The 57,671-nt window shown below is 60.1% G+C and carries 51 protein-coding genes and 1 pseudogene (1 of these 52 running past the window's edge); 43 read left to right on the forward strand and 9 right to left on the reverse strand.

Translation table 11 applies throughout. The features are described 5' to 3' along the window. The 3 genes and pseudogenes from clpA to AC1D17_RS18650 form a co-directional block, all read left to right on the forward strand. Positions 1–517: pseudogene (gene clpA / locus AC1D17_RS18640) on the forward strand (ATP-dependent Clp protease ATP-binding subunit ClpA); the annotation flags it as partial. A 78-nt stretch (positions 518–595) separates the two neighbouring features. After that, on the forward strand, positions 596–1,333 hold the full coding sequence (locus AC1D17_RS18645; protein ID WP_477566833.1) for an AzlC family ABC transporter permease: 738 nt from the start codon (positions 596–598) through the stop codon (positions 1,331–1,333). Then, positions 1,330–1,674, forward strand: a complete 345-nt coding sequence (locus AC1D17_RS18650) for an AzlD domain-containing protein (RefSeq protein WP_477566834.1) — start codon at positions 1,330–1,332, stop codon at positions 1,672–1,674. The genes AC1D17_RS18645 and AC1D17_RS18650 overlap by 4 nt, the downstream gene beginning before the upstream one ends. A gap of 7 nt (positions 1,675–1,681) precedes the next feature. On the opposite strand, the gene AC1D17_RS18655 is transcribed toward AC1D17_RS18650, so the two are convergent. From AC1D17_RS18655 to AC1D17_RS18670, 4 genes are read right to left on the reverse strand one after another with little or no spacing between them, the layout of a single operon-like run. Beyond that, positions 1,682–2,113 (reverse strand): HIT family protein, encoded by a 432-nt coding sequence (locus AC1D17_RS18655; protein WP_477566835.1) that lies wholly within the window; start codon positions 2,111–2,113, stop codon positions 1,682–1,684. Positions 2,114–2,138: 25 nt separating this feature from the next. Further along, positions 2,139–3,332, reverse strand: coding sequence for a GNAT family N-acetyltransferase (locus tag AC1D17_RS18660; RefSeq protein WP_477566836.1), 1,194 nt, complete (start codon positions 3,330–3,332; stop codon positions 2,139–2,141). 3 nt (positions 3,333–3,335) lie between these two features. Then, positions 3,336–4,061 (reverse strand): glycerophosphodiester phosphodiesterase, encoded by a 726-nt coding sequence (locus AC1D17_RS18665; protein ID WP_477566837.1) that lies wholly within the window; start codon positions 4,059–4,061, stop codon positions 3,336–3,338. Positions 4,062–4,075: 14 nt separating this feature from the next. Further along, complete coding sequence (locus AC1D17_RS18670; RefSeq protein WP_477566838.1) at positions 4,076–4,543, reverse strand: RidA family protein; 468 nt, start codon at positions 4,541–4,543, stop codon at positions 4,076–4,078. Positions 4,544–4,697: 154 nt separating this feature from the next. Between AC1D17_RS18670 and AC1D17_RS18675 the strand changes: the two genes are divergently transcribed. The 14 genes from AC1D17_RS18675 to lpxB all read left to right on the forward strand — a co-directional run bounded on the left by AC1D17_RS18675 (position 4,698) and on the right by lpxB (position 19,005). Further along, complete coding sequence (locus tag AC1D17_RS18675) at positions 4,698–5,525, forward strand: cell envelope integrity EipB family protein (protein ID WP_477566839.1); 828 nt, start codon at positions 4,698–4,700, stop codon at positions 5,523–5,525. Positions 5,526–5,720: 195 nt separating this feature from the next. Then, positions 5,721–6,488 (forward strand): 30S ribosomal protein S2, encoded by a 768-nt coding sequence (gene rpsB, locus AC1D17_RS18680; RefSeq protein WP_037100951.1) that lies wholly within the window; start codon positions 5,721–5,723, stop codon positions 6,486–6,488. Between the two features lie 254 nt (positions 6,489–6,742). Continuing rightward, positions 6,743–7,669, forward strand: coding sequence for a translation elongation factor Ts (gene tsf, locus AC1D17_RS18685; RefSeq protein WP_264218917.1), 927 nt, complete (start codon positions 6,743–6,745; stop codon positions 7,667–7,669). Positions 7,670–7,858: 189 nt separating this feature from the next. Beyond that, on the forward strand, positions 7,859–8,581 hold the full coding sequence (gene pyrH / locus AC1D17_RS18690) for a UMP kinase (protein WP_477566840.1): 723 nt from the start codon (positions 7,859–7,861) through the stop codon (positions 8,579–8,581). 51 nt (positions 8,582–8,632) lie between these two features. Then, positions 8,633–9,193: a ribosome recycling factor gene (frr, locus tag AC1D17_RS18695; protein WP_477566841.1), complete on the forward strand. Its 561-nt coding sequence runs from the start codon at positions 8,633–8,635 to the stop codon at positions 9,191–9,193. 37 nt (positions 9,194–9,230) lie between these two features. After that, a complete protein-coding gene (locus AC1D17_RS18700; RefSeq protein WP_477566842.1) occupies positions 9,231–9,974 on the forward strand; it encodes an isoprenyl transferase in 744 nt (247 codons plus the stop codon). After that, a complete protein-coding gene (locus AC1D17_RS18705) occupies positions 9,974–10,807 on the forward strand; it encodes a phosphatidate cytidylyltransferase (RefSeq protein WP_477566843.1) in 834 nt (277 codons plus the stop codon). Before AC1D17_RS18700 ends, AC1D17_RS18705 begins: the two co-directional genes overlap by 1 nt. A 29-nt stretch (positions 10,808–10,836) precedes the next feature. Then, positions 10,837–11,970 (forward strand): RIP metalloprotease RseP, encoded by a 1,134-nt coding sequence (gene rseP / locus AC1D17_RS18710; protein ID WP_477566844.1) that lies wholly within the window; start codon positions 10,837–10,839, stop codon positions 11,968–11,970. A gap of 248 nt (positions 11,971–12,218) precedes the next feature. Continuing rightward, positions 12,219–14,552, forward strand: a complete 2,334-nt coding sequence (gene bamA / locus AC1D17_RS18715) for an outer membrane protein assembly factor BamA (RefSeq protein WP_477566845.1) — start codon at positions 12,219–12,221, stop codon at positions 14,550–14,552. Between the two features lie 48 nt (positions 14,553–14,600). Then, positions 14,601–15,668, forward strand: a complete 1,068-nt coding sequence (gene lpxD, locus AC1D17_RS18720; RefSeq protein WP_477566846.1) for a UDP-3-O-(3-hydroxymyristoyl)glucosamine N-acyltransferase — start codon at positions 14,601–14,603, stop codon at positions 15,666–15,668. Beyond that, the gene (gene fabZ / locus AC1D17_RS18725) at positions 15,661–16,128 is read left to right on the forward strand and encodes a 3-hydroxyacyl-ACP dehydratase FabZ (RefSeq protein WP_264218909.1); all 468 of its coding nucleotides are present in this window, start codon (positions 15,661–15,663) and stop codon (positions 16,126–16,128) included. Before lpxD ends, fabZ begins: the two co-directional genes overlap by 8 nt. Positions 16,129–16,130: 2 nt before the next feature. After that, positions 16,131–16,943, forward strand: a complete 813-nt coding sequence (lpxA, locus tag AC1D17_RS18730; protein ID WP_477566847.1) for an acyl-ACP--UDP-N-acetylglucosamine O-acyltransferase — start codon at positions 16,131–16,133, stop codon at positions 16,941–16,943. 5 nt (positions 16,944–16,948) lie between these two features. After that, complete coding sequence (locus tag AC1D17_RS18735) at positions 16,949–17,830, forward strand: LpxI family protein (RefSeq protein WP_477566848.1); 882 nt, start codon at positions 16,949–16,951, stop codon at positions 17,828–17,830. Next, the gene (gene lpxB / locus AC1D17_RS18740) at positions 17,827–19,005 is read left to right on the forward strand and encodes a lipid-A-disaccharide synthase (protein ID WP_477566849.1); all 1,179 of its coding nucleotides are present in this window, start codon (positions 17,827–17,829) and stop codon (positions 19,003–19,005) included. Before AC1D17_RS18735 ends, lpxB begins: the two co-directional genes overlap by 4 nt. 29 nt (positions 19,006–19,034) lie before the next feature. On the opposite strand, the gene gltA is transcribed toward lpxB, so the two are convergent. Further along, entirely contained in the window at positions 19,035–20,324 is a 1,290-nt protein-coding gene (gene gltA, locus AC1D17_RS18745; protein WP_264218906.1) for a citrate synthase, read from the reverse strand. Between the two features lie 334 nt (positions 20,325–20,658). Here gltA and AC1D17_RS18750 point away from each other — a divergent pair, with 334 nt between their 5' ends. From AC1D17_RS18750 to exbD, 3 genes are all read left to right on the forward strand, one after another. After that, entirely contained in the window at positions 20,659–23,127 is a 2,469-nt protein-coding gene (locus AC1D17_RS18750; protein WP_477566850.1) for a ComEC/Rec2 family competence protein, read from the forward strand. A gap of 211 nt (positions 23,128–23,338) precedes the next feature. Then, positions 23,339–24,310: a tonB-system energizer ExbB gene (exbB, locus tag AC1D17_RS18755; protein WP_477566851.1), complete on the forward strand. Its 972-nt coding sequence runs from the start codon at positions 23,339–23,341 to the stop codon at positions 24,308–24,310. A gap of 4 nt (positions 24,311–24,314) precedes the next feature. Next, positions 24,315–24,761, forward strand: a complete 447-nt coding sequence (gene exbD, locus AC1D17_RS18760; protein WP_477566852.1) for a TonB system transport protein ExbD — start codon at positions 24,315–24,317, stop codon at positions 24,759–24,761. Positions 24,762–24,813: 52 nt separating this feature from the next. Here the strand turns inward: exbD and AC1D17_RS18765 are convergent, their stop codons facing one another. Further along, positions 24,814–25,401 carry an acyloxyacyl hydrolase gene (locus AC1D17_RS18765; RefSeq protein WP_477566853.1) on the reverse strand — a complete coding sequence of 196 codons (588 nt, stop codon included), beginning with the start codon at positions 25,399–25,401 and terminating at the stop codon, positions 24,814–24,816. Positions 25,402–25,670: 269 nt separating this feature from the next. Here AC1D17_RS18765 and AC1D17_RS18770 point away from each other — a divergent pair, with 269 nt between their 5' ends. The 6 genes from AC1D17_RS18770 to exoR all read left to right on the forward strand — a co-directional run bounded on the left by AC1D17_RS18770 (position 25,671) and on the right by exoR (position 35,043). Further along, a complete protein-coding gene (locus AC1D17_RS18770) occupies positions 25,671–26,336 on the forward strand; it encodes a protein-L-isoaspartate O-methyltransferase family protein (RefSeq protein ID WP_477566854.1) in 666 nt (221 codons plus the stop codon). 199 nt (positions 26,337–26,535) lie between these two features. Further along, on the forward strand, positions 26,536–27,873 hold the full coding sequence (locus tag AC1D17_RS18775) for a TolC family outer membrane protein (RefSeq protein ID WP_477566882.1): 1,338 nt from the start codon (positions 26,536–26,538) through the stop codon (positions 27,871–27,873). A gap of 233 nt (positions 27,874–28,106) precedes the next feature. Next, positions 28,107–28,967: a PopZ family protein gene (locus AC1D17_RS18780; protein ID WP_477566855.1), complete on the forward strand. Its 861-nt coding sequence runs from the start codon at positions 28,107–28,109 to the stop codon at positions 28,965–28,967. Positions 28,968–29,094: 127 nt separating this feature from the next. After that, the gene (locus AC1D17_RS18785; RefSeq protein WP_477566856.1) at positions 29,095–31,935 is read left to right on the forward strand and encodes a valine--tRNA ligase; all 2,841 of its coding nucleotides are present in this window, start codon (positions 29,095–29,097) and stop codon (positions 31,933–31,935) included. A 459-nt stretch (positions 31,936–32,394) separates the two neighbouring features. Next, positions 32,395–33,630 carry an OmpP1/FadL family transporter gene (locus AC1D17_RS18790; RefSeq protein ID WP_477566857.1) on the forward strand — a complete coding sequence of 412 codons (1,236 nt, stop codon included), beginning with the start codon at positions 32,395–32,397 and terminating at the stop codon, positions 33,628–33,630. A gap of 609 nt (positions 33,631–34,239) precedes the next feature. Then, positions 34,240–35,043 carry an exopolysaccharide production regulator ExoR gene (exoR, locus tag AC1D17_RS18795; protein ID WP_477566858.1) on the forward strand — a complete coding sequence of 268 codons (804 nt, stop codon included), beginning with the start codon at positions 34,240–34,242 and terminating at the stop codon, positions 35,041–35,043. A gap of 12 nt (positions 35,044–35,055) precedes the next feature. Here exoR and xth read toward each other — a convergent pair whose 3' ends face one another. Then, positions 35,056–35,844 carry an exodeoxyribonuclease III gene (xth, locus tag AC1D17_RS18800; RefSeq protein ID WP_477566859.1) on the reverse strand — a complete coding sequence of 263 codons (789 nt, stop codon included), beginning with the start codon at positions 35,842–35,844 and terminating at the stop codon, positions 35,056–35,058. A gap of 145 nt (positions 35,845–35,989) precedes the next feature. Between xth and AC1D17_RS18805 the strand changes: the two genes are divergently transcribed. Further along, positions 35,990–37,450 (forward strand): phospholipase D-like domain-containing protein, encoded by a 1,461-nt coding sequence (locus AC1D17_RS18805; RefSeq protein WP_477566860.1) that lies wholly within the window; start codon positions 35,990–35,992, stop codon positions 37,448–37,450. 118 nt (positions 37,451–37,568) lie between these two features. On the opposite strand, the gene erpA is transcribed toward AC1D17_RS18805, so the two are convergent. Further along, on the reverse strand, positions 37,569–37,901 hold the full coding sequence (gene erpA / locus AC1D17_RS18810) for an iron-sulfur cluster insertion protein ErpA (protein ID WP_477566861.1): 333 nt from the start codon (positions 37,899–37,901) through the stop codon (positions 37,569–37,571). A gap of 210 nt (positions 37,902–38,111) precedes the next feature. On the opposite strand from erpA, the gene AC1D17_RS18815 reads away from it, so the two are divergent. The 14 genes from AC1D17_RS18815 to AC1D17_RS18880 all read left to right on the forward strand — a co-directional run bounded on the left by AC1D17_RS18815 (position 38,112) and on the right by AC1D17_RS18880 (position 54,652). After that, positions 38,112–39,329, forward strand: a complete 1,218-nt coding sequence (locus AC1D17_RS18815; RefSeq protein ID WP_477566862.1) for a deoxyguanosinetriphosphate triphosphohydrolase — start codon at positions 38,112–38,114, stop codon at positions 39,327–39,329. Positions 39,330–39,433: 104 nt separating this feature from the next. Beyond that, on the forward strand, positions 39,434–41,194 hold the full coding sequence (argS, locus tag AC1D17_RS18820) for an arginine--tRNA ligase (RefSeq protein WP_477566863.1): 1,761 nt from the start codon (positions 39,434–39,436) through the stop codon (positions 41,192–41,194). 63 nt (positions 41,195–41,257) lie between these two features. Then, a complete protein-coding gene (locus AC1D17_RS18825) occupies positions 41,258–44,218 on the forward strand; it encodes an SPOR domain-containing protein (protein ID WP_477566864.1) in 2,961 nt (986 codons plus the stop codon). A 169-nt stretch (positions 44,219–44,387) separates the two neighbouring features. Then, complete coding sequence (gene nagZ, locus AC1D17_RS18830) at positions 44,388–45,404, forward strand: beta-N-acetylhexosaminidase (RefSeq protein WP_477566865.1); 1,017 nt, start codon at positions 44,388–44,390, stop codon at positions 45,402–45,404. A gap of 50 nt (positions 45,405–45,454) precedes the next feature. Then, entirely contained in the window at positions 45,455–46,303 is an 849-nt protein-coding gene (locus AC1D17_RS18835) for a segregation and condensation protein A (RefSeq protein ID WP_477566883.1), read from the forward strand. 13 nt (positions 46,304–46,316) lie between these two features. Next, the gene (scpB, locus tag AC1D17_RS18840) at positions 46,317–47,030 is read left to right on the forward strand and encodes an SMC-Scp complex subunit ScpB (RefSeq protein ID WP_477566884.1); all 714 of its coding nucleotides are present in this window, start codon (positions 46,317–46,319) and stop codon (positions 47,028–47,030) included. Positions 47,031–47,262: 232 nt separating this feature from the next. Further along, entirely contained in the window at positions 47,263–47,469 is a 207-nt protein-coding gene (locus AC1D17_RS18845; protein ID WP_477566866.1) for a twin-arginine translocase TatA/TatE family subunit, read from the forward strand. Between the two features lie 72 nt (positions 47,470–47,541). Continuing rightward, positions 47,542–48,156, forward strand: coding sequence for a Sec-independent protein translocase protein TatB (tatB, locus tag AC1D17_RS18850; RefSeq protein WP_477566867.1), 615 nt, complete (start codon positions 47,542–47,544; stop codon positions 48,154–48,156). Further along, positions 48,153–48,971, forward strand: coding sequence for a twin-arginine translocase subunit TatC (gene tatC, locus AC1D17_RS18855; RefSeq protein WP_477566868.1), 819 nt, complete (start codon positions 48,153–48,155; stop codon positions 48,969–48,971). The genes tatB and tatC overlap by 4 nt, the downstream gene beginning before the upstream one ends. 69 nt (positions 48,972–49,040) lie before the next feature. After that, positions 49,041–50,324, forward strand: a complete 1,284-nt coding sequence (gene serS / locus AC1D17_RS18860) for a serine--tRNA ligase (RefSeq protein ID WP_477566869.1) — start codon at positions 49,041–49,043, stop codon at positions 50,322–50,324. A gap of 25 nt (positions 50,325–50,349) precedes the next feature. Then, positions 50,350–51,120 (forward strand): 5'/3'-nucleotidase SurE, encoded by a 771-nt coding sequence (surE, locus tag AC1D17_RS18865; RefSeq protein ID WP_477566870.1) that lies wholly within the window; start codon positions 50,350–50,352, stop codon positions 51,118–51,120. Then, positions 51,117–51,770: a protein-L-isoaspartate(D-aspartate) O-methyltransferase gene (locus AC1D17_RS18870; protein WP_477566871.1), complete on the forward strand. Its 654-nt coding sequence runs from the start codon at positions 51,117–51,119 to the stop codon at positions 51,768–51,770. The genes surE and AC1D17_RS18870 overlap by 4 nt, the downstream gene beginning before the upstream one ends. Positions 51,771–52,077: 307 nt before the next feature. Further along, on the forward strand, positions 52,078–52,734 hold the full coding sequence (locus AC1D17_RS18875; protein ID WP_477566872.1) for a biotin biosynthesis protein BioC: 657 nt from the start codon (positions 52,078–52,080) through the stop codon (positions 52,732–52,734). Between the two features lie 385 nt (positions 52,735–53,119). Then, a complete protein-coding gene (locus AC1D17_RS18880; RefSeq protein ID WP_477566873.1) occupies positions 53,120–54,652 on the forward strand; it encodes a peptidoglycan DD-metalloendopeptidase family protein in 1,533 nt (510 codons plus the stop codon). Positions 54,653–54,710: 58 nt separating this feature from the next. On the opposite strand, the gene AC1D17_RS18885 is transcribed toward AC1D17_RS18880, so the two are convergent. Continuing rightward, positions 54,711–55,583: an ATP-binding protein gene (locus AC1D17_RS18885; RefSeq protein WP_477566874.1), complete on the reverse strand. Its 873-nt coding sequence runs from the start codon at positions 55,581–55,583 to the stop codon at positions 54,711–54,713. Between the two features lie 340 nt (positions 55,584–55,923). On the opposite strand from AC1D17_RS18885, the gene yajC reads away from it, so the two are divergent. Beyond that, positions 55,924–56,259: a preprotein translocase subunit YajC gene (gene yajC, locus AC1D17_RS18890; protein ID WP_037101047.1), complete on the forward strand. Its 336-nt coding sequence runs from the start codon at positions 55,924–55,926 to the stop codon at positions 56,257–56,259. A gap of 58 nt (positions 56,260–56,317) precedes the next feature. Next, positions 56,318–57,671 carry the 5' portion of a protein translocase subunit SecDF gene (secDF, locus tag AC1D17_RS18895; protein WP_477566875.1) on the forward strand. It continues 1,205 nt past the right edge of the window, so 1,354 of the gene's 2,559 nt are visible here — the first part of the coding sequence; its start codon is at positions 56,318–56,320; its stop codon lies beyond the right edge, outside the window.

Genomic DNA, 57,671 nt, shown 5'->3' on the forward strand with positions numbered 1-57,671 from the left:
GCCGACACCGGTCATCCACCAGGTGGTGCAGAAGTTCGTCATGCAGCTGGAAACGCAGCTGGCCGAACGCAACGTCACCTTCGACCTGCAGCCCGAAGCGATCGCCTGGCTGTCCGACAAGGGCTATGATGAAAAGATGGGGGCCCGGCCGCTGGCGCGCGTCATCCAGGAACACATCAAGAAGCCGCTGGCCGACGAGATCCTCTTCGGCAAGCTGAAGAAGGGTGGTGTCGTCAAGGTCACCGTCGGCACCAAGCCGGATGGCGCAAAGGGTCTGCTGCTCGATTATGTGCCGGAGACGGCGCGGATCAGGCCCAAGGCGGAGGTCGTGACCCCCGTGAAGAAGGCCTCCAAGGCTGCAAAGCCGAAGGAAATGGAAAGCGTCGGTGCCGAGCCGGAAAGCCGCGCCAAGCCGAAGAAGGCCGCGAAGGCGGCTGCGGACGAGCCGCACAGGGCCACGGCTGCCGAACCTCCCCGCAAGGGAAGCACGGTGCCGAAGGTGCCGCGCAAGAAATAGGCCTATCCACGATAGAGACAGTGCCGGGCGGAATGGTCCGGCACTGTTTTTTTATGACATGAAACGGCGGATATCGGGATGGATGAGAGGCAGGCGATCGGTTCGGGAGGCAAGTGGTTCCTGGCCGGCATGAAGGGCATTTTCAGCCTGCCGGCAATGATCCTGATGCTGTCCTTCGTCGGTTTTTGCGCCTTCACGGCACAGGCCGGAATTCCCGTCGAGCAGGTTGTATTCATGGTCGGGGCCGTCTGGGCGCTGCCAGCCAAGGTCATCCTCGTCAGCTCGATCCTTGGCGGTGCCAATCTGCTCACCGCCTTCATCGCGGTCACCCTGTCGTCCATCCGGCTGATGCCGATGGTCGCAGCGCTTGTTCCGGAAATCCGCACCGGGAAAACGCCCACCTGGCTGCTTTTGTTTCTGTCGCATTTCGTGGCGATCACGGCCTGGGTGTTTGCCATGGAGCGGGTGCAGGCGGTGCCGCGGGAGCATCGCATCACGTTCTTCGCCGGCTTCGGCATTACGCTCGTTCTTACCAACATGCTGCTGGTGGCGGTCGTCTATCGTTTCGTCGCCGAATTTCCGCCGATTGTTGCCGGATGCCTGTTTTTCCTGACCCCGGTGTATTTTCTCGCGTCGATCTGGAGTTCCGCGCGCCATCCGGTGATCTACGTGGCATTGGCCGCCGGGCTTGTCGCCGGACCGTTGTGCTACTGGCTGGCGCCGGAGTTCGATATCCTGCTCGCTGGCCTTGGCGGCGGCACGCTCGCCTGGCTGGTGGAACGCAGCTGGCGCATCAGCAAGGAGGCCCGCGCGTGACAGTGCTCGAAGGATGGTGGGCCTATGTCTTCATTGCCATTGCAGGATGGCTGGCAACGGATATCTGGCGTTGGCTCGGTGTCCTGGCGGGCAACCGGCTGCGTGAGGATTCCGAAGCGCTGAACTGGGTGAGGGCGGTCGCTACCGCGCTGGTGGCGGCGGTCATCGCCAAGCTGATCCTCTACCCCACCGGTATTCTTGAGCAGTCGCCGCTCTGGCTGCGGTTGGGATCGGTCGCTGCCGGCGCATTGGCCTTTTTTATCGGCCGGCAGAAACCGGCAATCGGCATTGCCACGGCCATCGCAGTATTGGCCGTGGGGCTCTACGGACTCGGTTTCTAGACAGATTTCAGCCTGCCAGCGCTTCCCTGATTTTCCCGGCATTCGCAGCCAGGACGCCGCCATCCTCCATCTTGCCGGAATGCGGCCGCAACGGCACGCCCTCACGGCGGGGAATGACATGGAAATGCAGGTGGAAGACCGACTGGCCGGCCGGGGCTTCATTGAACTGCATGATCGTCACGCCGTCGGCGTCGAAAGCTTCCTGAGTTGCGATGGCTACCTTCTGGACGACGGCGATCAGAGCGGCAAGCGTTGCCGGATCGGCGTCGAGAATGTTGCGGGAAGCGGCCTTCGGCGCAACCAGAACGTGGCCCTCCGCCTGCGGCATCACATCCATGAATGCAAGCACGTTGTCGTCTTCATAGACCCTGTGGGCGGGGATTTCGCCGCGCAGGATCTTGGCGAAGATATTGTTGGTGTCATAGGCGGCGCTGGTCATTTGCGTCTCTCCTCAGAAGGCCTGTCTAGTCGTCGATGTCTTGCCGTCCGCCTTTGCGGAACGGGCTGTGTTCGGCCAGGATATCGCTCATCTGCTCGACATCCTGGCGCTCGCGTTCGAGGTAATCGGCAACAGCACGTTTCAGCCCCGGATGAGCGATGAAATGGGCCGAATGGGTGGTCGCCGGCAGATATCCGCGCGCCAGCTTGTGTTCGCCCTGAGCGCCGGCTTCGACGCGCTTCAATCCCTTCGATATCGCAAAGTCGATGGCCTGATGATAGCAGACCTCGAAATGCAGGAAGGGATGGTCTTCGATCGCCCCCCAATGCCGGCCGTAGAGGGCATCGCTGCCGATGAAATTGATGGCGCCGCCGATGTATTTGCCGTTGCGCCTGGCCATCACAAGCAGGATGTCGTCGGCCATGCGCTCACCGATCAGCGAATAGAATGCGCGGGTCAGATAGGGGCGGCCCCATTTGCGGCTGCCGGTGTCCATGTAGAAGGCGAAGAACTGATCCCAGACATTCTCGGTGAGGTCCTTGCCGGTCAGCCAGTCGATGCTGATGCCGTGTTCGAGTGCAGCGCGTCGTTCCTTCTTCAACGCCTTGCGCTTGCGCGACGTCAACGTCTCGAGAAAGTCATTGTGAGAGGCATAGCCCTCATTGAGGAAATGGAACTGCTGGTCGGTGCGATGCAGGAAGCCCGCGCGTTCGAACGTGCTTACTTCCTCTTCCGGCAGGAACGTTACATGCGCTGATGACACATTGTGACGCCGGCAGAGTTCCTGAAGTCCGGCGGCGAGAGAACCGCGAACCATCGTGGTATCGGCATGGGTAGCGGCCAGCAATCGGGGGCCTGTTGCCGGTGTGAAGGGCACCGAGCATTGCAGCTTGGGATAATAGCGCCCGCCTGCCCGTTCGAGAGCGTCGGCCCAGCCGTGGTCGAAGACATATTCGCCCTGGCTATGGTTTTTTAAGTAGCAGATCAGCCCGCCTTCAAGGCCGCCGTCGCTGTCTTCCATCAGTAAATGCTGGCCGAGCCAGCCTGTATCCGCTGTCGCTGATCCGGACTCCTCAAGCGATGAGAGATAGGCATGCGAAATGAACGGATTGTAGAGGCCGCCGGGTTGCCCCTTGGCGGCACCTGACAATCCGTCCCAGCTTTCCTTCGAAATATCCTGAAAGGACGTCTCGACGCGGATTTTCACTTCGGCTGTCATTCTTTAAGTGATGAGCCTTTCACTGGGATCGAAACCCTCGAATGTCATCTGGTCCGCATGACTGTAGGTATAATCGGCACCAGCCTGATCCCGCACCGTCCAGGTCAGAATGGCCCGGCCAAGGGACCGTTCCTTGGTGATGAACGAGTTTGGCAAATCCCCGTAGAAATAGGAAATGAAATCAAGCCCGAGCTGCATCGCTTCCTCGTGCACGAGGAACTGCTCCGGCTGGTTGCCGCCAGCGGTCAGACCGAGCGGATAGGGCGGATTGTGAGCCTTGAGATCCTTTAGCAGCCAATGGTCGAAGCTCATGAGAGCAACATGGCCCTGATAGTTTTCAAGCGTTTCCAAAACGGAATCGGCAAATCCCTCGTCGTCGCCCTTGCGGCCCTTCAGCTCCAGGACGATCGGCACTCGGCCTTTGACCAGCCGGAGAAGCTGCCCGAGCGTCGGGACCTTGTCGGCGGTCCCGCCGATCGTGATGAGGCCGAGCTCGCCCGCGGTTTTTTCGCGGACATCGCCGCTGATGCCGCAAAGCCGTTGCATATCGTCATCGTGGAAAACCACCGGCACGCTGTCGGCGGTATATTGCAGGTCGCATTCGATGGCGAAGCCCTTTTCGGCCGCCCTTGCAAAGGCCGAAAGCGTGTTTTCCCAGATGGCATGGTTCATGTCATGATAGCCGCGATGAGCGACCGGTTGTGCCGTCAGCCAGGACAGATCTTTCATGGTATACTGTCCGCTCAAGCGATTTCGATCACGGCGTCGATTTCGACGGCAGCGTTGAAGGGTAGGGAGGCCATGCCGACTGCGGCTCGGGCGTGGATACCGGCGTCACCGAGAACCTTGGCGATCAGGTTGGAGGCGCCGTTCATGACCAGATGCTGTTCGATGAAGGTCGGCTTGGAGGCGATAAAGCCGTTGAGCTTGACGATGCGGCGAATGCGCGAAAGATCGCCGCCCAAAGCTGCCTTGGCCTGGGCAAGGATATTGATGGCGCAAAGCTCGGCTGCACGCTGGCCGGCCGCAACGTCGATTTCGTCGCCCAGATGCCCGGTGATCGCGACCTTGCCGTTTTCCATCGGCAGCTGACCGGAGATATAAAGGTGCGACCCGCTGATGACGAAGGGAACATAATTGGCAGCAGGTGCTGCTGCTTGCGGCAGGGTGATTCCGAGATCTTTGATGCGTGCTTCGATGCCTGCGGACATGGATAACTCCGGTCATTGTTGTGTTTCGTCGCCAAATGCTGCATGCAAAGCGTGATTTATGAAGTGATGAAATACCGCTTCGTGATCATCGATGCCTCGCTTTTGCCGGATCTGTTCTTATAGCATCGGCGGCGAGTCCAACAGGAGGAAACGGATGTTTCGTTCAAGCTTTGCCTCTGCCATTCTGGCATGGGCGTGTTTCTCAGGCGTGACGGTCGGCGGGGCTTCCGCAGCCTCAGCCAACATCCTCGTGCCTCATCGCGCTGTCTATGACCTGGAATTGAAAGACGCATCGGAGCGCTCCGGAATTTCCGGAATGTACGGCCGCATGGTCTATGAATTCAATGGCTCCGCCTGCGAGGGCTATACTGTCAGTTTCCGTTTCGTCACCAAGGTCGATACGGGTGAGGAGGTCAAGCTGACCGACCAGCAGACAACGACCTACGAGGACCTCAAGAACGGAAACTTCCGTTTTTTGACACGTTCCTTCACCGACGAGAAGCTCGACAAGGAAGTGCGCGGCTCTGCCCATGAGGCCAAGCAGGGGCTGACCGTCGATCTGACCTCGCCGGACAAGCGGAAGGTCGATCTTGCTCAGGGCCTGTTTCCAACCGAACACATGCTTGATGTCATCGACCGTGCGAAGAAGGGCGAGAGACTGTTTGAATCCCGCATCTTCGACGGCTCAGATGCGGGCGACAAGACGCTGATCACCACCACCATCGTCGGCAAGGCGCAGAAGGCTGTTCCTGGCGATGCCGACGTCGATAAGGCGGGCGCCATGGCGGCAAAGCCCTATTGGCCCGTGACCATCTCCTATTTCAACGACAACGCCACCGGTGACGCTTTGCCGATCTACCGTATGGAGTTCAAGCTCTATGAAAATGGCATTACCCGCGATCTGACGATGGACTACGGCGATTTCGTCCTCGCCGGCAAGCTTGCCGACCTTGAAGTATTCAAGGAAGGCGAGTGCAAATAGGGGCTCAAGACCCGCCGGGGCGCAATTAGCGCGCCTTTGCCCTTGATTTATCGGGCGACAGGGGGTAAGGGCACCGCATTCCACACGTAAGGTTTGGGACCGTCCGGGAGAAATCCGGGCAGTTCCACCCGGTGGCACTTTCAAAGAAAGTGCTGTTTGCCTTGCGGAGGTTCAACCGGAAAAGGAGAAAAAGGCATGGCATTGCCCGATTTTAGCATGCGTCAGCTTCTGGAAGCTGGCGTTCACTTCGGTCACCAGACTCACCGCTGGAACCCGAAAATGAAGCCGTACATCTTCGGCGATCGTTCGAACGTTCACATCATCGACCTCGCGCAGACCGTTCCGTTGCTGTCGCGCGCCCTGCAGGTTGTCAGCGACACCGTTGCCAAGGGCGGCCGCGTTCTGTTCGTCGGCACCAAGCGCCAGGCATCCGAAATCATTGCTGACGCTGCCAAGCGTTCGGCCCAGTACTACGTCAACGCCCGCTGGCTCGGCGGCATGATGACCAACTGGAAGACGATTTCGAACTCGATCCAGCGCCTGCGCAAGCTCGACGAAATCCTCGCATCGGAAGGCTCCGGCTACTCGAAGAAGGAACGCCTGAACCTTGAGCGCGAACGCGAAAAGCTGAACCGCGCCCTCGGCGGTATCCGTGACATGGGCGGCGTGCCGGACCTGATGTTCATCATCGACACCAACAAGGAATCGATCGCCATCGACGAAGCAAAGCGTCTCGGCATCCCGGTTGTTGCGATCATCGATTCGAACTGCGATCCGGACCGTATCGACTTCCCGATCCCCGGCAACGACGACGCTTCGCGCGCGATCTCGCTCTATTGCGATCTGATCTCGCGTGCAGCCCTCGACGGCATTGCCCGTCAGCAGAGCTCGTCGGGCCGCGACCTCGGCGCCTCTTCCGATCTGCCGCTTGAGCCGGCGCTCGAAGAAGCCGCTGAAGCCTGATAAGGCGGGACGGCGGCTGAGCCCGCCGCTCCTTTAGACAAGATCAGGATGAGGCCGTTTGCGACTGAAAAAGTGAACGGCCTTGTTCTTTTGCATCGGACCGGCCCATCGAGCGCTGGTTGCCACGATGCCAATCGCCGGGATGGACCTTCATCACGGCGTCACATTCAGGGGTCATGCCCTGCCACATCCTCCTGGTATCGCGCCGGTTTTCTGGCAGCGCGCCAGCCGAACAAAACGAAGAGGCAAAAAAGATGAGCACTATTACTGCAGCAATGGTGAAGGAACTGCGCGAAAAGACCGGCGCAGGCATGATGGATTGCAAGAAGGCACTCGGCGAAACCAATGGCGACATGGAAGCCGCGATCGACTGGTTGCGCGCCAAGGGTATTGCCAAGGCCGACAAGAAGTCCGGCCGTGCCGCAGCTGAAGGCCTGGTCGGCATCGCCAGCAACGGCACCAAGGCTGTTGTTATCGAGCTGAACTCCGAAACCGACTTCGTTGCCCGTAACGATGCCTTCCAGGATCTGGTTCGCGGCGTTGCAGCCGTTGCTGTCGGCACCGACGGTTCGGTCGAAACGATCAGCGCTGCAAACTACCCGGCAACCGGCAAGTCGGTCGCTGAAAGCATCACCGACGCGATTGCAACGATCGGCGAGAACATGGCTCTGCGCCGTTCGGCTCTCCTGTCTGTCGAGGACGGCGTTGTCGCAACCTACATCCACAATTCGGTTGCTGACGGCCTCGGCAAGCTCGGCGTTCTCGTCGCGCTGAAGTCGACCGGCGACAAGGACGCTCTGAACGCGATCGGCCGCCAGGTCGCCATGCACATTGCAGCGACCAACCCGCTGGCCATCCGCTCGACGGAAGTCGATGCTGCCGTTGCTGAACGCGAACGCAACATCTTCATCGAACAGGCCCGCGAATCCGGCAAGCCGGAAGCGATCATCGAAAAGATGGTCGAAGGCCGCATGCGCAAGTTCTTCGAAGAAGTCGCCCTTCTGTCGCAGGCCTTCGTCATGAACCCCGACCTGACTGTCGAAGCTGCCGTCAAGGAAGCTGAAAAGACCGTTGGTGCACCGATCGAAGTTGTCGGCATGGCCCGCCTGCTTCTCGGCGAAGGCGTCGAGAAGGAAGAATCCGACTTCGCAGCCGAAGTGGCTGCTGTCGCCAAGGGTTGATTTCTTCATCCTGATTGGGAAAACAAAAGGGCATCGCGTGACAACGCGGTGCCCTTCGTGTATCCGGCATCATCATCACATTGGCGCAGGCTCTTTCGGGGAACATCCGGATGATATCGGCCGCGCGGGGATGATCGGATCAGTTTTATGCACCATCTCGCATGTGTGCCTTCTTGGACAGGAGTGACGATGTCGGCCGAACCTCTCTACAAACGCGTGCTGCTGAAAGCTTCGGGCGAAGCGCTTATGGGCAATCAGGGGTTCGGGATCGATGTCGCCGTCGCCGACCGGATTGCGTCCGACATCGCACAAGCGCGCGCCATGGGCGTTGAAGTCGGTGTCGTCGTCGGCGGCGGCAATATCTTTCGCGGCGTTGCGGTCGCGTCCAAGGGCGGGGACCGGGTGACCGGCGACCACATGGGCATGCTGGCGACCGTCATCAACGCGCTGGCGCTGGCGACCTCCCTGCGCAAGCTCGATATCGATACCGTCGTTTTGTCGGCTATTGCCATGCCGGAAATCTGCGAGAGTTTTTCGCAGCGCGCCACGCTCTTTCATCTGTCCCTCGGCCGCGTGGTGATTTTTGCCGGCGGCACAGGCAATCCGTTCTTCACAACCGATTCGGCAGCCGCCTTGCGCGCAGCAGAGATGGGTGCGGAAGCCATCTTCAAGGGCACACAGGTTGACGGCATCTATACCGCTGACCCGAAGAAAGATCCGGAGGCCACGCGCTTTGACCGCCTGACGCACAGCGAGGTCCTGCAGAAGGGCCTGGCTGTCATGGATGTTGCTGCTGTGGCGCTGGCGCGTGAAAACAGCATTCCGATCATCGTCTTCTCGATTCACGAGAAGGGCGGGTTCGCAGAAATCTTGACCGGCGGCGGCCGGGCGACCATCGTAACCGACAATTGAGCAGTCAAAGGGCGGTCGCAAGGCCGCTGCGATAGAACAGGAGTTTGATCCATGAGTGATGGTATTGACCTGAGTGACCTGAAGCGCCGCATGGATGGCGCCATTGCCGCTTTCAAGCACGATATCGCATCGTTGCGCACCGGCCGGGCTTCGGCCAACGTGCTCGATCCGGTCATGGTCGAGGCCTATGGTTCGCGTGTGCCGCTGAACCAGGTTGCCAACATTACCGTGCCGGAAGCGCGTATGCTCGGTGTTTCCATCTGGGACAAGTCGATGGTCAACGCTGTCGATCGGGCCATTCGCGAATCGAATTTGGGCCTCAATCCGATCGTCGATGGGCAAAATCTTCGCATCCCGCTGCCGGAATTGAACGAAGAGCGGCGCAAGTCGCTGGTCAAAGTCGCGCATGACTACAGCGAGAAGGCCAAGGTCGCCGTGCGCAATGTGCGTCGCGATGGGATGGATAGTCTGAAAAAAGCCGAAAAGGATGGCGACATCGGTCAGGATATCAGCCGAAGCCAGTCCGAAAAGGTTCAGAAAATGACGGATGAGATGATTTCCGACATCGACCGCTTGCTCGGCGATAAGGAAAAGGAAATCATGCAGGTCTAGTCTGCCTTTTTCCGAGTCTCTGTTTTTCGGGCCACCGATGTCAAACCCATTGCCTAGAAATGTTCCCACGCACGTTGCCATCATCATGGATGGCAACGGCCGTTGGGCCAATTCGCGCGGACTGCCCCGGACCATGGGGCATCGCAAGGGCGTGGAAGCGGTGCGCGAGGCGGTGCGCACTGCCGGCGAGGTCGGCATCCGTTACCTGACGCTGTTTGCTTTTTCTTCGGAGAACTGGAGCAGGCCGGAGGCCGAAGTCTCCGATTTGATGGGACTGCTCAAAGTCTTCATCCGGCGCGATCTGGCGGACTTGCACCGCCAGAATGTTCGCATCCGGGTGATCGGCGACAAGAACAATCTTCGCGGCGATATCCTGCCTCTGCTTCTGGAGGCCGAGGATACGACGCGCGGCAACACGGGTATCACACTGGTTATTGCATTCAATTATGGTTCCCGTGATGAAATGACCCGCGCCATGCAGGCCCTGGCGGTTGAGGTCGCCCAGGGGCGACTGACGGCCGACCAGATCACGCCGGAGCGCATCGCCAGCAAGCTCGATACGGCAGGCATTCCCGACCCGGATCTCGTCCTGCGCACCAGCGGTGAGGAACGGTTGTCGAACTTCCTGCTCTGGCAGGCCGCCTATTCCGAATTGTTGTTTGTCCCTGCACTGTGGCCGGACTTCACCCGCGAAGTTTTCCTCGATGCGCTGAAGACCTATGCCGGGCGGGAGCGCCGCTTTGGTGGCCTTTCGCAGCCGACGCTGGCGGTTGGTTCCTGATGCAAAGCGAATTGCGACTGCGCATTATTTCCGGCATCGTGCTTGCTGCCGTCACCCTGGGTGCGACCTGGGCCGGCGGAACCGTGTTCGAGCTTCTGTCGGTGGCCATTGCCGTGCTCGTCTACTACGAATGGTCGACGATCACCCGGCTTGCCGAGCGCGATTTCCAGGGCAACGCCTTCGGTTGGCTGGCGCAGGCAGTGATTTCCGCTCTCATCCTGTTTGGTGGCGCCCACGTCACGCTGCTCGTTCTGGCCGGGTTTGCCGCCATCGCAGCGCTCTGGGTGTTTTTGCGAGGCGGCAGCTGGTGGCTGCCGGGTGGCATCGTCTATGCCGGCCTGACGGGCATTTCGCTCTCGGCCATTCGGGGCGACGGCGATATCGGCCTGATCGCCATGATCTTCATCTTCGCCGTGGTTTGGGCGACCGATATCCTTGCCTATTTCACCGGCAGGGCGATCGGCGGCCCGAAGTTGGCGCCACGCATCTCGCCCGGAAAGACCTGGTCCGGTGCGATCGGCGGCACGGTTTGCGGGGTCATTGCGGGCGTTGCGGTGTTCATGAGCTATTTTTCGCTGAACGATGCGCGCATTCCGTTCCTGGCGCTGGCGCTCTCCGTATCTAGCCAGATCGGCGATCTGTTCGAATCCTATATCAAGCGCCGGTTCGGCGTGAAGGATTCGAGCAAACTTATTCCCGGGCATGGCGGCGTCATGGACCGTGTCGATGGACTTGTTTTTGCCTGTTTTGCCGCGCTTCTGATTGCTTTGGCACAAGTCGTGTCCACAGGTGGACAGAGTGTGCCCCTGGGGGCAATCCTGCTGGCGCCGTAAAGCGCGCCGCATAGCTGATCGAGGATCATATGGCTTACCTGGCCGATACGCTTCAACTGATTGCCGGCTATATCGTGCCGTTCCTGCTGGTGCTGACGCTGCTCGTCTTCGTGCACGAAATGGGACACTATCTTGTCGGCCGCTGGTCCGGTATCAAGATTCTCGCCTTTTCCGTCGGGTTCGGTCCGGAATTGTTCGGTTTTACCGACAAGCAGGGAACACGCTGGAAGTTTTGTGCCGTGCCGCTCGGCGGCTACGTGAAATTCTTCGGCGACGAGGATGCGGCCAGCGTCCCCGACTATAGCCGCTTGGCGCAATATTCACCGGAGGATCGCGACCGTACCTTCCTGGGAGCCAAGCTCTGGAAGCGGGCCGCCACCGTGGCTGCCGGGCCGATAGCCAATTTCATCCTGGCGATTGCGATTTTCGCCGTGCTGTTTACCGTCTACGGCAAGCCAATCGCAGACCCGGTCGTTGCCGAAGTCAAGGAAAACAGCGCAGCCGCCAAGGCGGGCGTGTTGCCGGGCGATCTGCTCGTGTCGATCGACGGCACGCCCGTCACCACCTTTGACGATGTCCGCCGTTACGTGAGCGTCCGTCCGGAAACACCGATCACCATTCAGATCAAACGCAAGGGCGAGTTGCTGGATCTGCCGATGGTGCCTGAGCGCACCGAAATCACCGACCAGTTCGGCAACAAGATGGAACTCGGTATCATCGGTATCCTGACCAACCAGGAAACCGGCAATTTTCGTCTGGAGACCTATGGTCCGATCGAAGCCGTGGGGCAGGGTGCTGTCGAAAGCTGGCAGATCGTCACCGGCACCTTCAATTATCTCGCCAACCTCGTGACCGGCCGCATGAAGGCCGACCAATTGGGCGGCCCTATCCGTGTCGCACAGGCTTCCGGCCAGATGGCGACGATCGGCGTTGCCGCCGTTTTGCAACTGGCGGCAGTTCTGTCAGTTTCCATTGGACTTCTCAATCTAATGCCGGTTCCCGTACTTGATGGCGGGCATCTGATGTTTTATGCGGTGGAGGCCGTTCGTGGAAAACCGGTGGGACCGCGTACACAGGACGTCGCGTTTCGCATCGGTTTTGCCATGGTGCTGATGCTGATGGTGTTTGCCACATGGAACGACATAACTTCGCTTTTGGGCTAGATATTTGAGGTCTGCAGCGGTGTTGCAGGCGCAGGAGCGGCGGTCGGTTTCGTTGAGAACTCAACGAGTTGATCGAAAGGAATTGTTTACGATAATGCAACTCTGTAGTGGCCGTTAGGACACGGTTTCAATTGAAGTAAACAGAAATTAACGAGCTGGCTTGCTTGTATAGGAAAAGCGGTTAAAACGGCAACCTGACCGGAGTCGGTACGAGTTCGCTGCGGGGCATTGGGAAGAAGGTAAGATTTATGAAAGCTGGTTCAAAATTTTTGAACGCGGTGTCGGCGGTTGCGCTGTCTGCAAGTATGGTCGCAACGGGGTCTGGCATCGTAACGCTTGCAAGTGCGACTATCGCTGAAGCTGCAACGATCAACCGTGTCGAAGTGCGCGGCGCGACGCGCGTCAGCCCCGAGACGGTCCGCGCAAACATCACGATCGTTCCTGGCAAAAGCTTCAGCAACAGCGATATCGATTCTTCCGTGAAGCGTCTTTATTCTACGGGCTACTTCTCCGATGTCAGCATCAATGTCTCCGGTGGCACGCTCGTCGTCACCGTGAGCGAGAACCAGCTCGTCAACCAGGTTGTCTTCAACGGTAACCGCAAGATCAAGGACGACAAGCTGCAGGCTGTCGTGCGCACGCGTTCGCTCGGCCCTTACAGCGAAGCGACGGCCGAATCCGATATTCAGGCCATCAAGGATGCCTATGCCGGTATTGGCCGCGAAGATGTGACGGTGACGACGCAGGTCGTTCCGATCGCCGAAGGCCGCGTCAATCTGGCGTTCGTCATTAACGAAGGTGACCGCACCAAGATCACCGCAATCAATTTTGTCGGCAACAACGCCTATAGCAACGGCCGTCTCGAAGCCGTGATCTCGACGAAGGAATCGGGGATCTTCTCCTTCCTGAATCGCAAGGACGTTTACAACGCCGACAAGCTGCGCGCCGACGAAGAACTGCTGCGCCAGTTCTACTACAACCGCGGCTATGCCGACTTCCGCGTCGTGTCCTCGGACGCGGTGCTGGACGAAGCCACCAATGAGTACACCGTCACGATCACCGTCGAAGAAGGCGAACGCTACGACTTCGGACCGGTCAACGTCGAATCGACCGTGGAAGGTGTAAATGCCGAGGAACTGAAGGGTCTGGTGCAGACCTCCGAAGGTTCGATCTACAAGGCAAAGGACGTTCAGGATAGCATTTCCGCGATTTCCAAGCGTGTCGCTTCGCAGGGCTATCCGTTCGCTCGCGTAACGCCGCGCGGCAACCGCGATTTCGGCAGCCGCACGATCGCTGTTGATTATCTCGTCGATCAGGGCGAGCGTGCCTATATCGAGCGTATCGAAATCCGTGGCAACACGCGCACACGCGACTATGTCATCCGCCGCGAATTCGACATGAGCGAAGGCGATGCGTTCAACCAGGAGATGATCACGACGGCCAAGCGCCGCCTGGACGCCCTCGGTTACTTCTCCACCGTCAATATCTCGACCCAGCCTGGTAGTGCCTCCGATCGCGTCGTCGTGATCGTCGATGTGCAGGATCAGTCGACCGGTTCGTTCGGTATTGGTGCCGGCTATTCCGCCGGTAGCGGCGGCGGCTTCCTGCTGGAAGCTTCGATCGAGGAAAAGAACTTTCTCGGCCGTGGCCAGTACATCCGTCTTGCCGCAGGTCGCGGTGAGGACAGCCGTACCTATAACGTTTCGTTTACCGAGCCCTATTTCCTGGGGTATCGTCTGGCCGCAGGCTTCGATATCTTCAAGAACGAAAACGACTATGACGACGACAACTACAGCTATGAAGACGAGGGCTTCAGCCTGCGTGTAACCGCGCCGATCACCGAAAGGATATCGACGACGTTCCGTTACAATCTGACGCAGATGGATTACAGCGGCGACACCGCCGATCTTTCCAGCCCCTATGACCGCGTGGTCAACGGTTCGCCTTGGACACGTTCGTCGATCTCGCAGACGCTGACATACAATTCGCTTGACGATTCGACCTTGCCGCACGAAGGCATTCTCGCTTCGGCGACGCAGGAATATGCCGGTCTTGGTGGAACCTCTGATTTCTACAAGCTGACCGGTAAGGCCAAGTGGTACTATACCGTCAATGACGATGCCGATATTATCGCATCGCTTGCTGCCGGTGCCGGCCACGTGTTCAGCACGGGCGGCAAGATGGAAGTCTTCGACCAGTTCCAGTTGGGCCAGAACGATATTCGCGGTTTCGAGCGTAACGGCGTCGGTCCGCGAAGCGGAAAGTACGGCGACTCCATTGGCGGCACGACCTACTTCACCGCCTCTGCCGAAGCGACGTTCCCGCTGCCGTTCGTGTCGCGCGATGCCGGTTTCCGCGGTGCAATCTTTGCAGATGCAGGTACGCTGTATGGCAATGATGTCGATACGACGGCTGACGACCGGATCGAAGGTACCAGCAGCTCGCTGCGTGCGTCGGTTGGTCTGGGTCTGATCTGGGCATCGCCCTTTGGTCCGCTGCGTGTCGATTACGCCTTCCCGATCGCCAAGGAAGATTTCGACCGGGTTCAGAACCTCAAGTTCGGTATCTCGTCGTCCTTCTGATCCTTGCAGTCCAGAACTGCCTGCCAAAACTGTTCTGGAGTATTGGTCATGGAAAACAACTGGTTCTTCCCGCCACATGATGGGATCCGCCTGAGCGATCTGGCGGATCAGATCGGTGCGGTATTACAGGCGCCGGAACTGGGCGACCGGGTTATCCGGTCTGTCGCGCCAACCTATCGGGCTGGCGATACCGACGTCTGTTACATGATGCAGCGGCGCTTTCGTGACGAATTTACGACGTCGAAAGCGGCCGCGATCATTTGCGACACTGCGATTGCCGCAATCGTGCCGCCACATATCCCTGTGCTTTTGACGCGCTACCCCCACACAGCCTTCGCTCTGGCCGGCGCAATCCTGCATCCGCAGGCGCTGCGCCCTCAGCAAAACCTGTCAGGGCCAAGCGGCATCTCTCCGGCTGCCTTCGTCGATCCCACCGCGCAGATCGAGGACGATGTCGATATCGAAGCGACGGCGGTTGTTGGCGCCGGCGCGCATATCGGCTCGGGCACGCGTATCTCCGCCGGCGCCGTCATCGGTCAAGGTGTTCGCATCGGCCGGGATTGCACGATTTCGGCGGGAGCCAGCGTGCTTTATGCGCTGGTTGGCAACGAGGTCATCATTCACCCCGGCGCGAGGATCGGCCAGGATGGTTTCGGCAACGCGCCGGGACCCAAGGGCGGCATGATCAAGATCGTCCAGATTGGCCGTGTCATCCTGCAGGACAGGGTCGAGATCGGTGCTGGCACGACGGTTGACCGCGGCGCGATGGACGACACGGTGATCGGCGAAGGTACGAAGATCGATAATCTCGTTCAGGTCGGCCACAATGTTCGTATCGGCCGTCACTGCGGCATCGCGGCGCAAGTCGGTATCGCCGGCAGCACACGCATCGGCGACGGCGTGATGATCGGCGGCGCTGGCGCGATCAACGGACATATCACTATTGGTGACAGGGCGCAGATTGCGGCCATGAGCGGCGTCGCTTCGGATGTACCGGCCGGTGAACGCTACGGCGGCATTCCGGCTCGTCCGATGCGCGATTTCCTGCGCGACATCGCGGAGATAACGGCACGGGCCCACAACAGGCAAAAGAAATCGGGAGGCAAAGATGAGTGAAGCAGCAACAACCGTTCTCGGTACGGCCGATATTCGGGAAATCTTGAAGCTTCTTCCCCATCGCTATCCGTTCCTGCTGATCGACCGGATCATCGAGATCGACGGCGACAATTCGGCGATCGGCATCAAGAACGTCACGGCCAACGAGCCGCATTTTACCGGGCATTTCCCCGAACAGCCGATCATGCCGGGTGTTCTGTTGGTCGAAGGCATGGCCCAGACGGCCGGCGCGATTTGTGCCCGCAAGACCGGCGACGGCAGCAACCTCGTTTATTTCATGACCATCGACAATGCCCGCTTCCGCAAGCCGGTCGTTCCGGGTGACCGCGTCGAGTTCCATGTCGTCAAGCAGAAGCAGCGCGGCAATATCTGGAAATTTCACTGTGATGCAAAAGTTGACGGGCAACTTGTCGCGGAAGCTGATATCGGCGCGATGATTATCAGCAAGGAAGACGCCTGAACATGATTGCCTCCACTGCGAAGATCCATCCGCTCTCGGTTATCGAAGACGGAGCGGTGATCGGCGACAACGTCGTTGTCGGACCGTTCTGTCACGTCGGCCCGAAGGTGACGCTCGCAGACAATGTCGAACTGATCAGCCACGTGGTGGTGCTTGGACGCACGACGGTCGGCAAGGGCTCGAAGATCTTCCCGTCAGCCGTGATCGGTGGCGATTCGCAGAGCGTGCATCACAGCGCCGTCGACACGACCTTGGTGATCGGTGAAAACTGCACCATCCGCGAAGGCGTGACGATGAATACCGGCACCGTCGAGCATGGCGGCGCGACCATCGTCGGAGACAACAACCTGTTCCTTGCCTACTCGCATGTCGCCCACGATTGCCGGCTCGGCAACAATATCATTCTATCCAACAATGTGATGCTGGCGGGACATGTCACCGTCGGTGACCGCGCTATTCTCGGCGGCGGCTCGGCAGTTCACCAGTTTACGCGCATCGGGCGCCATGCCTTCGTCGGCGGGCTCTCCGCTGTTGCCTATGACGTCATTCCCTACGGCATGCTCAATGGCAATCCTGGCCTGCTGGGCGGCCTGAACGTTGTCGGCATGAGCCGCTCCGGCATTGACAAGCCGGTCATCCATGCCGTGCGGCGCGCCTACAAGCAGATTTTCGAAGGTCCGGAATCGATCCGCGCCAATGCCGCTGCAATCCGTGCCGACTATGCCGATTGCCCGCCGGCGCTGGAGATTATCGACTTCATCGCAGCCGAAAGCGATCGCGCGCTGTCGTCACCGAAGCGGGGCGGCAGGGGCTGAGGCAGATGAACGCGCGCAGCCGGCCAGAGATCAAAGACCGGCTGGCGATCATCGCCGGCGGCGGCTTGCTGCCATTGCATGTCGCGCAAGCTGCGCGAAAACACGGCGAAAATCCATTCATCATCGCGCTTGCCAACGAAACGGATCGCGACTGGTCGGCCTTTGACCACACGACACTCGGGATCGGCAATTTCAAGGCCATCAGCGGCGTTTTCCGTGAGGCGGGCATCGGCCGGGTGGTCATGTCGGGTGCCGTGCGCCGCCGTCCGGACTGGCGCGACATCAAGCCGACCCTGAAAAGCCTGGTGAAGGTCCCGAGCGTTCTGCGCACGCTTTTGTCCGGCGGCGACGACGCAGTGTTGAAAATGGCGATCGAGCTCATCGAAACCAACGGCGCACGGGTGATCGGCGTGCAGGAGATCGTGCCGGAACTTCTGGCCGATATCGGCACTTTGGGTGCCCGCACGCCGGGAGCGGAGGATCAGGCGGATATCGAGGTTGCCGAAGCGGCTGCCATAGCACTTGGCCATCTGGACGTCGGTCAGGGTGCCGTCGCTGTCGGGGGGCGGGTCGTTGCCCTTGAGGGGCCGGAGGGCACGGATGCGATGCTTGATCGTGTGGCCAGGCTAAAGGCCGATGGGCGCATTTCCAGCCGCCGCCGCGGCGTGCTTGTCAAGCTCTGCAAGCCGCAGCAGGATTTGCGTGCCGATCTTCCTTCGATCGGGCCATCGACGATCAAGGGTGCGCAGGCAGCCGGGCTTGCCGGTATCGCGGTTGAAGCCGGCCGCGCACTGGTGCTCGAACGCGAAGAAATGATTGCGCTGGCTAACGAGGCCGGCCTCTTCGTCACGGGCATCGATCGAGCGCTGCTGCGAGGTGAACAATGAGCGCGAACGGCCTCACGCTCGCTGTTGTCGCCGGGGAAGTCTCCGGTGACCTGCTTGGGGCCGATCTCGTCAAGTCGCTGCGTCCTCTGGTCAACGGCAATCTCTCTCTGGTTGGCGTCGGCGGCGAGGGGCTGGAGGCGGAGGGACTGAAATCCCTTTTCGACTATTCCGAGCTTTCGATCATGGGGATATCGCAGGTCCTGGCCAGATTGCCGAAGCTCATCCTGCGTATCCGCCAGACGGCTAACGCAATCATTGCGGCCAAACCCGATATTCTCGTCATCGTCGACAGCCCGGATTTCACTCACCGGGTTGCGCGGATCATACGCAAGGCCCTGCCGGATCTGCCGATCGTCAACTATGTCTGCCCGAGCGTCTGGGCGTGGAAGCCGGAGCGCGCCGTCAAGATGCGCCCCTATGTCGATCATGTGTTGGCCGTGCTTCCGTTCGAACCGGAGGTTATGCAGCAGCTTGGGGGGCCGCCGACGACCTATGTCGGCCATCGGCTGGCAAGCGATGTCAACGTCCTGACGGTGAGGGCGCGGCAGGCGGAGAAGAGCCGTGCAGACACGGACGCCGCCACGTGCCTGCTCTTGCCGGGGTCGCGCGGGAGTGAAATCAGCCGGCTTCTGCCCGCATTCGGCGAGACGGCGGAAGAGCTGCGGGCGCGTCATCCGAAAATGCGCTTCCTGCTGCCGACAGTGCCAAGGCAGGAAAAGCTTGTGAGGGAAATCACCGCGTCCTGGACCATCACGCCGGAGATCACGGTTGGCGCGGCCGCGAAATGGCAGGCTTTTGCAAAGGCCGATGCTGCAATCGCCGCATCCGGTACCGTCATCCTGGAGCTTGCTCTTTCGGGGATCCCGGTCGTCTCGACCTATAGCGCCGATTGGATCATTCGCCTGATGCACAAGCGCATCAAGATCTGGACGGCGGCTATTCCCAATCTCGTGGCCGATTATGCCGTTGTTCCGGAATACCTGAACGAAGCGATCCGTGCCGGGGCACTTTCCCGCTGGGTGGAACGGCTGACCGGGGCCACGCCGGAGCGTGAGGCCATGCTCGCAGGGTTTCGCACCGTCGCCGAGCGGATGGCAACGGAAAGGCCTCCCGGCGAAACTGCAGCCCAAACCGTTCTTGACGTTCTCAATACGAAAAAGCCCGGCCATTTCTGACCGGGCTTTTTCAATTGCATTTCTGGGGCTTAACGCTTGGAAACCGGGACGTAATCGCGTTCCGGTTCGCCGATGTAAAGCTGGCGCGGGCGGCCGATGCGCTGTTCCGGATCTTCGATCATCTCGTTCCACTGGGCGATCCAGCCGACCGTGCGGGCAAGTGCAAACAGCACCGTGAACATGGTCGTGGGGAAGCCGAGCGCCTTCAGCGTGATGCCGGAGTAGAAGTCGATATTCGGGTAGAGCTTCTTTTCGATGAAGTAGCTGTCGGTCAGCGCGATGCGCTCCAGTTCCATCGCCACTTCCAGAAGCGGATCGTCCTTGTGACCGAGTTCGGCCAGCACTTCATGCGTCGTCTTCTGCATGATCTTGGCGCGCGGATCGTAGTTCTTGTAGACGCGGTGGCCAAAGCCCATCAGGCGGAACGGATCGTTCTTGTCCTTGGCGCGGGCAACGAATTCCGGAATGCGGTCGACCGAGCCGATTTCTGCCAGCATGTTGAGCGCTGCTTCATTGGCGCCACCGTGAGCCGGACCCCACAGGCAGGCAATGCCGGCTGCGATACAGGCGAACGGATTGGCGCCCGACGAGCCGGCGAGGCGAACGGTCGATGTCGAGGCGTTCTGCTCATGGTCGGCATGCAGGATGAAGATGCGGTCCATCGCGCGCGAAAGCACCGGGTTGACCGTATATTCCTCGCAAGGGACGGCAAAGCACATGCGCAGGAAGTTCGATGCGTAGTCGAGGTCGTTCTTCGGATACACGAAGGGCTGGCCGATATGGTACTTGTATGCCATGGCCGCAAGCGTCGGCATCTTGGCGATCATGCGCAGGCTGGCGACCATCCGCTGGTGCGGATCGGTAATGTCGGTGGAGTCGTGATAGAAGGCGGAGAGTGCGCCGACACAGCCGCACATGACGGCCATCGGGTGGGCATCGCGGCGGAAGCCGGTGAAGAAGCGCGACATCTGTTCGTGCACCATGGTGTGGTGCGTGACGCGATAGTCGAAGTCCTTCTTCTGTGCTGCTGTCGGCAGTTCGCCGTAGAGCAGCAGGTAGCAGACTTCCAGGAAGTCACCATGTTCGGCCAGCTGTTCGATCGGATAGCCGCGATGGAGGAGGACACCCTCGTCGCCATCGATGTAGGTGATCTTGGATTCGCAAGATGCCGTCGACGTGAAGCCGGGATCGTAGGTGAACTGGCCGGTCTGCTTGTAGAGGGTGCCGATATCGACCACATCCGGACCGATCGACCCCGATCGCACCGGCAATTCCACCGTTTTGTTGTCCACGGTTACGACTGCGCTTTTTCCTGTCATGGGATCCTCCGTTTGCAGCAAATTGGCACACAATTATGCCGCAGATATTAACGCCGACCATGTGCTACCCGATTTAGTCACGGCTGCCAAGTTGAACCAAAGGCAGATTGTGCGATGCAAAAATAGGCGTATGGCAACGCAATAATTACACGTTCGGGCCATATGTCCAATGACATAATCGTTGCCAAACCGGCCCGGCGTCATTGCATATTAGAGTTTTGCTTATTTTTTGTGCACAAATCTCGCCGGTTGCATTTTGTTCTTTCCGGTTGCAGAATGCGGCCGGGCGTGGACCGTTGGAACAACATCCATGAAAGAGGGGCAGGAGCCAGGGGTGGCGTCACGCGCGCGGTCTGACAGCCTGCTGCCCCATGCCCTTGCAAACGYCCCGCAAATCCCGGACGCAACGGCAAAACAACCGGAAATCCGGGCTCGGTCAGGTTATCTCGTCCGTCTTTCCTCAGCGCGCAAGGCAATGCGGACCTTCTACTGGCGTGCCGGGCTCAAACGGGCCGTGGCCGAGGAACTTGCCTTCGGGCATTCTTTTCTGTTCGTCCCGGTCTTCCTTGGCCTTGGCTCGCTTGTCTGGTTTTGGCTCTCATTGACGCCGGGCCTCCTCAAACTTGCACTGCTGGTGTGCGTTTTTGGCATGGCTGCTTTTGCGCTCCGGTACAGGCCGGGTCTTTGGCGCGCGGCCACATTGGCCGCCGCCTTGTTTACAGCGGGCATGGTGCTTGCCGCATTGGAGACGGCGCGTCTGGACACCGTGCTGCTCGACACGCCGGTGACGACCATGGTGCGCGGTACCGTCACCGCACGGGAAATCACGGATCGCGGCTATTGGCGATATACCGTCGCCGTCGAACGGACTGCGGACCCGCAATTGCAGCGCCCGCCCGCCAAGGTCACGCTTTTGTCGCGCGGCGGGCAGCCCGCTGTCGGGATTGGTGGCGGGATCGAGGGCAAGGTGCGGTTGTCGCCGCCATCCGGAGCTGCTCTTCCCGGTCTCAACGATTTTGCCTTCGACAGCTATTTCAAGGGTATCGGCGCCGTCGGCTATTTCTACGGAAAACCGCAGGCAGTCCCAGGCGCCGAAGACAAGACCGGAAGTGCGGTTGCTGTGTTGCAGGCCGGCCTGGGGGAAACAATCGCCCGCTGGCGTGAAGCCATTGGCGCGCGCATTCGCAGCACAATTGGCGGCGACGCGGGCGCAATTGCGGCCGCACTGGTCACGGCCGAGGAACGGGCCATCAGCCGGCCGGCGATAGAGGCGCTGCGCGAAGCGGGGCTCGCGCATGTGCTGGCGATCTCAGGGTTGAACATGGTTCTGGCTGCCGGAACCTTCCTGGTCGGTGCGCGCACGCTGCTCAGCCTCATTCCCGGGCTGGCGCACCGCTTTCCGATCAAGAAGGTCGCCGCCACTGGTGCGCTCGTCATGGTCTTTGCCTATATCCTGATTTCCGGCGGCGCGGTTTCGGCGGTGCGATCCTGGATCATGATCTCCATCATGCTCGTCGCCGTGTTTTTCGACAGGCCCTCGATCAGCCTGCGCAATGTCGCGCTGTCGGCGGTGATCATCCTGGCGATCACGCCATCCGCCGTGACCGGCCCGGGTTTCCAGATGTCCTTTGCCGCGACGCTGGCTCTGGTCGCAGGCTATGGCCATTGGCGCGAGCGGCCGGGCCGCGACGCTCTTCCAAACAACCGTCAGACCGGTCCGCTAAAGGCCGCCGGCGGCTTCCTTGCCGGCTTGCTGCTCAGTTCCTTCATCGGCGGCATGTCGACGATGATCTATTCCGCCGGTCATTTCCATAGGCTGGCTGCCTACGGTTTGATCGGCAATGTGCTGGCCATGCCGATCATCAGCATTTTCGTCATGCCGTTTGCCTTGCTTGCCATGCTCATGATGCCCCTTGGTCTCGATCGTTACCCATTGCTGATCATGGGGCAGGGGCTCGACTGGATGATATCCATTGCGCGGATGGTGTCCTCCTGGGACGGCGAGGTGACAACCGGCCGCATTCCGGACCACGCCTTCATGCTGATTGCCGCCGGTGGCGTGCTGGCCTGCCTGTTCCGCACGTGGCTGGCCGCATCCGGTCTCGTGGTCATCGCGGCCGGGCTTGTGGTGGCATCAACAAGCGCGGTTGGGCGTCCGGATGTCGTGATCGCCGAAGACGGGCGTCTGGTCGCGATGATCAGTGACGCGAAAGCTGCCAGCAACCGGGCCAAGCCCCCCGATTTCGTGTTTTCCCAATGGCAGCGCGCTTTGCGCTTGCAGGATCACCAAAAGCCGCAGCAGCGGGCTGATCTGGCGATCAAGGATGGTGCAGTACCAGCATCGGTTTCTGAAGAGGCGGCTGAGACCCGCAAGACAAGACCTCCGATTGACGAGAATGCGGCGCGCGCCGTCATCCGCAGGCTTTTGGCTGAGGCGGTGCCCGGCCGTTTCATCTGTGTCCCCAGCCAATGGTGTGCGGCAACGGCGCAGCAAGGCTGGCGCATCGTCACCGTCGATGATGCGCGTTTCGCCGGCGTCGCCTGCGAGGAGGCCGATATCGTCGTGACGCCGGTCATGCTGCGCTTTCGCACCTGCCGGTCGGGTGCGCTGCTGCTGAGCGGCCGGAGTTTACGCCGCACCGGCGCAGTCGAGATTTATGGCACGGGCAAAGCCGACAAGGCGACCAGTCGTGCGCAGATGAGGGTTGTTTTTGCGCAGGAGCACTTGCAACGCCCCTGGGCGCGGCACAGGACCTATGATTGGCGGACCGGGCTTTTTGACCCGCGTGAGGCAGGTGAATAATCTGCTCAGACCCCTTTGGCCTGCCTGCGACAAGTGGCGCTATTTATTCTTGATTAAAATACTCCACAATCCTTGTCTTAAGCCATAGTTTGTCATATGAAACCGCGATTGACGCAGGCGCGTTCGGTGCTGGCCGTCTCTGATGGGTTTACGTGTTCCCGCCATCTTATCCTCGCAAGGATTGGCGGCGATGACGAGGTAAGGATAGGCCATGCCGAACCGTGCGATGCCGAAATGGATGATGCTGGCGGCAGTGCTGCTGACGCTCTCGAGTGCCGGAGCGCTCCGCGCGCAGGAAACCCCGGCTGCCGCCGTCAGTGAAACGCAGCAGCCCGTCGTTACCCCGCAAGCCGGGGCCTTGCTGGCCAATGATCCGGCCGTTGCGTCCGGAGAGGCAGCGCCAGGCAGCGTGCAGGCAACGTCGTCCAATCCGGTCCTGCCGCATGATCTTTCGCCGCTCGGCATGTTCATGGCCGCCGACATGGTCGTCAAAAGTGTCATGACCGCATTGGCCCTGGCGTCGGTTGCCACCTGGGCGATCCTGTTTGCAAAGTCTGTCGAGCTTGCCGCCGCCAAGAGCAGTGCCAGGCGCGCGGTTCGAGCCTTGTCGGACGCCGTGGTCCTGCGCGACGTTCGCGAGATGCCGACGGCGAAAAAGGGGCCTGCAGCCCAGATGATCGCGGCCGCCAATGACGAACTGTCAAAATCGGAGGCCGTGCTCGATCTCGTCTCGACACAAGGGGTCAAGGAGCGTGTCGCATCGCGACTCTCCCGCATCGAGGCAGGCGCCGGCAAGCGGATTGCCAGCGGCACCGGTATTCTCGCGACGATCGGTTCGATATCGCCGTTCGTCGGGCTGTTCGGCACTGTCTGGGGCATCATGAATTCGTTCATCGGCATCAGCAAGGCGCAGACGACCAATCTTGCGATCGTCGCACCGGGTATTGCCGAAGCGCTGCTGGCAACAGCCATCGGCCTTGTCGCGGCGATCCCGGCCGTCGTCATCTACAACTATTTCGCCCGCTCGATCGGCGGCTACCGCCTGATCCTTGCCGATGCCTCGGCGGCCGTCGAACGTCTCGTCAGCCGCGATCTCGACTTCCGCCAGGCGCGCCGTCTGGCGCCGCGCAAGGCCGAGAGCCATGTGCATCCGGAAGCCGGCATCGTCGCGCGGATCGGATAAAACCATGGCCGGCAAAATCAGCGAAGGTGGCGGCGATCTCGAGGAAAACAGCGACATCAACGTCACCCCCTTCATCGACGTCATGCTCGTTCTCTTGATCATCTTCATGGTGGCGGCGCCGCTCGCCACCGTCGATATGAAGGTCGATCTGCCGCAATCGGCAGCCGCACCGGTAAAACGCGAAGACAAGCCGGTTTTCGTGACACTCAAGGCAGACCTGTCCCTGGCACTTGGGAACAATGAGACCGATCGCGACGGTTTTGTCGCCGAACTCAACGGGATGACCGAAGGGAATAGGGAGACACGTATTCTTCTGCGTGCCGACAAGGCTGTCGATTACGGAGAGCTGATGACGGTCATGAACCTCATTCAACGGGCCGGTTATACGAAAATCGGATTGGTCGGCCTGGAAGCGGCGCCTGCCGGCGACAGCGCTGCGCGTCATTCATGACGCGCAAAGGTCGCTGCAGCATTTTAAATTATGCAGCGAGGTCGGCAGGAGGTTAGAACTTGTAGCCGACGGCAAGGCCGGCATGGCTGAGGCCGTCGTTCGGCCCATCGCAGAGATTGGCGTGCGACGAATGGTCGGCCGTCGCCAGGATTTGCCAATTATCCGTCACGCGGTAGCCGAGCGCGACCTGTTCGCGAAACAGCAGGCGGCACCCGAGATCCGGGCCGTTGCCGTTGCTGCCATCCAGCTTGCCATTGTGAACGGTGCCGCCAAGTCCAAGTTCGACAAACAGGCGGCTGGTAATGTCGGCTGTCCAGCTGAAACCGCCATAGATCTGATCCACTCCGTCACCGGTTCCGACCGAGGCGCCCAGATAGATCCGAGGCTCCAGAATGGTCTGCTGCCATGTCGACGCTGTGCCGCTCGACAGCGGATCGAAGAAGATGGTGGCGGACGGAAAGATGCCCGATTCGGTTGAATTGCCGCCGTTGATCGACGCGCTGGCGCCAAAGCGGAGTTCGTCGAAAACAGTCTCAGCCGCCACTGCGCCGGTTGAGCCGCAGACGGAAAAAAACAGACTGGTCGAAAGAAGCACAAGCCGGGACGCGAAACGGTAGGGCTGTTTGAAACGTCCTGACACCTTTTAAATCTCCAGTCCCGGTGATTCGTCCAATGCGGCTCGGGAAATTTGCCTAAATTTCTTTCCCGCGCGAAGGCAGAATATGTTGACCGGCTTTTGTGAACCTTGCTTTTTTGCAAGAACTGCATTCCATAGCTTGAAACGGCGGATGCGCGGATTTATGAGCTTGGCCATGCCCGGTTGGCGGAACCGCCACCGGTTTGTTTTATCTGCGTAAGCCAAAAGCGCGCAAACGCCGGAAGACGATCCGGATCACGAGGGCAGGCAAGATGAATTTCGAAGCAGCACGCATCAAGATGGTCGACAACCAGATCCGCACGACGGATGTGACGTCGCACACCGTTCTCGCGGCATTCCTGTCAGTCCCGAGAGAAGAGTTCGTGCCTGCCGCACTGAAGCCGCTTGCCTATATCGACAGCGATATCGAGCTGAGCGCTGACCCCGCCGGCGGACGGCGTTACCTGATGGAGCCGTCGCCCCTGGCAAAGCTTCTTCAGCTGGCAGCAATTTCCAAGGGTGACAAGGTTCTCGAGATCGGCTGCGGTACCGGCTACGCCTCGGCAATCCTGTCGGAGCTCGCAGCTTCGGTCGTGGCGCTCGAGAGCGATGCATCCCTCGCATCGGAAGCATCCGCAACCTTGGGCCGCCTTGGTCACGCGAATGTCTCGGTGGTTACCGGCGATCTCGAAAAGGGCCATGCGGCCGGCGCCCCCTATGACGTGATCTTCGTTCACGGCGCCGTCGAGACCATACCGGAAGCGCTTCTGTCGCAGTTGAACGATGGCGGCCGCCTCGTTGCCGTGGTCGGCCTTGGAAATGCGTCGAGGGCCCAGCTGTTCCTGCGTGAAAATGGCAGGACATCGGAGCGTCTGGYGTTCAACACGTCCGTCAAACCGCTGCCGGGCTTCCGTCTGGCGCGCGAATTTGTATTTTAATACCTCTCCATTTTTGCCTTTTTTCCTTCTGACGTCAGAATGGGGCAGGAGGGAACAATCAATTCCGGGAAAACCGGAATGTCCACGTTTTTCGAAACTGGGAAGATTTGGTCCCGCCAGCTTTCGTTTTGGAGTTGAATGAGTGTCGATTTTTCGTAAAGCGGTTGTGGCGGCCGCCTTCTCTTCTGCCTTGTGGCTCATGCCGCATGCCGTTGTCGCGGAAACCATTTCCGGCGCGATGGCAAAGGCCTACCAGAACAACCCGGAACTGAACGCCGTGCGCGCCGGCCTTCGCGCCACCGACGAAGGCGTGCCGATCGCCAAATCCGGTTATCGGCCGCAGATTGCCGCAACAGCCACGGGCACGGCGACACGGCTGGGCACAGAAAGAATCAGTCGGTTTTTTCCGGCCACGCCCTTGGTTCAAGACGACTTTACCACTGGAAATGCCAGCATCACCATCACCCAGCAGATTTTCGATGGATTTCAAACACTCAATAATGTCAGGGCCGCTGAGGCGAACGTTTTCTCAAGCCGTGAAACCCTCAAAGCCAATGAAATCTCCATTCTTCTAGCCGCGGCGCAATCCTATGCCAACATCGCTCGCGATCAGCGCGTCGTGTCGATCCGCAAACAGAACCTCGCCTTTCTCAAGGAACAGTTGAACGCCGCAAATTCCCGACTGGACGCTGGCGAAGGGACGCGCACCGACGTCAGTCAGGCGGAGGCGGAACTGGCACAGGCCCAGGCTATTCTCGTCAATGCCGTCGCACAGCTGAAGCAGAGCGAGGCCGTCTACGTCCAGATAGTCGGCGATGCTCCCACCGGGATCAAGCAGCCGGCGCCGGCGTCGAAGGCGCTGCCGAAAAACCTGGATCAGGCCGTGGCAGTGGGTTTGCGTGAGCACCCGTCAATTGCCGCGGCGCAGTACAACGTCGATTCGGCCGGTTTCAGGGTCAAGTCCGCCGAAGGCACGATGTTGCCCGGTGTCGTGATCCAGGGAGCGTTGTCGCGCAGCACGACCGATCGCGATGGCAGCAGCGACACCGCCAGCGGCTCCATCACCGCGCGGCTGGAAGTTCCGCTCTATCAGGGCGGCGCCGAATACGGCCAGATCCGTCAGGCCAAGGAGCGGCTTGGCCAGCAGCGCATCCTGGTCGATTCCGCCCGTGCCGAAGTTCAGCAGACGATCATCACCGCCCATGCCCAGTTTGAGGCCGCGCTCGCAACCACCGTTGCCAATAAAGCCCAGGTCGGCGCGGCAAACATGGCATTGGCCGGCGTCATAGAAGAACGCAAGGTTGGCCAGCGCACGACGCTCGATGTGCTCGACGCACAGCAGAGCGTGCTGGTTGCCGAAGAGAGCCTCGTCACGTCGCAGCGCAACGCCGTCGTTGCCAGCTATTCTCTGCTGGCGGCGATGGGGCGTCTGACCATCCGGAGCCAGGGCCTGCAGGTTGCCGAATATCGTGCCGAGGAACACTACGAGGCCGTCAAGGACAAATGGTTCGGATTGCGAACCGTTGACGGCCGCTGACCTCACCGCCTGATTTCATACTTATGTCGAAAGCCGCCGGCAGTCCTGCGTCGGCGGCTTTGTTGCGGATAGGCTGCAGGTGACGCCGCCAACAAATCTGTGCATGATTCCAGCGAGATGATTCGCAGCGTTTTGTTCGGCGCCGGACTCGCATACAGTCCGGCCAATGACTGGGCGGCAATGACTGGGCGGCAATGTTTCAATCGAGCGCGACCGCAGAAACGGGGATAATGATGGCACAGCCCAATGTAGCGCGTGAACCTTCAATGGACGAAATTCTGGCGTCCATTCGAAAGATCATCGAGAGCAACGAACCCGGCCTTCCCGGCTTTCCGGCCAATGACCTCGGCCCGGCGTCGGACGCAGCCTATCGCGGTTATGACGAGGACGATGCGGGCGAAGACATTCATCTGACGATCGACGACCAGGTTCTTGCCAAGGAATTCGAAGCCGAGGAACAGAAGCATTTCACGCCCTTGGTGCCGCAGCAGCGGGAACTTGAGGACGTCAGCGCAAAACCGGCTGTATCGCCGCCAATGTCGCTTGCCGATGTTGCCGCACGCGTCCGGGCTGCCTCCGAGCGGCATTCGGCACCGTTGCGCGAACAGGAAAACCTGTCCGCCGACACGCGCACCCTGTCGACCGACACCCGCACAAAGGCCGATAGTCCGACGGTGACATCGCGCATGGCGACATCGTCCTTGCCTTCGCACTCCGAGGCCAGCCAAGAGGCCGCACCGGCGGCACCGGCTTCCCTGATACAGCCGGTTGTTACGCCCGAAGTACGACATCAGACGGCCGAACCGGCCGTGGCCACTCGCGATCAGGCCGCTGCCGCGCGCCAGCCGCTGTCCATCGTCACCGAAAAGGATGTTGCTGCTCTGGTTTCGCCTGCCGTCGGCGAACAGGTCGCCCGCTCGTTTGGCGATCTGGCCCTGGCCGTCGATAGCAGTGCGCGCCGGTCCTTTGACGAAATAGCCGAGGATATGCTGCGGCCGATGCTGCAGGAATGGCTGGACGACAATCTGCCGACACTGGTCGAGCGGCTTGTGCGCGAGGAAATCGAGCGCGTTGCGCGCGGTCCGAGGCGCTAAAATAGGCATTTCACCCCTTTAAAGCCGCCAGCAATCACACTGGCGGCTTTTTTGCTGTTATTGTTGACACCAATGCCCCGTTCCGATTTACAAACCACCGATATCAATCAGCAAGTTTGGCTCCAGAATGCTTGAAAAAACCTATGATTCCGCCGCTGTCGAACCGCGTATCGCCCAGATCTGGGACGACGAGGACGCCTTCCGTGCAGGTGCTGGGGCAAAACCGGGCGCCGACACCTTCTGTGTGGTCATCCCGCCACCGAACGTGACGGGCTCGCTGCACATGGGCCACGCGCTGAACAATACGTTGCAGGACATCATGGTCCGCTTCGAGCGCATGCGTGGCAAGGATGTGCTTTGGCAGCCCGGCATGGATCATGCCGGCATTGCCACGCAGATGGTTGTCGAGCGCAAGTTGATGGAACGGCAGCAGCAGCGCCGCGAGATGGGCCGTGACGCGTTCATCGACAAGGTCTGGGAATGGAAAGCCGAATCCGGTGGTCTGATCTTCAATCAGCTGAAGCGCCTCGGCGCCTCCTGCGACTGGTCGCGCGAACGCTTCACCATGGACGAGGGGCTGTCGAAGGCCGTTCTGGACGTCTTTGTCTCGCTCTACAAGGAAGGTCTGATCTACAAGGACAAGCGCCTGGTCAACTGGGACCCGAAGCTGTTGACTGCGATCTCGGATCTGGAAGTCGAGCAGGTCGAAATGACCGGCAGTCTCTGGTACCTGCGCTATCCGCTTGAAGACGGTGTCACCTACCAGCACCCGGTCGCGTTCGACGAGGCCGGCAAGGCGACGGAATGGGAGGCGCGCGATTATCTGGTTGTTGCCACCACCCGGCCGGAAACCATGCTGGGGGATACCGGTGTTGCCGTTCACCCTGATGACGAGCGCTACAAGGCCATCGTTGGCAAGCATGTCGTATTGCCGCTGGCCGGCCGCCTGATCCCGATCGTCGCCGACGAATATCCGGATCCGACGGCTGGGACCGGCGCCGTCAAGATGACGCCGGCGCATGACTTCAACGACTTCGAAGTCGGCAAACGCCGTCATCTGCGTCAGGTCAACATCCTGACGATCGATGGCCACCTGACGCTTGCAGGCAACGAGGATTTTCTCGAAGGGCTACCGGCGACCGGCGAGCTGGAAGCGCTGGTCTCGGCGCTCGATGGCGTCGAGCGGTTTGCCGCGCGCAAGGCGATCGTGACGATGCTCGAGGAGCGTGGCCTGCTCGACAAGATCGAACCGCACAAGCACACCGTCCCGCACGGCGACCGTGGTGGCGTTCCGATCGAGCCCCGATTGACGGAACAGTGGTATGTCGATGCCAAGACGCTCGCCAAGCCGGCGATTGCGTCGGTACGCGAAGGACGGACCAACTTCGTTCCGAAGAACTGGGAAAAGACTTACTTTGAGTGGATGGAAAACATCCAGCCCTGGTGCGTTTCGCGGCAATTGTGGTGGGGTCACCAGATCCCGGCCTGGTACGGTCCGGATGGGCAGGTCTTTGTCGAAAAGACAGAGGAAGAAGCGCTGCATGCCGCCATCCAGCATTACCTCGCCCATGAAGGCCCGATGAAGGCCTATGTCGAGGATCTGCTCGAAAACTTCCGCCCGGGCGAAATCCTCGTTCGTGACGAAGACGTGCTCGATACGTGGTTTTCCTCGGCGCTCTGGCCATTCTCGACGCTCGGTTGGCCCGACAAGACGCCGGAATTGGACAAGTACTATCAGACCGATGTCCTGGTGACGGGCTTCGACATCATCTTCTTCTGGGTCGCGCGGATGATGATGATGGGCCTGCATTTCATGAAGGACAGCGACGGCACGCCCGTCGAACCGTTCCACACGGTTTATGTGCACGCCCTGGTTCGCGATAAGAACGGCGCGAAGATGTCGAAGTCCAAGGGCAACGTCATCGATCCGCTCGACCTGATCGACGAGTATGGCGCCGATTCTCTGCGGTTCACGCTGGCGATCATGGCAGCGCAGGGACGCGACGTGAAACTCGATCCGGCCCGTATCGCCGGCTACCGCAATTTCGGCACCAAGCTTTGGAACGCAACGCGTTTTGCCGGCATGAACGGTGTTGCCAATGATCCGAAATTCGTGCCTGAAACCTGCTCGCTGACCATCAACCGCTGGATCCTGACGGAACTTTCGCGCACGATCCGCGACGTGACCGAGGCGATTGAAGGCTACCGGTTCAACGAAGCTGCCGGCAGTCTCTACCGTTTCGTCTGGAACCAGTTCTGCGACTGGTATCTGGAACTGCTGAAGCCTGTGTTCAGCGGCGACGACGAGGCCGGAAAACGGGAATCGCAGGCTTGCGTCGCTTATGTCCTCGATGAGACCTACAAGATGCTGCACCCCTTCATGCCGTTCATGACGGAAGAACTCTGGGCGCAGACGGCCGGCGAGGGCAAGACACGCGACGGCCTGCTCTGCCATGCGAATTGGCCGGCCGCCTCCTATGCGGATGATGCCGCCGCCGGCGAGATCAACTGGCTGATCGACCTGGTGTCGGGCATCCGTTCGGTCCGTTCGGAGATGAACGTCCCGCCGGCTGCGATCGCACCGCTGGTCGTCGTCGAAGCCAGCATGCTGACCAAGGAACGCCTGGAACGCCATGCCGCCGCTATCCGCCGGTTGGCGCGCGTCGATGCGATCGACCTTGCGGCAGCGGCCCCGAAGGGAAGCGCGCAGATCGTGGTCGGCGAGGCGACGGTCTGCCTGCCGCTCGGCAGCCTGATTGATCTGGCCGCTGAAAAGCTGCGGCTGGAAAAGGCAATCGGCAAGGTCGAACAGGAGCGCGAACGTATCCTCGGCAAGCTCTCGAATGAAAAGTTCGTGGCCAATGCCCGTCCGGATGTGGTCGATGCGGAACGTGAACGCCTGGCCGAACTCGACGGCCAGAAGGCGTCTCTCGGCGTGGCGCTGGCGAGGGTCTCTGACGCCGGTTGAGGTTGATAGAGCCGGTCGCAGCGCGCCGTTCTGGGGGTGCATATCGGGTGTACTGGTGCGAAATTGATCAAAAAGGCGGCTTTGGCCGCCTTTTTCCATTTTATTTGATTCTCTTTTTTAGGCCGGGGCTTCTGACGCGGCAGGCCATCTTTTGATGTCGCCTATTCCATTGCCGTCGCGCCTCATTTCCAAAAAATGGCATTGTTGTGTCGAGGTGACAGGTGGCCATGCTTATGGAAGATTATTCCGTATCCGGCAATTTTGTGAACTGCCAATGAAATTATTTACCGCATTTTCCCATTTTGGTGCGCGTTTAGATTTTCTTACGTAAATTTTTGGTACGCTGATGTCACCGGTTTCGAATTCTAGGTATTTGCCATTCACCGTTCGCAGCCGATAGTTCTTTCGACAGGTTGGCGTTTACGCTGGCAAATGATCTGTGTTCAGGGGGAGAAACGGATGGTTCACACGAAAATCAAGGCGACGATCACGGCGGCGGTTGCTGTGCTTTTGACCAGCACGGCCGCAAGTGCCGGCGGTCTTGAGCGGGGCGGCTACAATATCGACCTGCTGTTCGATCCATCGACCTATGCGGCCGAGGCAGCCGCGACCTATGTCAACCCGCAGCGTGAACTTGACAATGTGGTGGACGTCGATCTGACGGACGGCGTTGGTTCGAATGGTATCGGCGGCGGCCAGACCAACGGGGTCGGCGAAACCGAAAGCTACTGGGTGCCGCGCATCGGGGTGAAGGCCGGTTTTGGCGATAGCGTCGACTGCATGGCCGATTATTCGCAGCCATGGGGTGCGCATACCAAACCAGGTGCGAATTGGATGGGCGCCAACGACAATATCGAAACCAAGATCGAGAGCGACAACTACGCTGCGACCTGCTCCTATAAGTGGGACGTTGGTCAGGGCCAGTTCCGTGTCATCGGTGGTGGCTTTTACCAGGAAGTCGGCGGTTTCAAGGAGCGCCTTGTCACCCCTATTCTAGCTCCGGGGTTTGATGGCGTTGGCCGCCTCGACCTCGATGGTAGCGGCTGGGGCTGGCGCGCTGGCGCAGCCTATGAAATTCCCGAATATGCGTTTCGAGCGAGCCTTGTTTACAACAGTGCCGTGGATCTCGACAATCTGGACGGGTCGATCGACCTCACCAAGGTTCTCTTACCGGTTCCGCTTCCGGGTGGTGGCGTTACTTTTGTTCCGGGCTCGAAGTATGACGTGTCCAGTTTTGCTTCCATGCCGGACTCTCTGGAGCTCAAGGTTCAATCCGGTGTAGCTCCTGGTTGGCTTGTCTTCGGATCGGTCAAGTGGACCGACTGGAGCCAGCTGCAGGTCATCCAGGTTGACCCGAGCCAACCGGCCCCCGGCAGGCTTCCGACCAGCCTTGTCCTTCTCTATCGCGATGGTTGGACCGTGACGGGCGGTGTCGGTCACAAGTTCAACGATCAATGGAGCGGCGCGGCAAGCCTGACCTGGGACCGTGGTACCAGCCACGGCTACGGCAACCAGACCGACACCTGGACGCTGGGAACCGGCGTATCCTACTCGCCGACCGAAAACGTTGAACTGAGGCTCGCTGGCGCCATTGGCCTTTTGACAAGCGGCAGCTCGGTCGGTGAGGACGTGAAATACGATTTCGGCAATGACATCGTCAGCGCCATTTCCACCTCGCTGAAGGTCAAGTTCTGATTGTCTCAAGACAATGCAAAAGCCCGGTGTTCGCATCGGGCTTTTTTGTATGCGCGTGGCGCGTGAAGAAAGATCAGCCTTGACTTCAAGTCTTGTGCGGTATGCGTGAGACTGGTCGCGGGACGGCGGCTGGAACTCATCCCGCCTGCGTTGGTTTCCTGGCCTGAGAATTTCAATGGCGCCAGCCGAAAATACTGTGTTTCCGGCATCACGTTTTGTGACGATTCAGCAACACATTCTTTCTATAGTCCGTGACGGCCTGCTGGCGGGCGATTGTGTCTATTTCCCGCCACAAACTGGGAGCACCGATAGCCTTGACAAACGTGCCGGTAAGTTTTGAGCATGCGGCGTTTGAGGTAAGATGAGTCATCACGGTTTCGAAAAAATCCATACCTCCCATGATGTTACCTGGCTTCGGAACGGCTTTTCGGGGCTGTTTGGCAGGTCAGACATGTGCGGGGCGGATGGGACGACCGGGACAGGCCGCAGTCTTGCCGGAAACGCTGATTACTGTTTCGAATATGCCGGTATGGACGGCGCTTTCGGCAGGGGCTCATTTGGAACTTGCATGGACCGGCTCTTGGGTTTGAACGGAAGAAATAGACTATCATGCTGATACGCGGTTACCGGTCGTTGACGTTTCTTGTTTTGAGTGTTGCGCTCGCGCTTTCCGCTGAGCACCGGATGGCTTATGCGTTCGATCCGAATGCCGGCGTTACCAAGGAATCGGGGCCTTTCGCCCTCTTCAAATTCGGTTTTTCCGCCTACAAGAACGGCCGCAAGGACGAGGCGGTCGAAGCCTACCGCTATGCTGCCGAAAAGGGCCATACGGGCTCCCGCTGGGCACTCGCCAACATGTACGCCTATGGCGACGGCGTTGCTGAAAACGACCTGGAAGCCTTCAAGATCTACAACGAGATCGCCGAGAAGGGCGTCGAGCCGGGTTCCGAGGATACCGGTTATTTCGTCAATGCGCTGATTTCGCTGGCCGGTTATTATCGCCGCGGCATCCCCGACAGCCCCGTCAAAAGCGACCTCAGCCAAGCGCGCCAGCTCTATTTTCAAGCCGCCTCCACCTTCGGTGTTCCCGAGGCGCAGTTTCAGCTTGCGAAAATGCTTCTCTCCGGCGACGGAGGCAGCGTCAATGTCCAGCAGGCAAAGAAATGGCTCAACCGCGCCCGCAAGAACGGCCATGCCGGTGCCATGGGCGTGTTCGGCAATGTGATCTTCCAGGAAGGCCAGACGGCGCGTGGGCTGGCCTACATGACCGCGGCGCTTGACCAGTGTACCCCCAAGGAAAGGCCCTGGCTGCAATCCCTGCAGGAGCAGGCCTTCTCGATCGCGACCGAAGACGACCGCCGCAAGGCCGTCGCCATGTCACACAACATTCATCTCGACAGCGATAGCGATTGAGCCGTCCGGGCGTCAGGCCGCAAAATTGAAGTGCGCTGCCACCGGCACGTGATCGGACGGTTTTTCCCAGGCGCGCACGTGCTTTTCGACATTCGTCGAGACCAGTCTGTCGGCCGCTTCCGGCGACAGCATTAGGTGATCGATGCGGATTCCAAAATTCTTTGGCCAGCAACCGGCCTGATAGTCCCAGAATGTATAGAGCGGTGCTGCATCCGTCGTTGAACGGACGGCATCGGTAAATCCCAGATTTTCGAGCCGGCGGAATGCCTGGCGCGTGCGCGGCTGGAACAGCGCGTCGTTCTGCCAGACCTTGACGTCCCAGCAATCATGCGGCTCGGCGATAACGTTATAGTCTCCAGCGAGGATCAACGGCTCTTCCAGGGCAAGCCGGCTCTCTGCAAACGCGCTCAGGCGCTCCATCCAGGACAGTTTATAGGGGTATTTTTCCGTTTCGACCGGATTGCCGTTCGGCAGATAGATCGAGCACACGCGGATTGCGCCGCCAGTGACGGAAAATACGCCCTCGATGAACCGCGACTGCTCGTCCGCTGCGTCGCCGGGCAAACCGCGATTGATTTCATCCGGCTGCAGCTTCGACAGGATGGCCACGCCGTTGAAGCCCTTCTGGCCATGTGTTTCGACATGATAGCCAAGCGCCTCGATCTCGGCCCGCGGAAAGCCTTCGTCCATCGTCTTGATTTCCTGGAGGCAGACGATGTCGGGCTGCGATTCCTTTAGCCAGGCCACGAGAACGTCGATGCGGGCCCGAACGCCGTTGATGTTCCAGGTAACGATTTTCATGCAGGGGACGTCCTTTTGTCTGGCGGCGCAAAGGCCAGCTTACCTTGTAGCGCCAGCGGATTTTTTTGACAAACCCGATACGGGCGAAAGACATGTGGACAGCGGCCGAATTGCTTCCTGATCCGGGCCCGTTATAGTTCGCCCTATGATTGATATGCTGACAACCTATTGGCCGCACATTCTGGCGGCGCTCTCCATAATCCTTGGCGTTCCGGCTGCCATTCACGCGACGATGACCAAGGATGAGGTGCGTTCGGCGCTCGGCTGGGTGGGGGTGATTCTTCTCTCGCCCATCGTCGGCGCGCTGATCTATGCGATAGCCGGTATCAACCGCATTCGCCGCTCTTCGATCGGGCAGCAGCGATCGCTGTTCCGCGAGCGGGGACCGGACGCCATGGGCAAGTTCGATACGTCCAGCACGGTGGTCGCCGAGCGGTTCGGCCAGCGGTTCGGCGCGATGAAACTGCTCGGGGATCGCGTCAGCCGGCATCGCATGTGTGGCGGAAACGGCATCACGATGCTCGAAGGCGGCGACACGGCTTACGCGATGATGCTGCAGCAGATTGCCGGTGCTGCGCGTTCCATTCTTCTCGAGACCTATATTTTCGATCGCGATCCCATTGGCCTGCGATTTGCCGATGCTTTGATTGCCGCTGCCAAACGTGGCGTCACCGTGCGGGTGCTGATCGACGCCGTTGGTGCCCGCTATTCGGTGCCAAGCATCGTCGGTTATCTGGAGGCTGGCGGCGTCACCGCCAAGGTCTTCAACGGCAACATCATCATGGGGCTGCGGCTGCCCTATGCCAACCTGCGCACCCACCGGAAGATCCTGGTCATTGACGGTTCTGTCGCCTTTACCGGCGGCATGAACATCCGGTCGGGTTTTACGGGCGAGTTTGCGGGTGAAGAGCAGGCGCGCGACACGCATTTTCGCGTCACCGGTCCGGTTGTTGCCGATCTCTTCCAGGTCGCATCGGAGGACTGGCAGTTTGCCAGCCGCGAAGCGCTGGACGGCGAGGCGTGGCAAATCACGTCTGCGCCGTCCCAGCAGAAGCCCGCCATGCTGATGCGGGCCGTGCCCTCCGGACCCGACCGCGCCAACGAATCCAACCACAAKATGATGATGGGGGCCTTTTCCGTCGCCAGGCGCAATATCCGCATCATGTCACCGTATTTTCTGCCCGACCGGGAGCTGATCAGTGCACTCGTCACGGCGGCGATGCGCGGGGTCGAGGTCGATATCATCGTGCCAGCCGTCAACAACCTGGTGCTGGTGGACCGCGCGATGACCGCGCAGTTCGACCAGACCTTGAAGGGCGGATGCCGCATCTGGCGTTCCACCGGCGCCTTCAACCACTCCAAGCTGATGACGGTCGATGACCGCTGGGCCTATGTCGGCTCCTCCAACCTCGACCCGCGCTCGCTGCGGCTCAATTTCGAGATCGATCTGGAGGTCCTGGACGCCGGTTTTGCCAGCGCCGTCGGGCAACGGCTACAGGCCGTGTTGAGCAATGCCAAGCCGGTGACACTGGCCGACCTGCGCGCCAAGCCGTTTACCACGCGGCTGCTCAACAAGATATTCTGGCTGGGGTCGCCCTATCTTTAAAGCATGTTGCGCAAACGTGTTCAGCGGTTTTGCGATAACGACATGCGTCAAATCAAAGACCTAAAGCGCAAGAAGCGAATCTGAAAGATCGCGACACGCTTTAGGGGATGCGCTGCCGTCAGACCGAGAAGCTTGTGCCGCATCCGCAGCTTGCAACGGCGTTCGGGTTCTTGATCTGAAATGACTGGCCGAGCAGGTTATCGACGAAATCGATTTCGGAGCCGCTCATATAGACCAGCGACAGACTGTCGATCAGAACCTTGGCTTCGCCTTTTTCCAGAATAAGGTCGTCTTCGTCGGCATCGCCAACCAGATCGAACTTGTAGGAAAAGCCGGAACATCCGCCGCCTTCGACCGAAACGCGCATGGCCTTCTTCTCGGTATCCGATTTCAGGATCACGGCAATGCGTTTTGCCGCCGAGTCCGAGAGAGTTACAGTTTCTGCAGTCATATCTACCTCCTGCCGGGGTCAAGAACCGGAGAGATTCGCTGTTTACGTCGCCCGCTGCCCAAAAAGTGCCGACAGACGGAAAGGATCGGCTGCGCGGCAAATCCTTGTTTTCATTCAAGGTCAGGAGCGATTTCCACTCGGTGCTTTCCTGCAGCGCCCACTATAGGTATGAAGGGTTTGATACCGCGTCAATGGGATGCTGAACGGGAAATGACATTGGACAGACATGCGCTTGGTTTCGGTGCTGGTGAACGCGCGATTTTTGCTTCGAACCCATGGGCGAGCCGCGGGCGGCTCTATCCTGAAACCAGCAGCCCGACGCGCTCCGATTTCCAGCGCGACCGCGATCGCATCGTTCACACGACGGCCTTCCGCCGGCTGAAGCACAAGACCCAGGTCTTCATCGCCGCCGATGGCGATCACTATCGCACCCGGCTGACCCATACGATCGAAGTGGCGCAGATCGCCCGCGCGCTGGCGAGAGCCCTGCGGCTGGACGAGGATCTCGCCGAGGGTGTCGCCCTGGTTCATGATTTTGGACACACGCCGTTTGGCCATACCGGCGAGGATGCGCTGCACGAGATGCTGGCGCCCTATGGCGGCTTCGACCACAATGCGCAGTCACTGCGGATCGTCACCAAGCTTGAGCGCCGCTATGCCGAGTTCGATGGCCTCAACCTGACATGGGAGAGCCTGGAGGGACTGGTCAAGCACAATGGACCGCTTGTGGCTGCAAACGGCGAGGGTACGCGCGGGCCGGTGCCCCAGCCCATTCTCGACTATTGCGCGCTGCACGATCTGGAGCTGGCAAGTTTTGCGAGCCTTGAGGCGCAGGTGGCGGCGATTGCCGACGATATCGCCTACAACACCCATGATATCGATGACGGATTGCGGTCCGGCTATCTGACCTTCGACATGCTGGAGGAAATTCCCTTCCTCGCCGGCCTGATGCGCGAGGTCGGCGACCGGTATCCGGGGCTCGAAGCCAGCCGCTTCACCCACGAAATCATGCGCCGCCAGATCACCGCGATGGTGGAGGACGTGATTACCGTTGCCCAGAGCAATCTCAAGGATATCCGCCCGGCAAGCGCTGCTGACGTGCGCAATGCGGGCAGGGTGATCGCCACCTTCTCCGATGCCATGTTTGCGACCGACCAGCAGATCAAGAAGATGCTGATGATGCGGATCTACCGCCATCCGGAGGTCATGCGGGTGCGCAAGGACGCGGCCCTGATCGTCACCGATCTCTACAAGGCCTTCATGGCCGATCCGCGTGAAATGCAGAAGCATTACTGGATCGACCAGATTCCCGGCATGGCAGAACCGGCCAAGGCACGCCATGTCGGCGACTACCTGGCCGGAATGACCGATACCTATGCGATCGCCGTGCATAGGCGCTTGTTTGACCATACCCCTGATTTGCGGTAGTCACCGCGCCGGTCGGCGGCAGCAGCGAGAATATCGGGCTGCCATTGACGTGAACGATATTAACGCGGCCTCGCGCCTTCGGGCGGAGCTGACGGATGGGTGCCATGAATCTCTTCACTGACTTCGGATCAAGAATTAAAAACGTGCTGGAAGCGCTTGATATCGTGCGCGAAAACCGATCAGAACTGGATTTCAGCCGAATCAGCGTGGAATCGCCGCGCGATGCCAGCCATGGCGATGTCGCGACCAATGCGGCGATGGTGCTGGCCAAGCCGCTGGGCACCAATCCGCGGGCACTGGCCGATCAGATCGTCGCCAAGCTGAAGGAAGATCCGGAAGTTGCCGGTGTTTCCGTGGCCGGTCCCGGCTTCATCAACGTCAAGCTGTCGATTGCCTACTGGCAGAAGCTGCTGAAGGTGATCGTCGCCGAAGGCACCGAATATGGCAAGAGCGCAATCGGCACCGGCCGCAAGGTCAATGTCGAATATGTCTCGGCCAATCCGACCGGTCCGATGCATGTCGGTCACTGCCGTGGCGCCGTCGTCGGCGACACGCTTGCCAACCTGCTTGAGTTTGCCGGTTACGATGTGATCAAGGAATATTACATCAACGATGCCGGTTCGCAGATCGACACGCTCGCCCGGTCCGCCTTCCTGCGGTACCGTGAGGCGCTGGGTGAAAAGATCGGCGAAATCCCGGCAGGTCTCTATCCCGGCGATTATCTCGTTCCCGTCGGGCAGTCGCTTGCCGATGAATTCGGCACGAGCCTCAGGATCATGCCGGAAGACAAGTGGATGCCGCTCGTCAAGGAGCGCACCATCGCTGCGATGATGGTGATGATCCGCGAGGATCTGGCTGCCCTCAACGTCCATCACGACGTCTTCTTCTCCGAGCGCACGCTGCATGCGGACGGTGCAGCGCGCATCCGCAACGCCATCAACGATCTCACCTTCAAGGGGCATGTCTACAAGGGCGCGCTGCCGCCGCCGAAGGGCCAGTTGCCGGAAGACTGGGAGGACCGGGAGCAGACCCTGTTCCGCTCGACCGAAGTCGGCGACGATATCGACCGGCCGCTGATCAAGTCGGATGGCTCCTATACTTACTTTGCCRCCGACGTTGCCTATTTCAAGGACAAGTTCGACCGCGGCTTCAACGATATGATCTATGTGCTCGGCGCCGACCACGGTGGTTACGTCAAGCGCCTGGAAGCTGTTGCACGCGCCGTCTCCGGCGGTGCGTCGAAACTGACGGTGCTGCTGTGCCAGCTGGTCAAGCTCTATCGCGACGGCGAGCCGGTGAAAATGTCGAAACGGTCCGGCGATTTCGTCACGCTGCGGGATGTCGTTGAGGAAGTCGGCCGCGATTCCGTGCGGTTCATGATGATCTATCGCAAGAGTTCTGAGCCGCTGGACTTCGATTTCGCCAAAGTGACAGAACAGTCGAAGGATAACCCGGTCTTCTACGTGCAGTATGCTCACGCGCGCTGCATGTCGGTTTTCCGGCAGGCGGGCGAGGCTTTCCCGGACATCGATTTCGCCACCGTCGATCTCGCCGGTGCCATCGAAGGTAACATCTCTGATTCGAACGAACTGCAGCTGGTTGCCAAGCTTGCAGAATATCCGCGCGTCATCGAGGCGGCGGCACTGTCTCATGAGCCTCACAGGATCGCGTTTTACCTCTATGATCTTGCCAGCGCCTTCCATGCGCACTGGAATAAAGGTAAAGATGCTCATGAATTACGTTTTGTTAACGATAAAAATGGAGAATTGACCATTGCCAGACTTGGGCTGGTGCGTGCTGTCGCCTCGGTGCTGAAGTCGGGCCTGTCTATTACAGGCACCGCAGCCCCGGATGAGATGCGATAGTATTGTCACCATTTCCCCACAATGCACTGGCAATGACTGGCGAGTAAGTTGTGAGTGGAGCGCATGGCAGACAAACAATTGGCACGAAGCGGGACTGCGGAATTCGACGTATTGGCGGATGATGATCCATTGGCCGAACTCGCCCGTATTGTCGGCTATGACAATCGCCCTGCGGTCCAGCAACTGCAGGAACTCGAGCGGCATCGCGAGATGGTTAGCAGGGAGCCTGTGCTTCCTGAGCCGGATCTCGATCTCGAAGGCGAGTTGCTGCGTGAGTTCGATTTTTACGATGCGCCGCAGGCGGCTCCGGCTATTTCCGTTTCGGAGCCGGTCCGCGTCGACGAGCCCGGTTTCTCTGCGCCGCTCGATGAGGAATACCAGGTTGCTCCTGCTCATGCCTCTGATCAGCCTGTCATCGAGTATCAGGCTGCAGAAATCGCCGAGCCTGCCATCGATGCGGTCACGCCAGCCGCAAGCATCGAGCCGGTTGCCGTCGAACAGCCGGTTTTCGAGCAGTACGCTCCCGTCGAGGTGAGTGCCCACGAGCCATCCTTGGCAAGCTCCTGGCAGCAGGAGCCGGAGGCGATTGTCCCGGACGTCAGCGGTGGCTGGGCGGTCGAGCCGTGGAGCGCGCCGGCCTTTGACGGCGCGGACCTGGAGCGTGAACTCGAACTGTCGATCGGCTATGACGACGCTGAGGCCGAAACGGCTGAGATGCAAGCCGAGCCGGTACAGGCACCTCGTTTTGAGCCGGAACCGGATTTTTTGGCGGCCCCCCTTCAGTCTGACGCTTCCAATGCTTTGCCCGTATTCGAGGCCCTGGTTGTATCGGAGCCGGTAGAATATTCCCAGTCCGAAGCCGCGCAGCCTGTCGCCGAAGCAGACACTCAGGTGCAGGACGAACTGCCGGAGTGGCAACCTGCGCCGGCACCCGTCTCGGGCGACATCGTCATTTCTCCGGCCGACGCGCAGGGCATCGATGCCCTTTTGGCCGATATCGAGCGTTTTCCGGTTCCGCCAAAGGCAGAGGTGAAGGCTGCCTCTCCGGCGGAAACGGCGCGCAAGGTCAACTACCCCTTCACGCCGACGTTTAGCCGCGCGACACCGGTCGCCTCGAACGGTGGGGCTTCGTCTCAGAAAGCATACGCCACACCGCTGGCTGCAGCCGTCGTCGCTGCGCCGGTGACGGCGGCAGTCGCTGAAGTCGCCAATCAACCGGCGGAAATGCCTGTTGAACCGGTGGCAATTGAAGCCGCTGCTGCCTTGAAGCCGGCCGTCAATGCCGAGCCGGATTTCGATCTCGACACGTTCGAGCTGGATCTTTCCGGTATCGATCTGGATATCGACCCTTCGGAATTTGAACCGGCCGCGCAAGAGAGCGTCCTTGCGCCTGCCGAGCCCGCTGTTGCCGAACAGGTCATCGCTGCTGTCGCTGCCCCTGTGCTCGACAGTCCGGATGCCGCTGAGGAGATCAGTGAAGAGCCGGAAAGCGTCTTGCCTTTCGATCCGTCGATGATCGCCGAAACGGAAGAAAGCCTGACGACGATCGCCGATCTCAATGTTCCGCAATTGCCCGTTGTCGAGCAGGAACGTCCGGCTGTCCATCATCCGGATTACGATCTCGACATCGACGCTGAAATGGCGCAGCTTTTTGGAACGCCGAGCCGCACTGCGCAGAGCGTCGACCGCGGTGCCCATGCGGCGCAGCCTGCTGCACCGGCCCAATCTTCCGGTGCGCGCGTCGAAGAAGACTTCGATGAGTTCGAAAAGGCCATGGAAGAGGATTTCCGGCTGTCTCTGACCCAGCCGCAGGACACGGACCCGTCTTCCGATCGCCTGGCCGTCGGTTCTGGCTATGCGGCCAACAATGATTTTGAGGAAGAGCGTCGCGGTTCGGGACGGCGGCGTTTGGCGCTGCTTGCCGCAACCGTTGCCGGTCTGGCGATCTTTGGTGGCGTCGGGGTCTATGCCTTCATGGGCGGTACCGGCTCGTCACTTACCGGCGGAGAGCCGAAAATTATCCTCGCCGACAAGTCGCCGGTGAAGATGGTGCCGGTGGAGAAGGGCGGCAAGACCGTCCCGAACCAGGACAAGGCCGTTTACGACCGTGTCGCCGGTGCACAGGACACGACTCCGCAGCAGGGTACGCTGGTCTCCTCCACCGAGGAGCCGGTCGATGTCGTTCAGCGGACGCTGACGCCGGAAAATCTGCCTCTGGAGGGCGCCGACGACGAGCTGCCCGGCGTGACGCCGGTGAATGACGACGGCGGCGACCGGCTTTTGCCGGATGGACAGACGGCGGACAGCGCCACCGCCGATGGCGAACAGTCGCCGGCCGTGTCGCCGCGCAAGGTTCGCACGATGATCGTCAAGCCGGATGGCACGCTGGTTGCCCGCGAAGAGCCCGCAGCGCAGCCTGACGTGAACGTGGCCTCGACAACAGAGGTCGCTGCCAACAGCACCGAACCGCAGGTCAAGATGGTCAAGACGACGCCGGTGATGCAGACGGCATCGACGCCGAAGCCAGTAACCGGACAGCCTGCCGAGCAAGGGCAGAAGAGCGCACTTGCCGAAGCCGCCGATACGACGGTCGAGGAAACGGCGCCGGTTCGCCCGGTCAAGACGACGGCGGTTGCCGACGATGCGCAGACGCCTGCGGCCGCTGAACAGAAGGTTGTCGATACGTTCAAGACCACTCCGGCCACAGCGGACAAGACCGCTACGGCCACAGCGGAGCCTGCTGCCGAAGCCAAACCGGTCGAGACGGCTTCGATCGCTCCCGGCGCTTACGTGATCCAGATCGCGTCGCTGCCGTCCGAAGCCGAAGCGCAGAAGTCCTACAAGACGCTCTCCGGCAAGTTCAGCAGTGTCATCGGCGGCAAGGGTGTCGATATCAAGAAGGCGGAGATCGCCGGCAAGGGGACCTATTACCGGGTTCGCATCCCGGCCGGTTCGCGCGACGCAGCCAACGCGATGTGCACCCAATACAAGAGCGCCGGCGGCAGTTGCCTTGTGACGCGATAGTCGAGACGCGATAGTCCGGTTCTTTCCCAATAGACAAACAAAAGCGCGGCGAAACGGCCGCGCTTTTTCGTTTCTTGAGACGCGTGTGGGGCTGCAATAGCTGTGAATGATTGGACACGGTTTTGAAACTGGGATTCGCCTTGCGCGAGCCAGCGACTATGATCTCACCATGACCGAATCAAAAGCATTCATTTCGGGCTGCAAAGGCCTGACCATCACCCCGGACGAAAAAGCTTTCTTTGCAGGCGAGCGTCCGTGGGGCTTCATTCTTTTCGGACGCAATATCGGCGAGCCCAACCAGATCGCCGATCTGACGGCGTCGTTGCGCGACAGTATCGGCAATCCCGATGCGCCGGTGCTGATCGACCAGGAAGGCGGCCGCGTCCAGCGCATCCGTCCACCGATCGTGTCGCAATATCCGAATGGTGCCGCGATCGGCGAAATCTATCGCCGGGACCCGGAGCAGGGGCTGCGCGCCGCCTGGCTGATGTCGCGGCTGCATGCCTTCGACCTGATGCGGTTCGGCATCACCATCGATTGCCTGCCTGTCCTTGACGTTCCGATCGAAGGCAGCAGCGACGTCATCGGCAATCGTGCCTATGGCTATGATCCGCGCGCCGTTGCCGCGATCGGCGCTGCTGCAGCTGCCGGCCTCAAGGCGGGCGGCATGCTGCCGGTGATGAAGCATATGCCCGGTCATGGCCGGGCCTTCGTCGATTCCCACCACAAGCTGCCGGTGGTCGATGTTTCCTTCGATGAATTGGCCAACAGCGACTTCCTTCCCTTCGTTGCGATGAAGGACGAGCTGATGGGCATGTCGGCGCATATCGTTTTCACCGCCATCGATCCCGGCAATCCCGCGACGACGTCTGCCAAGGTGGTGCGCGAGGTTATCCGCGGCCATATCGGTTTTGACGGCTTGCTGATGTCCGACGATGTGTCGATGAATGCGCTGGCGGGCGATATCGAGGCGCGGTCACGCGGTATTATTGCAGCCGGACTCGATCTGGTGTTGCATTGCCATGGCATCATGGATGAAATGCATCAGGTGGCGCGCGCCGTTCCGGTCATTTCCGGTGATACGCTGCGCCGCGTCAAGGCGGTAGAGGCCGGCTTTGCCAAGCCCGACACCGCCGACGAGGCAGCGCTGCGGGACGAATTTAACGGCATGCTGGCCATCGCATAGGAGGCATGAACTGATTTCAGGGACAGGCAATCGTGAGTAACGCCGGCGACATGCAGAAAAAACCGGCGACAAGGGCGCCGATGGACCCGCTGTGGCAGGATAACCCCTCTGATCGCGGCCTGCATGAAGAAGAACTGGTTGTCGATATCGCCGGCTTTGAAGGGCCGCTCGATCTTCTGCTGCACCTCGCCCGAAACCAGCGAGTCGATCTCTCCCGCATTTCCGTGCTTGCGCTTGCCGAGCAGTATATCGCCTTCATAGAGCGCGCCCGCAGCATCCGGCTTGAGCTTGCCGCCGATTATCTGGTGATGGCGGCGTGGCTGGCATTTCTGAAATCCCGGCTGCTCATCCCCCAGCAGGCAAAGGACGAGGGGCCGTCAGGCGAGGAAATGGCCTCGGCTCTGGCTTTCCGCCTCAAGCGCCTTGAAGCCATGCGCGAGGCCGCAACGCGGCTGATTAACCGCAACCGGCTCGGCCGCGATGTTTTTGCGCGCGGTGCGCCGGAACATATCCCGGTCGAAAAGAAATCCGCCTTCGAGGCATCGCTCTACGATCTGCTCAATGCCTATGCTTCGCTTCGCCAACGCGAGGCAGTTATGCAGGTGACTATCGAGAAGCGGCAGGTCTGGTCGCTTGCGGATGCCCGGCTTGTCCTTGCCCGGTTGATCGGCGAGATGGCCGACTGGACAGCGCTTGATCATTTCCTGTTGCGATACATGACGAGTCCCAAGGAGCGCGCCACGGCGATTGCCAGCTCCTTTGCTGCCTCGCTCGAAATGGTGCGGGAAGGGCGTCTCGAAATCCGTCAGGACGGTGCGTTTTCGCCGATCTACCTGCGCCAGGGACCGAACAAGCTGACGGCCGAGGTGCTGGCGGATATGGAGGCGGGGCGTGATTGATCCGCAAGAGCGCCTGCCAGGCGTGATCGAGGAGCAGGATGACGCAGGCCCAACCGAAGCGGTGCTGGATCCGAGGATCGAACTGGAAGCCGAACGCATTGCCGAAGCGCTTGTCTTCGCATCGGCCCAGCCGGTCTCCGAAGGTTACATCGCCTCCCGGCTGCCAAGAGGCGCCGACGTGCCACGCATCATGGCACGGCTGAAATCCATCTATGCCGGGCGCGGTGTCAATCTGCTGCAGGTCGCCGATCATTGGGCATTCCGTACTGCAGCCGATCTCTCCTTCATCGTCCAGACCGATGAGAACGAGGTGCGCAAGCTGTCGCGGGCCGCCCTCGAAGTGCTGGCCATCATTGCCTATCATCAGCCGGTGACGCGCGCCGAAATCGAGGATATTCGCGGCGTTCAGACCTCCAAGGGTACGCTGGACGTTTTGATGGAGGCGGGCTGGATCCGCTTTCGCGGCCGCCGCCGGACGCCCGGCAGGCCGGTCACATTCGGCACGACGCGCGATTTCCTCGACCATTTCGGCCTGGAGGAACTGCGTGATCTGCCCGGCCTTGAGGAGCTGAAGGGGGCAGGGCTGTTGTCCGGCCGCATTCCGGCGAATTTCCAGATTCCCGTGCCGCTCGGCGACGACGGTTTTGGCGACGACGAAGATCCGATCACGCAGCTCGACCTCGAAGAACTCGGCCTCCTGCCACCGTCGGGTGGGGACGGCGACTAGGGATGCAACTTTTCCGCATTCCTTCCATGGTCTCCTGCCTACGCCCCGTGAATTTCCGGGCAGAAAGCGTGGAAAGTCCGGATATTCATGCGGTTGGCTGTATCTCCGCCGCAGTCTCGGTATAAGGATTGCGCGACGGGCACCTTTCCGCTAACGAGCGAAATAGATTGCTGTTTGAAAAAGATGGTTGAACATCTTAAATCGGGGTAACAGGTTTCAAGGGAGTAAGAATATGGGTTCCTTTAGTATCTGGCATTGGCTGATCGTTCTGGTCGTGGTCCTGCTGTTGTTCGGCCGTGGCAAGATCCCGGAACTGATGGGTGACGTTGCCAAGGGCATCAAGAGCTTCAAGAAGGGCATGACCGACGACGACGCATCGACCGCCGACAAGGGCGTCGACGGCAAGACGGTCGAACACAAATCCGACGAAGTCCGCTGATCATGCATTTTGTTCAGGGCCTGACCCAACGGGGCAGGCCCTGCCGCCTTCGGTTTTGTGGAGTTGCCAGGAATGCTTGATGTCGGCTGGACCGAGCTGGTCGTTATTGCCATCGTTCTGATTATCGTGGTCGGCCCGAAGGACCTGCCGCCGATGCTGCGGACCTTCGGCAAGATGATGACGAAGATGCGCGGCATGGCGAACGATTTCCGCCAGCAATTCGACGAAGCACTCAAGGAAGCGGATCTCGATGACGTTCGCAAAACCTTGAGTGACGCGCAGAAGCTCAACCCGGCGCACAGCATTCGCGAAGCAATGAACCCGCTTCGGCAGATGGGCAACGAGATCAAGGCTGATCTGCAGAAGGCGACGGCAGTCGATACCAAACCCAAGGAACCGGTCATGCCGGCGCCTGCGGAAGCGGCTGCTTCGCAGGAACAACCGAAAACCGATCCGGTTGCCACAGCTGCGATTGCATCTGCGGCAAAGCAGATGGAGCGCGCAACGGAGGCTGAAAAACCGAAGGCCAAGCGGGTTTCCAAGCCGAAGACGGCCGTGGCGGACGCCGCCGTCGCTCAACCGGTAAAGACGCCGGCGAAAAAGGCAAAGGCCGTTGCGTCCGACGGTGAAAAGCCAAAGGTCAGCAAGGTGGCTGCCAAGACGACCAGGAAAAAAGGTGACGCATGAGCGGCGAGATTGAAGACAAGCCCCAGCCGCTGATGGCGCATCTGATCGAATTGCGCGCGCGCCTGATGTGGGCTGTTGGGGCGTTCTTCGTGGCGTTTCTCGTCTGCTTTTACTTCGCCAAGGGTATCTTCAATATTCTTGTCCAGCCCTTCAAATGGGCTGTGGAGTGGGCCGGTCTTACGCATCGTTCGGTCGAGTTGATCTACACGGCACCGCAGGAGTTTTTCTTCACGCAGATCAAGGTGGCGATGTTCAGCGCGCTGGTGATCGCCTTTCCGGTGATCGCTTCGCAGGTCTACAAATTCGTAGCGCCCGGGCTTTACAAGAACGAGCGTGCTGCTTTCCTGCCGTTCCTGATCGCATCTCCCCTCCTTTTCATCATGGGCGGCTGCCTGGTCTATTTCTTCTTCACACCGATGGTCATGTGGTTCTTCCTGGCCATGCAGCAGGATGGCGGCGAGGGGCAGGTGTCGATCCAGCTTCTGCCCAAGGTGTCTGAATATCTGAGCCTGATCATGTCGCTGATCTTCGCCTTCGGCCTGGTATTCCAGCTGCCGGTCATCACCACGCTGCTTGCGCGCGTCGGTTTCGTGACATCGCAGGGCCTGAAGGAAAAGCGGAAATATGCCATCGTCATCGCGTTCATCGCCGCTGCAATCCTGACGCCGCCCGATCCCGTGTCCCAGATCGGCCTTGCCCTGCCAGCGATCCTTCTCTACGAGATTTCCATCTACACGGCCCGACTCATCGAGCGGCAACGGGCACGCGACGCCGCGGCGCGCGAGGTTGCCGAGGCGGAAGAAAACGCCGGCTGATACGCAGGCGTATCAGCCGATGAGTTCGGGTTTCAGTTTTTACCAAGACCGATCAGGACCTGAACGACCATGCTTGATATCAAATGGATTAGGGACAATGCCGAAGCCCTGGACGCAGCACTTGCCAAGCGCGGTGCGGAGCCCCTGTCGGCTGCGCTGATTTCGCTCGATGAAAAGCGCCGTTCCCTCGTTCAGTCGCTGCAGGACATGCAGTCGCGCCGCAATGCCGCTTCCAAGGAAATCGGCGCTGCAATGGCGCAGAAGAACAGCGAACTCGCCGAAAAGCTGAAATCGGAAGTGGCTGAGCTGAAGACCACGATGCCGGCTCTCGAAGAAGAAAACCGGCTGACGGACGCCGCCTTGATCGAGGCGCTGTCGAGCATCCCGAATATTCCGCTCGACGATGTGCCGGTCGGCAGCGACGAACACGGCAATGTCGTCAAGCACAGCCACGGCCAGAAGCCGGGCTGGAATCACAAGGCGAAGGAACATTTCGAGATCGGCGAAGAACTTGGCTGGCTTGATTTCGAGGGCGCCGCAAAGATCGCGGGTTCGCGCTTCACCATCGTCAAGGGCCAGCTGGCGCGTCTCGAGCGGGCGCTCGGCCAGTTCATGCTCGATCTGCATACGAGCGAACACGGCTATCTCGAAGTCCAGCCGCCGCTGATGACCCGTGACGAAGCGATGTACGGCACGGGACAGCTGCCGAAATTCTCCGAGGATCTTTTCAAGACCACGGATGGCCGCTGGCTGATCCCGACGGCCGAGGTGCCGCTGACCAACATGGTGCGCGAGCAAATCCTTGAAGCCGACGTGTTGCCGCTGCGTTTCACGGCGCTGACGCCCTGCTTCCGCTCGGAGGCAGGCTCCGCCGGCCGCGATACCCGCGGCATGCTGCGCCAGCATCAGTTCAACAAGGTGGAACTGGTATCGATCACCGATGCGGAAAGCTCGATCGACGAGCACGAGCGCATGACGGCGTGTGCCGAGGAAGTGTTGAAGCGTCTCGGTCTGCATTACCGGGTGATGACGCTGTGCACCGGCGACATGGGCTTTGGCGCCCGCAAGACCTACGATCTGGAAGTCTGGCTGCCGGGACAGGACGCCTACCGCGAGATTTCATCCTGCTCGGTCTGCGGCGATTTCCAGGCGCGGCGGATGAACACCCGCTACCGGGTGAAGGACGACAAGGCCCTGAAATTCGCCCATACGCTGAACGGTTCGGGAACGGCTGTCGGCCGCGCCTTGATCGCCGTCATCGAAAATTATCTGAATGAAGACGGATCGGTAACCATCCCGGACGTATTGTTGCCCTATATGGGCGGCCTCACGAAGATCGAAAAGGCCGGTTGAGCCGCGTCTTGCGGCAGGGGTAGAGATGCGAATTCTGCTGACCAACGATGATGGCATCCATGCCGAAGGCCTTGCCGTGCTCGAACGGATCGCCCGGACGATCTCGAACGACGTCTGGGTGGTGGCACCGGAGACGGACCAGAGCGGCCTTGCGCATTCTCTGACCCTGTCGGAGCCGCTGCGCCTGCGGCAGATCTCGGAAAAGCACTTTGCGCTGCGCGGTACGCCGACTGATTGCGTCATCATGGCTGTGCGCAAGGTGCTCGACGTCAAGCCTGATCTCATCCTGTCCGGCGTCAATGTCGGCGCCAACATGGCCGATGACGTCACCTATTCCGGTACCATCGCCGGTGCCATCGAAGGGACGCTGCAAGGCATCCGTTCCTTTGCACTGAGCCAGGCCTACCGCCATACCGACGGTGGCGCCGTTCCCTGGGATGTTGTGGAAACACACGCGCCAAAGCTTTTGAAAAAGCTGATGAAGCTCGATCTGCCGGATGGCACATTCCTTAACCTGAATTTCCCGAACTGCCCGGCGGATGCCGTGACCGGTACCGAAGTGACCTGCCAGGGCAAGCTTGATTTCGGCCTGACGATCGACGAGCGCTCGGACGGGCGTGGTCATCCATACTTCTGGCTTCGTTTCGGCGAACGTTTCGGCGACTTCCGGGCTGGAACCGACATCCATGCGATCCGCGAGCACAAGATATCCGTGACGCCGTTGAAGCTGGACCTGACCGATTATACCGTGCAGGATCGGGTCGCCCGCGCGCTTCTCGACGGAGAGGCCGATTGAGCCCGCGCGTTATCGAGCAGGAAGGGTTTGCAGCTTTGGTGCTGCGCCTGCGGGCCGAGGGTATTTCCAACAAGGAACTGCTCAACGCCGTCGAGCAGACGCCGCGGACGATATTTACGCCGCCGCAGTACCAGGAGAACGCCTATTCGTCACGGCTCGTTCCGCTGGATTGCGGCGCGTTCATGGAGGGCTTCGATTTTGCGGTCCGGTTGCTCCATAGCCTCAACGTCAAGCCGGGCCAACGCGTCCTCGAAGTCGGAACCGGCAGCGGCTTTACTGCCGGCGTGATGGGGCGGATCGCCGAGCGCGTCCTGACCATCGAGCGCTACAAGACACTTGTCACCGGTGCCCAGCGAAACCTCGAAAAGGCCGGCATCCGCAATGTGATCGTCCGCCAGGCGGACGGCAGCGTCGGCCCGGCGGGTGAGGGCACCTTCGACCGTATTCTGGTCACGGCCGCCTTCTCCAGCCTGCCCCGTGTCTTCTCCGATCACCTCGTCTCCGGCGGCATTCTGATCGTGCCGATCATGATGAGCGAAACCGAATGCCGCATCGTCCGGCTGACGCGCACCGGCAGCCGGTTCGACCGCGAGGACCTGTTCGAGGCTCCGTATCTGCCGATCGTGCCGCAGCTCGCTTCCTTTCTCTAAATCTCCAAACGCCTGATTGGCAGCATCGGCGACTCTCGGGGCGGGACTCGGAAAGTCATCGTGTCAAAGCACTGATTCCGTTGCTGGTGACGGCAACGGAGCGTGGCTGCGCGCATGCCGTTTTGCCTGGCAGGCGATTTATCATTGCGAAAACAGGGTGTTAATTTTCCGTTAACCATAGTCAGTTTGACGCAAGCTTCGGGGCCTAACCGAAATCTGCGCACCAAAGTCACACAGATGGGCTGACCTCTGACCGGAAGCGTATGTGTCAGCTCTGTTCCAGGCGTCAAAACGCAGGAGACGGCAGATGCAGATCGCGAACCGATTGACCTCGGCAGCCGCCGGAGACGGCCTGAACAATCTTGCGGGCCGCGCGGCGGCGCAGGGCGTGTCGGGCAGCCGGGAAGACGGCAGCGCGGCGGTTTTGCCGACCGGCGGTTATGACCCGGCCTCGCGTGTCTCGCTGTCCGCAGAGGCTCTTCTGTTCCTTGGACGAACCAAGCGGGTTCAGGAAAAATACCCGGCACTGACGAAAGACGAGTGGAGCAACAGGCTGTCACCGCAGCTGGCCGCGCGCGAGTATCAGGCTTTCGGCAAATATAGCGAGACTGGCGATCACAAGGCCTATTATCGCGCCTTCATCGAATATTACGACAACCTGCGCCCGGAGGATCAGAACAGCCTGCGTTATTTCGGGACGCGCGATGCAGCCGTGGCCGGTTCACGCTCGGTGGAGTACAGCAATGAAAGCGGCATAGACGGCGGATCGGCGTTCCAGACGCTCGTCAGCGTTCTGCTGGACGCCGACAAGGTGCAGTCGGAATTGACTGTGACGCCGGACGCCGGCGGCATGATTACCGGCGACATGTTCGGTTGGGACACCGGCACGATCAGCTACGAAGATGTCTCGCAGACACGCAGCCCTGTGTCCGGGATCGAAAAGTTCTACCAGGAAAATTTCTAAGCGCTTGCCGCGTAAAGACTGCACATTTTTGACCTCATACATAACCGCTGCAAAGGCAGGGCAAGGCGAAAGCCTCTGCCAATGTCGAGGCGGTGCTTCTACGGCGCCGCGCGTCATTCATGACGCGCAAAGGTCGCTGTAGCACTTTAAGTTTGCTGCATAATTTTTTCTTAAATCGATTCCGGTTTAAGAAATTATGCAGCAGGTCTGGTGCGTGCCTGCGGGCTGTCCCGCCTGAGAATTGCCGGTGGTGTGATCCGGCACGGCCATCATGGTTATCAATTCATCAAAAAAGATGCATGCCGCTGGCGGCTTTAACTGCGCGGTAACTCTAATGCGCTTTAATCATTTTACACCGAGTTGCGTTCCAAGTGGGTAAAGTGTCATGCGTATGAGAGTTTCGTCGAGTGTGGGAAAGTCCGTTGTTCGCTTGGCTGCGGCGGTTTTGCTGGCAAGCGCTGCGACAGGGTGCAGCTCCGATGCGAGCCGCTTCGGTGGGCTTTTTTCGAGGTCCGATAATCTTACGACCAACTCAATCGCCAGCAGCAATGTGCCGGTCCCGCGCAGTGATGTGCAGGGCGGCGGCATGGCGGTTTCGCCCATGGTGGCGCCGGATAATCGTCAGGAAGCAGTCGATCAGCCGTTCCCTGATCCGGTGAATACGGCAAGCGCGCCGGTTTCGCGTGCTCGTGAAGCTTCCACGCCGATCAATGTTCAGCGTGTGGCACTTGCAGATCCGGCTGCAAAGGCGCGCGATACATCGCTGGCGCAGCCTTTCCCGAGCGTTCGCAATACGGCCAAGGCCGGCCAGAAGCTGAACGCCGACCCGGTCTCGACGGCGACGGCCTCCAAGGGTGGCTGGTCGACAGCCAATGCGCCTGCGGTCCTGTTGCGTCAGGGCGATACAGTCGCGACGCTCTCCAAGCGGTTCGGCGTGCCGGAGAAAGAAATCCTCAAGGCCAACGGACTGAAATCCTCGTCTGAGGCTGAGCCCGGCCAGCGCATTCTGATCCCGACCTTCGGTATCGCAGGAAGTGCTGCCAAGGCTGCTGCGTCCGACGCCGCCGCGAGCCTTGATGTCGACAAGCAGAAGAATACCCCGATCCAGCCGGACAGCCGCGACGTGGCTATCCTGCCGGGCCAGTCTCAGTCCCGTGAAAAGGGTGTCAACCGTACCGACATGGCCTCAGGCAAGCAGCCGGTTTCCGGCGACGGCAACGGTCAGGGCGGGACCTATACGGTCAAGGCCGGCGATTCCATCAACCGGATCGCCAAGGCAAACGGCGTGTCGGTGGATGCGCTGCGCAAGGAGAACGGCCTGACCAGCGCTGCAATCCGCATCGGCCAGACGCTGAAAATTCCAGGCGGCAAGGCATCGGCTACCGATCAGGTGGTGACGGCTTCGGTTCCGAAGAAGGCCGATGAGAAGGTTGCCAAGGCCGACAGCACCAAGCCGGCCGAATATACGGCGCCGGTCGCCAAGCAATCGGTGGAAGTCGCCTCCAAGGAGGACACGTCCGAGCCGTCGCCGAAGGCAACAGGTATCAGCAAGTATCGCTGGCCGGTTCGCGGTGCGGTCATTGCCGGATACGGCGCCAATGTCGAAGGCAACCGCAACGACGGCATCAACATCTCGGTTCCCGAGGGCACGCCGATCAAGGCCGCCGAAAACGGTGTGGTCATCTATTCGGGCAGCAGTCTGAAGGAACTCGGCAATGCCGTTCTGGTTCGCCATGACGATGGTACGGTCACCGTCTACGGCAATGCGTCGGAACTGAAGGTCCAGCGCGGCCAGAAGATCCAGCGCGGCCAGACACTGGCAGCGTCCGGCATGAGCGGCACGGCATCGCAGCCGCAGGTGCACTTCGAGGTTCGCAAGAACGCCAGTGCGGTCAACCCGGCGACGTTCCTCGAGTAGTCTTGCACTGCCACCCTCATCAAAAGAAAAGCCCCGTTCCGGGGCTTTTCTTTTGCGTTCAGGTCAGGTCGATTTTCTTTTGCGTGCGGCCGGCGAGATCCTGGATGAATTGCCAGGCGACGCGGCCGGAGCGCGCGCCGCGCGTCGTGCTCCATTCCAGTGCGTCGGCGTGAAGCTGCTTGGGATCGCCTTCCAGCCCGAAATGGGCGGCGTAGCCGTCGATCATCGCCAGGTAGTCGTCCTGGCTGCATTTGTAGAAACCGAGCCACAGCCCGAACCGGTCGGACAGCGAGACCTTTTCCTCGACGGCCTCGGAAGGGTTGATCGCGGTCGACTGCTCGTTTTCCATCATATGCCGTGGCAAAAGGTGGCGGCGATTGGAGGTCGCGTAGAGCAGCACGTTTGCCGGCCGGCCCTCGATGCCGCCATCGAGCACGGCCTTGAGCGACTTGTAGGATGTGTCATCATGATCGAAGGACAGGTCGTCGCAAAAGACGATGACCGGTACCGGCGCGCTCTTGAGGATTTCCATCAGGGTCGGCAGCGTGGCGATATCTTCGCGGTGCACCTCGACCAGTTTCAGGCGGATGCCCGCATCTGCAGCGACGCTGGCATGAACCGCCTTGACCAGCGAGGACTTGCCCATGCCGCGCGCGCCCCACAGCAGCACGTTGTTGGCTGGAAAACCTTGTGCAAATCTCAGCGTATTGTCGAACAGGATATCGCGGACATGATCGACGCTCTGGATCAGCTTGAGCTCGACGCGGTTCGGCCTGGTCACCGGCTGGAGATGCAAGCTTTGGGGAGACCAGACGAAGCATTCTGCGGCGTCCCAATCGTTGACGGCGGGGGCTGGACCGGCGATCCGCTCAATGGCAGCCGACAGCTTGCGCATTTCGGCGATCAGAAGGTCGATTTTCGTGTCCTGCATGAGAGCTTCCCCGATGATGGCTATGGTTTTGGCTGCTGCATAATTCCTTAAATCGATTCCGGTTTCAGGAATCATGCAGCAAATTAAAGCGCTACAGCGACCTTTGCGCGTCATGAATGACGCGCGGCGCGGCAAGCGGCCGAACTGTCCGGTATCATGGCTGATCTAACGGTAAAAGGCGTGAAATCCAGTAGAAAGAGCTTCTCCTTAGGCCGATTTCATGTATGAGGCTGAAGGCAGAAGCCGGTTGGTCTGTTGTTGCATTGAAATCAGCCTTTCCTATATTCCGGCGATCCGAAACGCGGGCATCCGTCCGCAAACTGAATTCAAGGAGTGATTGATGTTCATTACCGAGGCATTCGCCCAGACGGCACCCGGCGCAAGCGCTGGCGGCGCTGATATTCTCATGTCGATTCTGCCGTTCCTGCTGATCTTCGTGGTGATGTACTTCCTGATCATTCGCCCGCAGCGCGCCAACATGAAGCGCCGCGAAGAACTGCTGAAGAACATCCGCCGCGGCGATCAGATCGTTACCGGTGGCGGAATTGTCGGCAAGGTGACGAAGGTCGTCGATGACAGCGAACTCGAAGTCGAAATTGCTGACGGCGTGAAGATTCGTGTGGTACGCAGTGGTGTATCCGAAGTCCGTGTGAAGGGCGAACCTGTCAAGGAGTAAGCTTGTAGGGAGGCCGGGCACACTGGTCACCTTGTAACGACGTATCTTTGAGAGCTTCATGCCGTATTTTTCCCGCTGGAAAACCATCATCGTCTGGCTCGTCGTGCTGTTCAGCATCCTGGTCGCGGTGCCGAATGCGGTACCGACCGCTACGCTGGATACCCTGCCGGACTGGCTTCCAAAGAAGCAGATGATGCTTGGCCTCGACCTTCAGGGCGGATCACAGATCACGCTGAAGGTCGAGCGGGACGATGTCGTCAAGTCCCGCCTCGAGGCTGCTATCAACGATGTCGGCACGCGCCTGCGCGCGGCCGGCATCGGTTATTCCGGCCTGTCGGGAACCGGGCAGGCGATCCAGCTTCGCCTTCGCGATCCGGCTGGGGCCGATGCCGCACGGGCGGCCTTGAAGCCGCTGACTGACCCGGTCAAGGGCGGCGGCCTTACGAAGGGCGACTTCAGCGAAGTGACTGTCGGGAGTTCCGCCGATGGTCTTTTGACGATCGATGTCACCAATGATGGCATCAGCCACGCTATCTCAACGACGCTCGACAGCGCGATCACCGTTCTGCACCGGCGTCTGACGGAGCTCGGATCCCAGCAGCCGAAGATCCGCAGGCAAGGTGGCGACAGGATCATCGTCCAGATACCCGGGCGGTATGATCCCGAGCAGGTCAAGTATATCCTCGGCCAGGCCGGAAAATTGTCGTTTCGCGGCATCGATATGTCCATGCCTGTCCAGGTTGCGGTCGACGGCCAGCCGCCGGTCAATTCGGAAGTCCTCTATTCAGCCGACGACCCGCCGATCGGCTACCTGCTGCGCCGCCAGCCCATTATCGACAATCGCGATATCATCGATGCCAAGTCGGCGATCAATGCCCAATCCGGCAATCCCGTTGTCAACCTCAGGCTTGGACCGGAAGGCACCGCACGCTTTGCGCAGGCAACGGCCGACAATTCCGGCACGACGATCGCCATTGTTCTGGACGGGGCCGTGATCGCCACGCCACTGGTGCGCAAGGCGATCACCGATGGCACCGTCCAGCTTGTCGCGGATATGAGCCCTGAGGGCGCTGACGACCTGGCGCTGGTGTTGCGCGCGGGAGCCTTGGCGACGCCGCTCACCGTTGTCGAGGAACGTTCGATCGGCGCCGGGCGCGGTGCGGATTCCATCCACTCGATCCTGTCGGCCGGCGCAATCGGCGCTATCCTCGTTATCGCCTTTATGCTGGGTTTTTACGGGCTCTTTGGCGCGGTTGCGAGCCTTGCCGTCGCTCTCAACGTCGTCATGATCATCGCGGTCTTGTCAGCCACGGGGCTGCCTTTGACGCTGCCGGGCATCGCCGGCATCGTGCTGACCATCGGCATGGCGGTCGATTCAAACGTATTGATCTATGAGCGCATCCGCGAAGAGG

The organism is Pararhizobium sp. P1_E7 (assembly GCF_056405855.1).

Excerpts from the sequence above, each read along its gene's own strand:
- AC1D17_RS18645 (WP_477566833.1), top strand. The coding sequence starts at position 596 with ATGGATGAGAGGCAGGCGATCGGTTCGGGAGGCAAGTGGTTCCTGGCC.
- AC1D17_RS18655 (WP_477566835.1), bottom strand. The coding sequence starts at position 2,113 with ATGACCAGCGCCGCCTATGACACCAACAATATCTTCGCCAAGATCCTG.
- AC1D17_RS18660 (WP_477566836.1), bottom strand. The coding sequence starts at position 3,332 with ATGACAGCCGAAGTGAAAATCCGCGTCGAGACGTCCTTTCAGGATATT.
- AC1D17_RS18665 (WP_477566837.1), bottom strand. The coding sequence starts at position 4,061 with ATGAAAGATCTGTCCTGGCTGACGGCACAACCGGTCGCTCATCGCGGC.
- AC1D17_RS18670 (WP_477566838.1), bottom strand. The coding sequence starts at position 4,543 with ATGTCCGCAGGCATCGAAGCACGCATCAAAGATCTCGGAATCACCCTG.
- AC1D17_RS18675 (WP_477566839.1), top strand. The coding sequence starts at position 4,698 with ATGTTTCGTTCAAGCTTTGCCTCTGCCATTCTGGCATGGGCGTGTTTC.
- rpsB (WP_037100951.1), top strand. The coding sequence starts at position 5,721 with ATGGCATTGCCCGATTTTAGCATGCGTCAGCTTCTGGAAGCTGGCGTT.
- tsf (WP_264218917.1), top strand. The coding sequence starts at position 6,743 with ATGAGCACTATTACTGCAGCAATGGTGAAGGAACTGCGCGAAAAGACC.
- pyrH (WP_477566840.1), top strand. The coding sequence starts at position 7,859 with ATGTCGGCCGAACCTCTCTACAAACGCGTGCTGCTGAAAGCTTCGGGC.
- frr (WP_477566841.1), top strand. The coding sequence starts at position 8,633 with ATGAGTGATGGTATTGACCTGAGTGACCTGAAGCGCCGCATGGATGGC.
- AC1D17_RS18700 (WP_477566842.1), top strand. The coding sequence starts at position 9,231 with ATGTCAAACCCATTGCCTAGAAATGTTCCCACGCACGTTGCCATCATC.
- AC1D17_RS18705 (WP_477566843.1), top strand. The coding sequence starts at position 9,974 with ATGCAAAGCGAATTGCGACTGCGCATTATTTCCGGCATCGTGCTTGCT.
- rseP (WP_477566844.1), top strand. The coding sequence starts at position 10,837 with ATGGCTTACCTGGCCGATACGCTTCAACTGATTGCCGGCTATATCGTG.
- bamA (WP_477566845.1), top strand. The coding sequence starts at position 12,219 with ATGAAAGCTGGTTCAAAATTTTTGAACGCGGTGTCGGCGGTTGCGCTG.
- lpxD (WP_477566846.1), top strand. The coding sequence starts at position 14,601 with ATGGAAAACAACTGGTTCTTCCCGCCACATGATGGGATCCGCCTGAGC.
- fabZ (WP_264218909.1), top strand. The coding sequence starts at position 15,661 with ATGAGTGAAGCAGCAACAACCGTTCTCGGTACGGCCGATATTCGGGAA.
- lpxA (WP_477566847.1), top strand. The coding sequence starts at position 16,131 with ATGATTGCCTCCACTGCGAAGATCCATCCGCTCTCGGTTATCGAAGAC.
- AC1D17_RS18735 (WP_477566848.1), top strand. The coding sequence starts at position 16,949 with ATGAACGCGCGCAGCCGGCCAGAGATCAAAGACCGGCTGGCGATCATC.
- lpxB (WP_477566849.1), top strand. The coding sequence starts at position 17,827 with ATGAGCGCGAACGGCCTCACGCTCGCTGTTGTCGCCGGGGAAGTCTCC.
- gltA (WP_264218906.1), bottom strand. The coding sequence starts at position 20,324 with ATGACAGGAAAAAGCGCAGTCGTAACCGTGGACAACAAAACGGTGGAA.
- exbB (WP_477566851.1), top strand. The coding sequence starts at position 23,339 with ATGCCGAACCGTGCGATGCCGAAATGGATGATGCTGGCGGCAGTGCTG.
- exbD (WP_477566852.1), top strand. The coding sequence starts at position 24,315 with ATGGCCGGCAAAATCAGCGAAGGTGGCGGCGATCTCGAGGAAAACAGC.
- AC1D17_RS18775 (WP_477566882.1), top strand. The coding sequence starts at position 26,536 with ATGCCGCATGCCGTTGTCGCGGAAACCATTTCCGGCGCGATGGCAAAG.
- AC1D17_RS18780 (WP_477566855.1), top strand. The coding sequence starts at position 28,107 with ATGGCACAGCCCAATGTAGCGCGTGAACCTTCAATGGACGAAATTCTG.
- AC1D17_RS18785 (WP_477566856.1), top strand. The coding sequence starts at position 29,095 with ATGCTTGAAAAAACCTATGATTCCGCCGCTGTCGAACCGCGTATCGCC.
- AC1D17_RS18790 (WP_477566857.1), top strand. The coding sequence starts at position 32,395 with ATGGTTCACACGAAAATCAAGGCGACGATCACGGCGGCGGTTGCTGTG.
- exoR (WP_477566858.1), top strand. The coding sequence starts at position 34,240 with ATGCTGATACGCGGTTACCGGTCGTTGACGTTTCTTGTTTTGAGTGTT.
- xth (WP_477566859.1), bottom strand. The coding sequence starts at position 35,844 with ATGAAAATCGTTACCTGGAACATCAACGGCGTTCGGGCCCGCATCGAC.
- erpA (WP_477566861.1), bottom strand. The coding sequence starts at position 37,901 with ATGACTGCAGAAACTGTAACTCTCTCGGACTCGGCGGCAAAACGCATT.
- AC1D17_RS18815 (WP_477566862.1), top strand. The coding sequence starts at position 38,112 with ATGACATTGGACAGACATGCGCTTGGTTTCGGTGCTGGTGAACGCGCG.
- AC1D17_RS18825 (WP_477566864.1), top strand. The coding sequence starts at position 41,258 with ATGGCAGACAAACAATTGGCACGAAGCGGGACTGCGGAATTCGACGTA.
- nagZ (WP_477566865.1), top strand. The coding sequence starts at position 44,388 with ATGACCGAATCAAAAGCATTCATTTCGGGCTGCAAAGGCCTGACCATC.
- AC1D17_RS18835 (WP_477566883.1), top strand. The coding sequence starts at position 45,455 with ATGCAGAAAAAACCGGCGACAAGGGCGCCGATGGACCCGCTGTGGCAG.
- AC1D17_RS18845 (WP_477566866.1), top strand. The coding sequence starts at position 47,263 with ATGGGTTCCTTTAGTATCTGGCATTGGCTGATCGTTCTGGTCGTGGTC.
- tatB (WP_477566867.1), top strand. The coding sequence starts at position 47,542 with ATGCTTGATGTCGGCTGGACCGAGCTGGTCGTTATTGCCATCGTTCTG.
- tatC (WP_477566868.1), top strand. The coding sequence starts at position 48,153 with ATGAGCGGCGAGATTGAAGACAAGCCCCAGCCGCTGATGGCGCATCTG.
- serS (WP_477566869.1), top strand. The coding sequence starts at position 49,041 with ATGCTTGATATCAAATGGATTAGGGACAATGCCGAAGCCCTGGACGCA.
- surE (WP_477566870.1), top strand. The coding sequence starts at position 50,350 with ATGCGAATTCTGCTGACCAACGATGATGGCATCCATGCCGAAGGCCTT.
- AC1D17_RS18875 (WP_477566872.1), top strand. The coding sequence starts at position 52,078 with ATGCAGATCGCGAACCGATTGACCTCGGCAGCCGCCGGAGACGGCCTG.
- AC1D17_RS18880 (WP_477566873.1), top strand. The coding sequence starts at position 53,120 with ATGCGTATGAGAGTTTCGTCGAGTGTGGGAAAGTCCGTTGTTCGCTTG.
- AC1D17_RS18885 (WP_477566874.1), bottom strand. The coding sequence starts at position 55,583 with ATGCAGGACACGAAAATCGACCTTCTGATCGCCGAAATGCGCAAGCTG.
- yajC (WP_037101047.1), top strand. The coding sequence starts at position 55,924 with ATGTTCATTACCGAGGCATTCGCCCAGACGGCACCCGGCGCAAGCGCT.